Raw genomic sequence first — 53,828 nt, 5'->3', positions numbered from 1 at the left:
GCACTCGTGTGGCCGTCGCTACCGATCGTGCCGCCAATCCCCTGCTGCAGGATGTCAACAAAGGCTGGCTGCAGAAGATCCGTGAAGGTGCTGCCGATCGCGTCTTGGATGAAGGCGCTGTCGCCGGCAAGATTCGGGTGGGTGCGACCAAGATCGTCAAAGTCGCCGGGGTTGATACCGAGATCAGCGGTGACTATCAGACCTTGGATGGTGTGGTATTCGACGCCATCCAGATGCTTGACCCATGGCATCGCGCTCGCCCGGACCTGGTCGTCCTGGTCAGCCGCGACCTGATGCACGAGAAGCTGCTCAAGGCCGTGGAAAAGGGTGCGACCTCCAACCAGGAAGAAAACGCAGCGCAGGAAATCGTTAGCCGCGCTCGCCTGGGCGGCCTGCCGGTGGTCGACGCCCCATTCCTCCCTGCTGGCACCGTGCTGGTCACCTTCCTGAAAAACCTTTCGATCTACTGGCAGGAAGGCGCGCGCCGCCGTCACCTCAAGGACGAGCCTGAATTCGACCGGATCGCCGACTACCAATCCAGCAACGATGCCTACGTCATCGAGGACTTCGGCGCCGTTGCCCTGGTGGAGAACATCGAAGCCTTGACCTACCCGGCACCGACCGAGGCGTAACCCATGGCCCTGACCCTTTCGCAAACTAACCAGCTGCGCAAGCGAGCCGCCAAGGAGGCGGCAAGCGCAGCACCGGCCGCCTTGATGGATGGGCTCAATCAATACGAGCTGATGCTTGCCAAGTTGCAGCAGGATCAGCTGCGGCTAAAGCAAATCCAGTCAATTCAGAGCAAGTGCCTGCTCAAAGCCCAGCTGATCGGCGAGTACAAGCCTTATATCGATGGCGTATTGGCTGCGGGTCGCGGTGCCCAAGATGATGTGGTCACCACCATCATGCTGTGGCGCTTCGATGCCGGCGACTGGGCCGCTGGGCTCGATGTGGCGGCATACGTCTTGGAGCACGGCCTGAAGATGGCCAACCGCTTCGATCGCACCAGTGGCTGTCTGATTGCCGAAGAAGTAGCCGAAAACGCACTCAAGGCGCAGAAAGCGGACAAGCCGTTCCCGATCGAAATCCTGCTGCGAACTGCCGAGCTGACGAAAGACCAGGACATGCCAGACGAGGTCAGCGCCAAGCTGAAACTGGCGTTGGCCCGAGCGACCCTGCAAGGCCTAGACGTCAATAACCCGGGCGAGCCGGGCCAGCTGCAGCGCGGCATCGATCTGCTCAAGCGTGCAATCGAGCAGGACAACCACTGCGGCGGCAAGAAAGAACTGGAAAGCGCCGAGCGCCTCCTCAAGAAACACGCTGGCCCAGCCAGCTAACCGAGCGTCCCACGCAACCCGGCGGCTCGGGGCGGATCAGCGGCCATTTGCTCAGCTGTGAAGCCCCGACCACCGCCGACCTATTCAGAGCGCGACCATGAGCGGATTCATTGCCGGCGGCCTGGTGCCAAGTAATTCGGTACCGGGCAGCCACATCAACAGCGACCCCTTTTGGCCGTCGATCGACCTGGACTCACTGCGCGAGACCCTGCGCATCGACTCCAGTGTCACCCCTGCACGCCTCGAAACCGCTGTAGTTGCCGCAATCATCAGCGTGAACCGTGACCTGGCCAAGTGGCGAGCCGCCAACCTTGCCGCAGGATTCACGACCTTGGCCGATGTCCCAGGCACTGAAATCCTGGGCAAGTCGGAGCGCCTCCATTTGTATGTGCGGGCTGTCGAGTGCGCGGCCGGTGCGGAGGTCTGCGAGCGCTACCGCGGCTATGACTCCACCGCCAGCGGCGCCAAGAACGCCGATGAGAATATGCCAACGATCGACGATTACCGGCGCGACCAACGCTGGGCCATTCGAGATTTCCTTGGGAAGTCCCGCACCACAGTTGAGCTGCTGTGATGGCCGAGCAGAAGCGAACCCAGCAAAACGACACCGTCGACGCACTGTGTTGGCGTCACTACGGGCGCACCGCTGGCGTGGTCGAGGCTGTTCTCGAAGCGAACCCCGGCCTAGCGACGCACGGCACGGTCCTGCCGGCCGGCCTGCTCGTCAACCTGCCAGAACTCCAAGCAGCGGCGCCCGATCGGCAGGTGGTGAGCCTGTGGGACTGACCGCGCGCACCACCTCACAACCAAGGAAGGACACACATGCCTGATCGTCCCGAAAGCTGGGCGTTTTTCGCGACCTGGCTGGAACACAACTGGCCCGGCCTGTACGCCGGCCTGCTAGCTGTAGTGATTGCTGGGCTCCGGGTTGTCTACGGCGGCGGTTCTCTTCGCCAGCTGGTGATCGAGGCCCCGCTATGTGGCGCCCTTGCCTTGTCAGCCAGCCATGGGCTGTCGCTCGTAGGTATCCCGCTCACCGCGGCGCCGTTCTTCGGCGGCGTCATCGGCCTGCTCGGCGTTGAATTCGTCCGAGCTGCTGCGAAAAAGCTCTTTATCCGCAAGGAGGAAAAACTGTGACCACCCTCAAACATGGCGAACGTTCCCAGGCGGTGCGCGAGCTGCAGCGCAAACTCAACGAACGCGGCGCCAAACTGGTGACCGATGGCGTTTACGGTGACACCACAGAAGCCGCGGTGCGCGCTTACCAGGTGAAGGTCGGGCTGGTCTCTGACGGGATCGCAGGGCCAAAGACGCTGGCTAGCTTGCAAGGCTCGAACACGCTGCAGTTGTTGAAGCATGCCGACCTGGTCAGCGCTTCCCAGCGTCTCGGCGTCCCAGTTGCTGCGGTCTACGCCCTGAACGAGGTGGAGTCACAAGGCCGGGGCTTCCTGGGTAACGGCAAGCCCGTGATTCTTTACGAACGCCACATCATGTACCGCCAGCTGCAGGTACCACGGGCACCGGAAGACGACCAGGAGCAACTTCGCCAGCGCGCTGACGATTTGGCTAAACAGGCTCCCGCCTTGGTCAACCCCAAGGCCGGCGGTTACATCGGCGGGACGTCCGAGCATCAACGGCTCGCCCAGGCTCGCCAGATCGACGAGATAGCAGCTCTTGAATCGGCCAGCTGGGGCGCCTTCCAGGTGATGGGTTTTCATTGGAGGCGCCTCGGATATGCCAGTGTCCACGACTTCGTGGCAGCGATGGTCAGGAGCGAAGCCGACCAGCTGGAGGCCTTTGTCCGCTTCATCGAGACCGACGCAAGCCTCCTCAAGGCACTGAAAGGGCTGAAATGGGCGACAGTGGCCAAGCTCTACAACGGTCCGGACTACCAGCGAAACCTGTACGACGTGAAGCTTGAACGGGCATTTGAACGGCACCAGGACCGCGCCATGGTGGCTGCCTGATGGACGTTCGCGCCGGCCTTCTGGCTGCGGCCCTGATAGCAGCCGTGGCCTCCGGCCTTTGGGGCTGGGGGCAACGCAGCATGCTGGCCACCGCACAGGCGACCGTCGAGCGCGTTGAGGACCAGCGCAAGCGTGCGCAAGAGGACGCTGATCGAAACCTAGCAACCGCCAATCACCTGAACGTCACCCTGCAGCGTGAGCGCGAAAGCCAGGCAATCCTGCTCAAGCTCCAAAGTGAGCTGCGCACAAGCCTGGCCGGCCGCGAGCGCATGATCGAGGCCCTTACCCGTGAAAATGAAGAACTTCGCAACTGGGCTGACCAGCCTATCCCTGCTATTGCTCGCCGGCTGCGCGACAGACCCGCCATCACGGGCGCCGACGCTTACCGTAAGTGGTTGTCCGGTAGTGGTGCCATGCACCCTGCAGGCGACATCCCCATCCCACAACGGTCAGTTGCTGACTGACCAGGAACGCACTGAGCTGGCCTGGGCCGAATGCGCCGCCCAGGTTGATAGCGTCTACCAGTACCAGGTGACCCATGGACAAGCCCGATAGCCTGCGCGAGCACCTGCTCGCCGCCGTACCTGACCTGAAGCGCAACCCGGACCGTTTGCTGATGTTCATCGATGCCGGCAAGGTTCGCTGCACTGCTGCCGCCAGCTTGTCGTTTGAGTACGGGTACACGCTGCAGATCATGCTGACCGACTTCGCCGGCCACCCTGACAGCGTATTTTTGCCCATCCTCGCCTGGGTCCGGGTAAACCAGTCAGAGCTGATGGCCAACCTGGACAAGTCGGCCGAGGGCCTCAAGTTCGAGGCTGACATCCTGGACAACTCGAAGGTGGATATGAGCATCACCTTGGCCTTGACCGAACGGGTAGTTGTAAAGCGCCAGGACGATGGCACCTACCAGGCTTCGCATGTTCCCGATAAGCCCTACGAGCCCTTCGTTGACCATGGCCCTGTCAGCGTCTACGCAGGGTCTGATTTGATCGCTGAATGGCAACCACCGGCCGCACCGGACGCAATGGCACTGGCGATGCCACACCCACGGCGCCCTAACCATGGCTGACCTGCGCGATCTGGAAAACTTTGCCGGGCCGCTGCTGCAGCGGCTGGAGCCTGCCGGCCGGGTCAAGCTCGCTCGCGCTCTGGCCCAGCAGCTGCGCCGCGGTCAACAACAGCGAATTGCCAGCCAGCGTAACCCTGACGGCACGCCATTCACGCCCCGGAGGACCCACAAGCTGCGCGTGAAGCAAGGGCGCGTGAAGCGAAAGGCGCAAATGTTCCAGAAGCTGCGCCGGTCTAGCCACCTCAAGGCCAGCGGCGACGCGCGGGGGCTCAGCGTTGGTTTTGCCGGCCGTGTCGGCCGTATCGCTCGCGTTCACCAGTACGGCTTGCGAGACCGGATAGCCCCGCGCGGCCCGGTGGCACAGTACGAACAGCGCGAGCTGCTCGGCCTGAACAGCACCGACCTTGATGCCCTGAAAGACACCATCCTTGCTCACCTGAGCCTGTAGGTTCCGGTTGTACAACCCCCGCGAGCTGCGTCCACGCGCACGCGGGGCGACCATCGCGGCATGAACTCCATCGCCGAAATCCTACGCCTACTCGAAAACCTGATCCGCTTTGGCACTGTTGCCGAGGTGCAGCACGCTCCGCCGCGTGTCCGGGTGAAAACGGGCGAGCTGACTACCACCTGGCTGCCCTGGCTCGCATTCCGTGCCGGCGCGGATCAGGAGTGGGACCCACCCACCGCTGGGGAACAGGTTCTGCTGCTGTCGCCCAGCGGCCAGCTGGCCAACGGCGTGGCCGTCACCGGTCTATTCAGCGACAGCATCCCCGCCAATGGCGATCGTGCAGCGCTGCACCGTCGGACCTACTCAGACGGCGCTGTTATTGAGTACGACAGCAAGTCCCACCACCTGAGCGCCGTTCTGCCAGCTGGCGGCACAACCGACCTGGTCAGCGATGGCGGCATCCACATCGTTGGGCCCATCACCCATGAAGGCGACTACACCCAAACCGGAAACCAGACCATCACCGGCCTGGTGAAGGTTTCCCTGGATGTGGTCGCCGCGGGCATCAGCCTGGTCAAGCACCCGCATGAAGGGGTGATGCCAGGGCCTGGCCAAACAGGAAAGCCACTGCCATGAACAGACACACAGGTGAACCGATCTCAGACGAGGGGCACATTGCCCAATCGCTCGTCGACATTCTGACCACCCGTATCGGCACGCGGGTGATGCGCCGGTCCTATGGCAGCCTTATCCCGGAACTGATCGACCAACCACTCAATGCAGCCAATCGGCTGAGGCTCTACGCCGCGTCCGCCACAGCCATCATGCAGTGGGAACCGAGAATCACCCTCGCCCTGGTGCGCTTGGACGTTGATTCGCTGTCGGGCGCCGCCACACTGGAAATCGAGGGCAAGCACAACGACACCAACGCGCCGTTGAACATCCGCACGCCAATCCAGCTGGGGGCCACGCAATGACGGCCTCCAGAATGATCGACCTGAGCCTGTTGCCGGCACCCGACATTGTCGAGATGCTCGACTTTGAAGTGATCCTCGCCACCCGCAAGGCTCGCCTGGTGGGCCTCTATCCGCTCGAAGAGCAGGCCGCAGTTGCAGCAAAGCTGGCCTTGGAGTCCGATCCGGTCAACAAGGTGCTGCAGGAAAACGCTTACCAGGAAGTGGTGCTCCGCCAGCGGATCAACGACGCCTCCAGAGCGAGCCTGCTGGCCTACGCTACTGGTCCGGACCTGGACAACCGTGCGGCCGACTACGGCGTGGCGCGTCTGGTGGTCACCCCAGCTGACCCAACCACTGTGCCGCCCACCCCAGCTGTAATGGAAAGTGACGAGGCGCTGCGCTATCGCACCAGGTTGTCCTTGGAAGCGTTATCCGTGGCGGGTAGCCGCGGCGCGTATGAGTTCCATAGCCTGAGCGCCTCGGCCAGTATCGGAAGCGTTTCGGTGGACTCGCCTACGTTCCAGGCCGTCCAGGTCGCCCCCGCGCTGCAAGCCCAACTCCCGGCCGGGGCGATCATTCTGGTATGCGACTACCCGGCTGGCCTATCCAATCCTCTGCCCGGGGACGTTTCACTCTGCGTGCTGCCGCGCTCCAACAGCCAGATTCCCGCGCTCGACCTGGTCAACCTGGTGCAGAAGGCGTTGTCGGCTGAGGATGTGCGCCCTATCACCGATCGGCCGCGGACCTTGGCTGGCCAGGCCACTGACTTCAAGGTCGTCGCCACACTGGAGATCGAGCCTGGTCCAGATCCAGTCGTCGTGACGGCCGCTTCACGGGCCAAGCTAGATGCCGCTATCGCCGAGGCTCGGCAACTTGAAGGGCAGTTGCCAGTATCGGCCATTTATGCGGCGCTGCATGTTTCAGGCGTGCGCCGTGTGCGCCTGACCAGCCCAACCGCTGATGTGACCTGTGACAAGCGCCACTACCCCAACTGCCTGAGCATCACGCTTGCATCGGAGGTGGCGTAATGAGCCTTTTGCCGAGCAACTCCACTCGCCTCGAACGGATCCTGGAAGCCGCGCGCGATTTCGGGCTGGACCCGGAAGCAATACGGGGTCTGGCTGACTCCGACCGGTGCCCCCCTGATTTCCTGCCTTGGCTGGCCTGGGCAATGAAAGTCGAGGGCTGGGAGGCTGCTGAAACCACGCCCCAGCAGCGCGCACTGATCCGCGAAGCCATACCGGTTCACAAGACCAAGGGCACCGTCGGCGCCATCCGCCGAGTGCTGCGGGCAGTCAACGTCAACGCGGAATTCAAAGAGTGGCACCAGATTCCTGGAGCGGTGCCCTACACCTTCCAGCTGACGGCCTGGGCGAACAGCAACCGCGGGGGTGAGGGATCCATCATCTCGCCCCAGCTCTACGCACGCCTTCGCGCTCTGGTGGATGCCACGAAGAACGAACGCAGCCACTACGAGTTTCGCCTTGGCGCCCGCTTCGACGGCGGCCTGTTACTGGGTAACGCCTTTCAGGCGCGCTCGGTACAGCACCGCACCATGGACGCCCAAGCGGCGCCCATTGATCTGATGGCGCAGTCCCTGCTGTTTGCCAACGCCCTCAACGCGTCCAGCGTGTCTCGGCAGTTCGCCGAAGCGCAGGGCGTTCCCATCCACGCAGAAGGTGCCCCGCTGGTGGCCAACGCGGCTCAGGTACGCGCGGTCGTGCGGGGCTACATGGAGGCTGTTCTATGAGTACGGCGCTACAACCTGTCATCACAAAGGCCGGCCTGGCGGCGATCCTGACGGCGACGAAAACCGGTCTCTCGGCCGAAATCGGATTTATCGCCTTGGGCAGCCAGGCCTACACCCCGTCAGCTGATCAAAAGACCTTGCGCAACGAGGTGGCGCGCTTTCCGATTTCCAGCGGCGAGAAGCTGAGCAGCACCCTGTTGCACCTGTCCGCTGTCGCGGCCGGTACGACCGGCTACTGGGTCCGCGAGATCGGCATTTTCCTCACAGACGGCACGTTGTTGGCGGTCTGGTCGCACCTGACCGAGGCGTTGGCCTATAAGGCCCCCAACATCGACCTGCTGCTGGCCTACGACCTGTCACTGGCGGCGCTGCCGGCGGACAGCGTGACCATCACCAGTACGGCTGCCGGCCTCAACCTGACGCTGGCCGAACCCTTGGCCGTGCAGGCCACAGCGCTCATTGCCGAGCAGCTGCGCACCCTGGAGCAGCAAGACCGCCTGGTTGACCAGGAGCGCCTGCAGCGTATTTCAGAAGAGCAAATCAGCGGTCTGCTGGAGCGTATGACTGCTGCCGAGAAAACCGCCACCGAAACGCGCGACAGCCTGCTGAGCGCGACGGTTGCCAATGCCACCGGGCTGATGGCCCTTCAATACACCGTTGTCCAACACTTGTACGGATCATAACCATGAGCCTTGAAACTGAAATCGCCGCGCTGGTCGCGGCAAACAACAAGCTGATCGACTATTTCAGCGGCAAAAAGACTGCGATTGACGCTGCCGTGTCCGCAGCGATCGCCGCAGCACCGTTGATGGTCCGCGGCTACTGGGTGGACCCGCAACTGGGCGACGATGCCAACGGCCTGGGGACCGATGCCAGCCCCTTCAAGACCATTCAACGGGCCGTCGACGCTACCCCGGACTGTGGTCGGGTTACCGTATGGCTGGCCAAGGACTATGTGCTGGACAAAAGCATCACCACGAACGGGCGTCAGGTGGTCATTGGTGCGTTGCCTGGCTCTGGTCGTCGACTGATTCTCAATGAGTTCATCCCGGAAGGCGACACCCTGCCACGCATGGGCTCGTTCTGGATGTCGGGCGGCTCTAACCTCCAGTTGCTCAACGTGACGCTCAGCCTGCCGGCATCGAGCGCCGGCGATCTGAGCGCCTACTACGCCCTCTGTTTTGCCAGTGGGTCGTCGGCCCCGATCATCATGCAGGTGCGCATGTACAACTGCGCGTTCGAGCTGCGCGGCACCTTCCGGGGCAAGCTGATCGGTCCAGGCTCGGCACTTTTTGCGCTGTCAATGACCGGCACAGCGGTGCCTTCTGCGCTCAACGGCTCGCTGATTGTTGGCGTTGCTGCGGGCACCCTGTCTAAAGATTTGGGCCACATCATCACCAACCTGTCGAGCCTGTGAGGCGATCATGCAAAAAACCTTTCTGAACGTCGTCTATGGCGAGATCAACTACAACGGCTTCGAGTTCGAGGCATTGCCCATCGGCGCGGCGCTGCTGGTGGCTCAGCAGCAAATCGAGCAGGCGGCCGACCAGGCGCTGGCGGCGGTACTGGGCGATCCGCTGCGTGCCATCGAGAACCAGCTGGCCGAGAGCGAGGCGAAGGCATTCAAGCAGGCGGGTTATGCCGGTGAAGTGCCGCTGACCGTACAGGCCGTCGTAGATGCCCAGGGCCTTGAGCCCATAGAGGCGACCGAGTCGATCCTGCAGGAGGCGCAGTCATGGCATGCGGCCGTCTGCTCAATCCGTGCAGCCCGCCTCAAAGGCGGCGTAGAGGTGCTCAAGGCAACCACCCATGCGCAGGCCGAGGCCTATGCCGACACCGCAATCAACGCCATTCGTGCAAGCGTTGCTGCCGTCACTGGCGCCTGACTACCTGTAGCCTCCGTTGCTACAGCCCCCCGCAATCGCATCCCGGGCTCGCGCGCGGCAGCCTGTGCAGTGTCATCCAACCACTGCACAGGCAACCAACCATGGCCGGCGATTACCACCACGGCGTGCGTGTCCTCGAAATCAACGAGGGCACCAGGCCAATCCGCACCGTCTCAACCGCCGTTGTCGGCATCGTCTGCACCGCAGAAGACGCTGATCCAACGGCTTTCCCGCTGAACACCCCCGTACTGCTGACCAACGTCCAGAGCGCGATTGCCAAGGCCGGTACCAAAGGCACCTTGGCCGTCACCCTGCAAGCTATCGCCGACCAGACCAAACCCATCACCGTCGTTGTGCGTGTTGCTCCTGGTGCAAGCCCAGCGGAAACCACCAGCAACATCATTGGCGGCACCAGTGCTACCGGCAAATACACCGGCATGAAGGCCCTGCTGGCGGCCCAGTCTCAGCTGAAAGTGAAGCCTCGCATCTTGGCAGTACCTGGTCTGGACACCCAGCCCGTGGCCACCGCCCTGGTATCCATCGCACAACAGCTGCGCGGATTCGCCTATGTCAGCGGCAACGGCTGCAAGACCAAGGAAGAGGCTACAGCCTATCGCGAGAATTTCGGCGCCCGTGAAGTCATGGTGATCTGGCCAGACTTCACCCAATGGAGCACCACCACCAACGCCAACGTCACTGCACCGGCCGTAGCGCGAGCCGTTGGCCTGCGTGCCAAGATCGATCAGGAAATCGGCTGGCACAAAACCATCTCCAACATCCCGGTTGGAGGCGTGACCGGCCTGTCTGCCGATGTGTTCTGGGACCTGCAGAACTCGGCAACCGATGCCAACTATCTCAACAGCAACGAGGTAACCACCCTCATCAACGAGGGCGGCTTCCGCTTCTGGGGCAGCCGCACCTGCTCCGACGACCCGCTGTTCGCCTTCGAGAACTACACCCGCACTGCCCAGGTAGTGGCCGACACCATTGCCGATGCCCACCTGTGGGCAATGGACAAGCCGATGCACAGTTCCCTGGTACGTGACCTGCTGGAAGGCATCAATGCCAAATTCCGCGAGCTGGTTTCCAACGGCTACCTCATCGGTGCCAGCGCCTGGTTCGACGCAGAAGCGAACACCGAGGCGACCCTCAAGGCGGGCAAGCTCTACATCGATTACGACTACACGCCTGTGCCGCCGCTGGAAGACCTGACGCTGCGCCAGCGCATCACTGATCGCTACCTGGCGAACTTCGCCAGCAACATCGCCAGCTAACGGAGAACGCAGCAATGGCAATGCCACGCAAGCTCAAAAGCATGAACCTGTTCAATGACGGTACCGGCTACCTCGGTGTCTGCAAGTCCGTCACCCTGCCCACCCTGGCGCGGAAAATGGAGGCCTATCGCGGCGGCGGTATGAACGGCACTGCCAAGGCCGACCTCGGCCTTTCCGACGACGGCCTCCAGATGGAATGGAAAACCGGCGGTCTGGAAGTTCAGGTGCTGCGCCAGTTCGGTGCGGTCAGTGCCAGCGGCGTGATGCTGCGCTTCGCCGGTTCCTACCAGCAGGACGACACGGGCGAGTACACCGACGTTGAGATCGTCGTCCGTGGCCGGCACGAAACCATCGACCTGGGCGACGCGACCCCAGGCGAGGACACCGAGCAGTCGATGACCACGGCACTCACCTACTACAAGTTGACCGTTGCCGGCGAAGTCATCGTCGAGATCGACGTCCTCAACTTCATCGAAATCATCAACGGTGTGGACATGCTCGCCGAGCAACGCCGCGCCATTGGCATCTGAACCTGATACCTGGAGCCCCCATGGAACCCAAAGACAACACCATCGAAGTCGAAGCCAAGGCCGCAGCCCTGGACGACAACACCGTCGAACTGGATACCCCAGTGAAGCGCGGCAACACCGTCATCGACACCGTGACCCTGCGCAAGCCGACTGCCGGCGAGCTGCGCGGCCTGCACCTGGCCGAGCTGCTCAACTGGGATGTGGGCAGCCTCATCAAGCTACTGCCCCGCATCTGCCAGCTGAATGCCCAGGAAGTGGCCCAGCTGGACCCTGCTGACCTGGTTGCCCTCGGCGGCAAGGTCACCGGTTTTTTGCTGCAGAAGCAGACGAAGAAGGACGCGTCCCTGGTTGCGTAGAAGACGCCATGGCCGATCTGGCCGTGGTTTTCCACTGGACGCCAGCCGACATGGACCGGCTGAGCGTCCGAGATTTAATGGATTGGCGCGAGCGAGCGCGCGTAAGGAGCAGTAACGATGGCAAATGATCTACGGCTGAGGCTCCTGCTGGACACCGTGGACAAAGCCACTGCCCCGCTGCGCCAAATCAACAAGGGCGGTCAGGAGACCGCTCGCGCGCTCAAGGCGACCCGCGATCGCCTGAAAGAGCTGAACGCTCAGCAAAAGGATGTCGGCGCCTGGCGTCAGCAGAACGCTCAAGCTCGCGAGACTGCCAAAGCCCTGGACGCGGCAAGGGCCAAGGTCAAGCAAATGGGCCGGGAAATGTCCGCCCTGGACAACCCGACCAAGAAAATGACGGCCGAGTTTCAAGCCGCCATCCGCGCCACCAACGAGCTAAAGCAGCAGCAGAAGGACGAGCAGGAAGCGCTGCGCGGACTTCAGCGCCGCCTAGGTGAAGCAGGGATAGACACCCGAAAGCTCAACCAGCACAACGCCGCTCTGCGTCAGCAGATGACGCAGACCAATCACACCATTGAGCAGCAGGAAGCCCGGCTCAAGCAGCTTGCCGTTGCACAGCGGAAAGCTGCACAGGCCAAGGAACGGCTTGAAAAGACGCAGGATCACGCCGGCAAGATGGCGGGTGCCGGTGCCGCAGGCATCGCTGCCGGCGCCGGTATGGCCGTGGCAGGCGCCGCTGTACTCGCCCCACAACTTGAAGTCGCCCATCAAGGCTCAAGGATCGCCGCGCAGTCCGGCGAGTCGACCGACCAGGGCAAACGGTACAGCGACCTCATCCGTAACATTCGCGCAGACGGCCAAAGCTCTGACATTGCCGAGATCGGCGATGCGGTAGCCGCAGCCAAAAGCACCCTCGGCGCCTTGGGCAGCCTGGGTGATAAAGAGCTGGACAGCGCGGCGCGCAAGGCGCTGGACCTGTCCAAGGTCATGGAGCTGGATGTTGCTGAAAGCATCCAGATGGTCGGGATCCTGATGAAGAACGGCCTGGCCAGCAGCAGTGACCAGGCATTCGACCTGGTCGCCGCCGGCCTGCAGAAGGTCTCGACCCAGATGCGCGGCGAGATTCCAGAAATCCTGCATGAGTACTCCACTCACTTCCGCGGCATGGGTTTCACCGGGTCTGAAGCCATGAGCCTGCTCATCAACATGGCCAAGCAGGGCAAGTTCGCCCTGGACAAGACCGGCGATGCGATCAAGGAGTTTTCGATCCGTGGCTCCGACATGTCGAAAACAAGCCAGGAGGCCTATGCCTCGATCGGCCTGAATGCGACCAAAATGTCCTCGGCAATCGCCAAAGGCGGGCCGTCTGCCCGCGAGGCGCTGACAAAGACCGCCAATGCTCTGCTTCGGATCAAAGACCCGGCCGAGCGGGCCAACGCAGCCATTGCGTTGTTCGGCACCCCCGTCGAAGACTTGGCGATCGACCAGATTCCTGACTTTTTGAAGGCGCTGGCCGGCGGTACCGCCGCCCTGGGCGACATCACCGGCGCCGCCGACAAGATGGGCAAGACGTTCCGCGATAACCTGAGCGGCGACCTGGACAAGCTCACCGGTACCTGGAGCGGAATGATCGGCGCGTTGGTAGATGGCCAGAACGGCCCTCTGCGCGAGCTGGTCCAGACGGTGACCGGCATCCTGGGTGCATCACACGCCTGGATCGAGGCAAACCCTGAACTGGCGTCCAGCCTTGCCAAAGGTGCCGCCGTTGTGGCGGTTCTGGTTGCTGGCATGGGCGCCCTCACAGTCGCTATGGCAAGCATTCTCGGCCCGTTCGCGCTGGCCCGATACGGCATGTCCATGTTCGCCATCCAAGGCGGCGCAATGCTCCCGGTAGTAGGCAAACTGGTTGGCGCGTTGTCCGGTACCTTGCTCACCGCCATCCGTGGTGTGTCCATTGCACTCTGGGGGCTGGCCACCAACCCCGCGACACTGGCGATCGCCGCTGCCGTGGCAGCCATTGCGGGTGCGGGCTATCTGCTGTACCAAAACTGGGACCCGGTGAAGGCCTACTTCTCGAACTCTTGGGCTGAGATCAAAGCCGGATTCAGTGGGGGGATTTCTGGAATCCTGACTGTGCTGGCCAACTTCAGCCCGATCGGCCTGATCTACCAAGCCTTCGCGGGCGTGTTGAACTATCTCGGCGTCGATATGCCAGCCCGCTTCACCGAGTTCGGCGGGATGATTATCAGCGGCCTGGTCAAAGGCCTGACCGCCGGCTTCGGTGCGGTGAAGGATGCCATCAGCAGCATCGGTACCTCGACCATTGGCTGGTTCAAGGAAAAGCTCGGCATCCATAGCCCATCGCGAGTGTTTACAGAGCTGGGCGGTTTCACCACAGAAGGGCTCGCACAAGGCTTGGAAAGGGGGTCCAAGGAGCCTCTGGACGCGGTCGCCAAGTTGGGACAGCAACTGAGTCAGGCAGGATTCTATGAGCTTAGAGCCGCTACCCTCCAGCTTGATGGCGCGCGGCCGGAAGTGTCTCGTCCTCCAGTAGTTCAACCGCTGACAGTTGTTGCATCACCAGCTTCTGCCCCTGAATCCACTGGCGAACGCTCGCATGACGCCAGCTCGCTGGCCGCAGCCCTAGTCGGCATGAGCCGCACGCTGGCCAGCGGTGATGACACCAAACCGGATACCCCGCGCCGACCAGTGATCCAGCCGCTAGCGGTCACTGTGGCACCAGCTGCTGTCGCTGAGCCGGCGCAAGGCTCGTCGCCTGATGCCAGTTCGTTGGCTGTCGCCCTGGTCGGCATGAACCGCACCCTGGCCAGCGGCGGCGACACCAAGCCGGACACCCCGCGACCGCCGGTTATCCAGCCGTTAACGGTCACCGTGGCACCAGCTGCTGCCGCTGAGCCGGCACAAGGCCCTTCGTCTGATGCCAGCTCGTTGTCTGCTGCCCTGGTCGGCATGAGCCGCACCCTGGCCAGCGGCGGCGACACCAAGCCGGACACCCCGCGACCGCCGGTTATCCAGCCGTTAGCGGTCACCGTGGCACCAGCTGCTGCCGCTGAGCCGGCACAAGGCCCTTCGTCTGATGCCAGCTCGTTGGCTGCCGCCCTGGTCGGCATGAGCCGCACCTTGGCCAGCGGCAACGACACCAAGCCAGAAACCCCGCGGCCACCTGTTATCCAGCCGCTAGCGGTCACTTTGGCACCAGCTGCTGCAACTGAGCCGACACAAGATCCGTCGTCTGACGCCAGCTCGTTGGCTGCCGCCCTGGTCGGCATGAGCCGCACCCTGGCCAGCGGCGACGACTCCAAGCCAGAAACCCCGCGGCCACCTGTTATCCAGCCGCTAGCGGTCACTGTGGCAACAGCTGCTGCCGCTGAACCGGCGCATGGCCCTTCGCCTGATGCCAGCTCGGTGGCTGCCGCCCTGATCGGCATGAGCCGCACGCTGGCCAGCGGCGACGACGCAAGGCCGGATACCCCACGGCCGCCGGTTATCCAGCCACTGGCTGTGGCGGCGTCACCAGTCGTACCTGCTGAGCCAGCACCAGACCCGGCGCCTGATACCAGTTCGCTGACTGCCGCCCTGGTCGGCATGAGCCGAACGCTGGCCAACGGAGCCGAGGCCAAGCCTGTGATTCAGCTGAAACCTGCTGTCCACATACAAGCCGCGGCTACAGGTGGTGAAAGCGCAACCAAAGAGTCCTGGTTCGCTGATAGCCTTTCGGCTTTCACTGAGGCTCTTGCCCTGGTGAACCCCTTCCTCCCCCAGACAGAGGCGGTAAAGCCGGGGCCTACTACGCTGCCAGCCCCCAGGATCGAGCCCAGATACCCAGAAGAAGTTGCAACGCTGCCAGCCAGCCTGGCGTTGGGAATGACGGTGGGTAGTAAGTCGCTGATTGGAGCGCTGACGGCCATGACACTGCAGCTGGCACACGCTGGTGGCGTGGCTCCCCGGCCGGAGATACCGCAGGTTCCGTCTGTACAGGCGCCAAGCACTGGCCCGCTGGACAGCGCTCCCATCACGCTGACTGTGGACAACCGTCCACCAATCGCAGCTGCACCGCCGGTTAGCTATGACAGCCACGACGTTTATCACATCTCGATTCCTACAGCCCCAGGCATGGATGCCAAGGCAATCGCCCGGGCTGTCAGCGCTGAACTGGATAAGCGCGATCGTGAAAAATCCGCCCGTCAGCGCAGCCGCCTGACCGATCTGGAGTAAAGCCACATGATGCTTGCCCTGGGCATGTTTGTTTTTAGCCTGCCTACACTCGCGTACCAGCAGCTGCAGCGCCAGACCGACTGGCGCCATGCTTCCAATTCACGTATCGGCGCACAACCCGGGCGTCAGTTCCTGGGCCGCGGTGAAGATGAAATCACCCTGCCCGGGGTGCTGCTGCCGGAGCTGGCCGGCTCGATGATGAGCCTCGACGAGATCAGAGCCATGGGCAACACAGGCAAGGCATGGGCCCTGGTTGAAGGCACAGGCAGGGTATACGGGCTGTTTGTCATCGAAAGCCTCAGCGAGACGCGGTCTGTGTTTTTCCAGGACGGTACCGCCCGGCGCATCGAATTCAGCCTCACGCTCAAGCGGGTGGACGATGGTCGGGTCGACTTGATGGGCTCTGTGGTTTCGACCACATCGAACATACTGAGGGCGCTACTGTGACCGGGCTCGACCAATTGGCCGCTTTCATTACGGATACGCGGGAAGGCCTGCAGCGTGACAGTACTTACGGCGTGCCCGCTTTCCGGCTGTCCGTGGACGGCAAGGACATTGGCAGGCTCATCAGCCCCAGGCTGATGTCATTGGAGCTCACAGACAATCGGGGCCTTGAGGCCGACCAACTGAGCATTACCCTCAGCGACCACGACGGATTGCTTGAAATCCCTCCAAAGGGCGCTGTGGTGAAACTGTGGCTGGGCTGGAGCGACACAGGGCTAATCGATAAAGGGACTTACACCATCGACGAGACGGAGCACAGTGGGGCCCCTGATACCCTGAGCATTCGGGCGCGCTCTGCAGACCTCCGCGGATCGCTCAAGACCAAACGCGAGCGCAGCTGGAGCGCCGTAACGCTGGGCAAAATTCTCACTGAGATCGCCACCGCTCATGACTTGACCGCAAAAATCGCCCCGGAAGTAGCTGCCCGCGCGGTGAAGCATCTTGACCAGGCCAATGAGTCGGATGCCAACATCCTCACCCGCCTGGGCGAGCTTCACGATGCCGTCATCACAGTGAAGGCCGGTTGCCTCATCTGTCTGGCGGCTGGCAGCGGAAAAACCGCCAGCGGCATGGCGCTGCCACACATCACCTTGAGCCGTTCCAGCGGTGATGGGCACCGGTTCCTGCAGGCCGATCGGGATAGCTACGACTCGGTAAAGGCGTACTACTACGACATTGGCAGCACCAAGAAACAGGAAGCGATCGCTGGTGGCGGCGACAAGGTCAAAGAATTACGCCACACCTACAGCGACCGTGATTCGGCGCTGCGAGCTGCACGCTCTGAACTAAACAGATTGCAGCGCGGAAGTGCGACCCTCAGCTTTACGCTGGCCAAGGGGAGAGCTGACCTGGTTCCCGAGCTGACATACAGCCTGCGAGGTGTGAAAAGCGAGATCGACGCCATCGTCTGGCACGGGGGCAACGTGCAGCACAGCCTGTCGCCAACGAATGGCTACACCACTAGCCTAGAACTTGAAAGCAAACTGCCAGAGGACTCAGTCGAAGGGCTTTACCAGGATGAAAAAGACGGAGCCTACACAGGAGTGGTGGCGTTTTATCGCGATAAAACCACCGAGTGCGATCCATGAACCCCACCTTCTAAAAGATAGGGCCTCAGCTTACTGTGGTATCTCTGGCGAGCAGTTCCATGGCAGCAAGGCTTCGTAGTCTGAGACCGACGACGCATACGGCAGGCGCTCAAGTACGTGGCGCAGCCACGTATAGGGCTCCTGGCCGTTGACCTTGGCGGTCTCGACCAAGCTGTATATCTGCGCACTTGCCGTGGCGCCCTTGGGCGTGTCACTGAACAGCCAAGCCTTGCGCCCAATGACAAACGGTTTTATCGCACGCTCTGCCAGGTTGTTGTCGATTGGCAAATGGCCCGCTTCGACATACCGTTCCAGGCGGCTCCAGTTGTTTGCCAGGTAATGCACCGCCTTGCCCAATACGCTTTGCGGCGTCACCTGGGCGTACGTCTTGTCCAGCCAGCTTTTCAGCTGACCGAGGATCGGTAAGCTTCTTTCCTGGCGACCGATGAACCGCTGTTCGTCGCTGACCTCCTTGAGGTCGCGCTCGATGTCATACAGCTTATTGATCATCGTCAGCGCCACATCGGCTCGTCCGGTCTTACCCTTGGGCTGCACCTTTTGTGCTTCGACGAACTTGCGGCGCGCGTGAACCATGCATGCCAGTCGCTCGATACCGGGCTGCAACGCCAAAGCGTTGTAACCCGCATAATCGTCGGTCATCACATAGCCGCGATAGCCTTGCAGCAGACGCAATGGTACTTCCTGCGCACGGCTGGTGGTGTAGTCGAACAGCACAACTTGTCGATCAGGCGGGCCACTGGCTTGCACCCACATCCAGGATTGGCTGGTCGGGTCTCGATCCGGTTCTTTCAACACCTGGACGCGGGTCTCATCGCAATGAATCACCGGACTTTCCAGCAGCCGATCACGCATCAGGTTCAACAGCGGCTGGAAGTATTTACTGCACTGGATCACCCAACGCGCCAGGGTTTGTCGTGGAATCTCGATGCCGTGGCGGGACAGCACACTTTCAAACCTGTGTAGCGGCAAGCCATCGACGTACTTGGTCGTCAGCAGCATGGCCAGCACGCTTGGGCTGGCCATGCTTTTTTCGATTAACTGGGCGGGCTTGTCAGCAGTGACAGGAGCAGTCTCGCAACCACGGCAGCCATAGATCTTGCGCACGTGTTTGAGTACGCGGATCTGCATCGGCACGATATCGAGCTGCTCGCTGGTTTCTTCGCCGATGACATGCTTGCGGCAACCGCAGGTGCAGGTCAGTTCGTGTTCGGGCAACTCATGGATAACTTCGATACGTGGCAGATTAGCCGCCAGTGGCTTGCGCTTGCCACGGCGCTTGACCGGGACAACGACTTCTTCATCGGCATCATCGACTACAGCCAGCAGAGGGTCATTTTCCGCTTCATCGAACATGGCCAGTTGCGGCGTTTTGGGATCGACGGTTTGCTCGGACTTGCGGCCAAAGAAACGGTCACGCCATAACTTGATTTGTTCTTTCAGATCGTCAATTTGGACGATGTGGGCCTGATTGACTTCCTGCTCGCGCAAACGGGCAGCATAGCTCTCAAGCAATAATTGCTTGAGCAGGGCAGGATCGTCTGGGAGATTGTCGGGCACGGAAATCATGCCGCGGATTATACCGGGTCAGGCGACGTAGCGCGGAGTCAAAACCTGATGAGGACGGTTGCGCCAAAGGTCGAAACCGTCGAGCAGCCAATTGAGTTCTTGGACGGTCAGGACAATCGCTTCGTCGCTGGGCTCAGGCGACATTTTGAAGCGCTCGGCTTCCAGGCGCTTGAGCCAGAGGCAGAAGCCGTTGCGCTCCCAGTACAACACTTTGATCCGATTACGCGCCTTGTTGAGGAAGACGAAGAGCACGGGGTCGAACACGGCGACTTTGATATCCAGTTCTACCAAGGCAGTAAGGCCGTCGATGGACTTTCGAAAGTCCACAGGCTTGGGGTAGAGGTAGACTTTTTCGACTTTGCTGTCGGGGCGCATCATGCAGGGCTGGCTCCAGAAGGAAATCGGGAGCACAGCATCGGGCATCAGGTAAGCGCTTTGAATGTGGGGTTCATGGAGCACTTACAAACCACCGGCAAAGAAATGTCAGTTATCGCTGGCGATGCCACCAGGCCAAAGCGGATCAAGCGGGTTTATGACAATAAAGAAGCCGCTCAGAAATCAACCGATCGGGAATGGCAGAAAATGCAGAGCAGTAGTTGAACTGCTCTGTCATCTGGCCTATTCACTTAAGTCGATAAGCTAAATCCACTACTTTTCGATAGCTTCTCAGACGTTCGGGCAGATCACCATTGAAATTGTCGTGATATACACTGGATCTCCACCGCTCAAGACCCTGCCCCATGCGCCTGAATGCCTCAGCATCAGCCGTTACCATCGCATGATAAAAGCTAACCATGTTAAATACGGACTCGATCGATGTTGTAAAGTGATAGTTTACATTCAACACCCTGTACGTATACAGAGACTTGAACTCATCAGGCCCCTTTGCAGTAAAGAAATCAAGATACTGCTCTGCCTTAGAGTTTTTGTAGAACACAAGGAATGCCAACCAGAAGAAATTAATTTTCCCTCCTATCGTATCGGCAGCACTTTTTATTTGCTTCACATAATTAGTTAACTCACGCAAACCAACATCAAAACACTTAGCCAAACCGACCAAAATAATCTGATTCTCCGTATACCCAGGCAACTCACATTTTACTGTATCTTTATTGGGGTATACCAACTGCTCGGCGCGAGCCCGAGCGTATGGGTAAGCCGCCGTCAAATCACCACTAACATTGATACCAAGTTGTAGCGACTCGATTTCAGGCAGGATATTTTTGACCAAACTAAAAATATCATCGTTATCCAACCTAAATTCAGCATCAAAGAATCTATTGAGATACCGCTCCGAAGCGAAGCCTTGACCGTAAACTGCTCGGATAGAATGAGCTAGCTGGGCCGAGTCGGACGCTATAACAAACCTGCAATTTTCCAATTCGAAGAAATGCTTAATTCTTTCAAGCAGTTCGATAGCATAGGTTGGTCGACACCGGTCAAGCTCATCAATGAAAATAAAGGCCGGGCTTTTCAAGGATCTGTCATTGGCGGCTTGAGACAGTCTGGCAGCAACCTCCTCCTTAAACTCCTTAACGCTATTACGCGTCTCCGCCTGATCTTTAATCAGAGCTTCGACAACACTATCAACGGTGTCTTCTGCCCCTTTTGCCAGCAAGTCATCTAAGTCAACTCCGCTAAACTTCCTAACAAGCCCTTTGAGAATTAAAGGGCCTGCTTTCTTGACAAGGACCGATCCAGTATTAATTATCGCAGAGCCGACCTTTGTGGAGGAAAGTTCAGTTGGATCAGTAAGTTGCTCCTCAATGCAGGCGATCAGTGCAACCAATGGTTCGGCAGAGTAATCTGTTTCCCAAGCATTGAAACGGACACAAACGTGGTCCGTCGACAGCATATTTGCCCAACGATCAAGAAAGAAAGACTTACCGGTTCCCCAAGGCGAGTTTACATTTAAAACTTTAACATGGGAATTATTCAAAATATACGACGTGAGAAATTCCGCACTAGGCTTCCTTTCCATAAAATCATCATGCCACGGATTTTCCATAGACCCCCCAAAAAAAGGGGCCTGAGATACAGACCCCAACCCCTTACTCAGATGACTTTTGGAGCACCTCCAAGATCCTTATCAAATCTTGCTGCCTACGCTCATCCAAGTTACGGAGAAGTTCGATAAAGAGGCGTTCCAACTGGGTAAGGCTTTCCATCATAGGTACTCCATTTCCATAAGACATATGCGACATCAAAGACACCGCACACAATCAAACAGAAAGTTGAAGAACCCTCCTAAACATCCGAAGACTAAATAGGGGCGGCCATAAACCAAGTGCCCATTTGGTCTGTTGACTTAATGCTCAACTTGACCTGCCCGTAGGTTTCTTTGCTTCCTTTCATCATTTCTGGCAGTTTTTTGAACACGTCACGGTGATTGGACTCCGGCGCAGCAGCAGCAAGCGCGGCAGTCCCGATAAGCATGATTTCCAGCCCCGACGATGGCGAACCATCACCAACACCTATCAGCATTACATCGACGATATCTCCCGTGTCCTTCGACACCGTCAAAATCAGTGAAGCGAAAGGCCCTAAGTTGGCCTTGAGAACATTATTCATGTCCCCAGTTGTAATCTCAGCTGGATTGACACGGTAAGGTTTCTCAAACTGTTCGAGCAACGGATTAATTCGATCAGCATAAACAACTGGGGTCATATGCAGCGATTTAACCTCAGAAGCCTCTGGCGTAACTACTCGTTTAGCCTCGACTGAGACACTTGCTTGGCTAGGTGTTTTGCTATCGACAATCCCCGTAGAAACAGCAATTCCAGCGATGGCAACCGCCATGAAGCAACAGGCAAAACTCCCAGCCACTTGCCTAGTCAACCAACCGCTACCGCGTTTCTTCATTCTGCCCGCCAGCCACCACCAGGTAGCCACACCCATGCCGAGGCACAAGACCCCAACCAAATCATCCATATATCGTCCTCGACATTCGACCAGCCCCCATGGCCGGCAACAGCTTTCAGCTGAGCACAATCAGCTGCTTGTCACTTGAACAAGTTCGCTTTCTGGAAAGCTCGCGCAGTGCGTTGCAACACCGCCCGGTCCGTCTCGTCAATCGATCGTAGGATCTCCACGAACTCTGTTTCCTCAGCCGTGAAGCTGGAGGTCGGCGGCAATACCCTCACGCCAGTAATCACGTACAGGACGTCCACACCCTGTGCCGCTGCGGCCGCAAGGTAGTTCGAATCAGGGCTGCGCTCGCCCTTTTCATAGTTGTACTGGGTGTTTTTCGACGCCCCTGCAAGCGCAGCAAAATCCGTCTGGTTCAGCCCCAGCCGCTCACGTTCTTCTTTCAGACGCTCGCCAATTCCCACAAATGTCTCCATAGGCAATTGACTTTCCCTCATTCGAGGGAAATAATCACCACAGCATCACACGAAACCACACGAAATCACACGAACCGAGACTATGCCCAACAGCTACCCCACCGAGCAAGCGTGCCAAGCGGCTCGCGCTCGAATTGCGCGGCAAGGAATCTCAGCGAAGGAATGGGCCGAGCAACATGGCCTCAGTCCTTCAACCGTCTACGCCGTCCTCAACGGGCAAAAGAAGTGCCTTCGAGGCGAATCACACCGGGCAGCTGTGTTGCTCGGGATCAAAGAAGGCGAAACAGAAAACTAGCCACCCTGGCCCAAGGAAGAAACCAGAACATGAAGACCACCGTTCTAGAGAACCTACGCCAGGTTGTCAGCGCCGTTGTATGCGCGTACCCAGGCGGACGGGAGTGCGCAGCAGCTCAGCTCGGATTTCAGCTGAAGCAGTTCGACAACCGCGTGTATGAAAACGCCGGCAGCCGCCCGCTTAGCTACGACCAGATCCACCAGCTGGAGCAGGTAGCCAACACCACCCACTTACCCGAGTTCATTGCCCGGCTGTATGGCGGCATGTTTGTGCCGCTGACCAAAACAGAGGACTTGGACAACGTCGAGCTGTTCCGTCGCTCTTTGAAGACCGACGCCAAGCTGGGGCACATCGACCAGCTCATAGTTGCATCGATCGAAGACGGTGTCATTGAAGCTGGTGAGGCGATGGCAATCATCCACGCCCTGACCCGGTATTTTGCTGCCCGCACCGCTGAAGTCGCCGCGACCATCCAGCTTTACAGCACAGCAAATGTAAGGGGAACGAAGTGAGCAGCGCCTACAAGCTCGTATGCCCCCACTGCAACAGCAAGATGCGTATTCGCACTAGCGAAGGCACACACATTTTCCTGCGCATTGCCTACCTGCAGTGCGTGAACGAGGCCTGCGGCTGGTCCGTCCGCGCTCAGTTTGAAATGACGCACGAAATGAGCCCGAGCGGCATGCCGAACCCTTCCGTTCGACTGCCAGCAGCACCCATCGCAATTCGTCGTCAAGCCATGAAGTCTGCTTCGGGTGAGAACCACCCCGATCTGATCGACCAGTTGGAAATGGAGCCTGTAACCGCATGAACGCCATCGCCCTGACCACCAACCCCGAAACCGACTATCGCGCTGCCATGCAGCAGGCCGCCGTGGCCTTCCTATTCCGCCAGGAGGGCCTTCACCTTGCCGGCGACCACCAGGTGCTGGAGAACTGCAGCCGCTTCCTGGCGCAGTCGCTGGAAGTGCCTGCACACCTGGTGCAGCGCATCGCTGAGCTGGCCGTCGCTGAGTTCGAGAGCAAGACCACTGGGCGCTTGAAGCTCCTGGGTGTATGCCCGACCAGCGGGATTTTCAGGGCACAGCTGATCCTGCTGGATACCACGACCCAGCAGCGGCACCTGGTGCCGGCGCGCTACCTCCCCCGACGTATGCAGCACACCTGCAACGCCTCGAAGTAACCCGAACAACCCCCTTCCCGATGCCCCGTTCTGCGTGGGTAAGGGGAAACTGCATTCAACTGGTGGCCGACATGAGCAAAATCACCATCCAACTGGAGCTAGATGAGCAGCAGGCGCAACGTTACCTGCAATGGCTCAACTCTCAGTTTGACACCACCATGGCCGAAGTCTGGCATTCGGACCGCTACCGCAACGTTCCGGCCGGTAAGCGCGGCTCCAAGGTGCTGAGCGACATCCCTTACCTGGTCGGCATTGGCCGGACCTGCCGTGAGCTTCGCAAGCAGCTGGCCGGCAACGGGGAGCGCGCGTAGTGAACCGCAAGCCCATGGAACACAGCCTGCGCGCTGAAGTACTTCGGCGCCTCCAGGATCAGTACGGCCTCAAGCCTATGGCCGGCACCCAGTACCTGCGCAAGGGGACCTGCCCCAACTGCGGCAAAAAAGAGCTGTACTCGCGCCAGGACGAGCCCTGGTTCATCAAGTGCGGCCGAGAGAGCAAATGTGGTGAGCAATGGCATATCAAAGAGTTATTCGACGACCTGTTCGATGACTACAGCAAGCGCTACCCAGCCACCCAGGAGTCTCCTCGAGCATCGGCAAACGCCTATTTGCAGAACGCCCGCGGCTTTGACCTGGACCTCGTCATAGGCTGGTACACCCAGGAAAACTACTGGGATCGCAATCTCGGGATTGGCAGCGCCACAGTTCGTTTCAACCTGGAGCACGGCGGCTATTGGGAGCGCCTGATCGACCAGCCGCACCGGTTTGGCAAGAAAAAAGCACGTTTTGCGCCCGGCCAATCACCCAAAGGCTACTGGTGGTGCCCGCCAACGGTTGATCTGCTGGAAGTGGACGAGTTGTGGATCGTCGAGGGTATTTTCGATGCCATCGGCCTGCTGCATCACGACATGGACGCCGTATCGGCCATGAGTTCGGGCGCATTCCCGTTCGAATCGCTCAAGGCGCTGGCCGAGCTGCGTCGCGGCCATGGCAAGAAGCTCCCGCGCCTGGTATGGGCCTTGGACAATGAACCAGGCGCCCATCGCTTCACACGCAAGCATGCAGCACTGGCCCGCGAGCTGGGATTCACCTGCGAGGCAGCCCAGATTCCACAGAATGGCCGAAAGGTGGACTGGAACGACCTGCACCAGCGCTGGAACTTCATCGACGCTGACAAGCGCCAAGAGCGGATTGATCAAGACCTGCGCGAGGCGCGTTATCACGGCAGCTTGCTGCTGGCCGACAGCGCAGCCGAGAAAGGCGTGCTGATGTACGACTGGCGCGAGCGCCAGGAATTTCACTTCTCCTACGAGAACCGCCTCTACTGGTTCAAGATGGATGTGGAGAAGTTCAACAAGGCGCTCCAGCAGCTGGACGAGTCCGAGCGGCAGGAAGACCTGGTCCTGACTGATCGCCAACGCCGCGACAAGGCGTTGCGCCAGTGCGGCGCGGTGATCGAGATCGCCAACTGCTACCCGCAAGCGTTGTATTTCCAGCGCAATGAGGTGACGGACGAGTCCTGGTACTACTTCCGCGTCGATTTTCCGCACGACGAGCCGAGCGTGCTGAACACCTTCACTGGTGGGCAGGTCACCACTCCAAGCGAATTCAAGAAGCGTTTGGTGGGCATGGCAGCCGGCGCTTACTTCACCGGTAGCGCCTCCCAGCTCGATCGGATCATGCAGCAGCAGCTGTTCGCCCTGAAGACCGTCAAGACCATCGACTACGTCGGCTACAGCAAAGAATACGGCTGCTATGTGTTCGGCGACCTGGCTGTGCGCGGTGGTGTGCTCGAGCAGGCCAATGCCGAGGACTACTTCGAATTCAAAGGCCTACGCCTCAAGTCGCTGCAGAAGTCGATCAAGCTCGAAATAAACCGGGACGTCTCGGCCTACCGCCCCGAGTGGTTCAAGTGGTTGTGGACCTGTTTCAACACCCAAGGCGTTATCGCCCTCGCCTTCTGGTTCGGCTCGTTGTTCGCCGAGCAGATCCGCGCCGAGTTCCAGTCGTTCCCGTTTCTGGAGGTGACCGGCGAGGCCGGCGCCGGTAAGTCCACCCTGCTGATGTTCCTGTGGAAGCTCATGGGGCGCCAAGATGAGGAAGGCGACGACCCTATCAAGATGACCAAGGCGGGCCTGCGTCGTTGGCTTAGCCAAACCTCGGGCATGCCCGTGGTAATGCTGGAGGCCGACCGTAGTGACGCCGAGACAGGCGCGGCCAAGTCATTCGACTTTGACCAGTTCAAGCCGTTGTTCAACGGCCGCGGCCTGGGCCTGACCGGGGTGAAGAACGGTGGCAACGACACCAATGCTCCGCCCTTCCGCGCAACGCTGGTTTTCAGCCAGAACGCCTCAGTCGTGGCGTCTGAGGCCATCCTCACTCGTATCGTCAAGCTGCACTTCGTGCGCCCGGAGGTCACCAGCGACAGCCGTGCGGCCGCTGACAACCTGAACCACCTGCAGGCCAGCGAAGTGAGCCACTTCCTGCTGATGGCAGCCAAGGCTGAGCAGAAGGTGATGGAAATCTTCCGTGCCCAGGTAAAGGTGCATGAGCAGGCGTTGCGCGAAATGCGCGAGATCCGCATCGAGCGGATCATCAAGAACCACGCCCAGATGATGGCCCTGGTAGACGCGCTGCGAGTGATCGTGCCGATGACTGACAGCCAGCACGAAGGCACCCTTCGCGAGCTGCGCGCCATGGCTGTTGGTCGCCAGCTGGCAGTCAACTCTGACCCGAAGGAAGTGGCCGAATTCTGGGAAGTGTTCGACTACCTGGAGTCGCTCAGCGACGAGCCAGTGGTCGACCACAGCAAGAACGCGGAACTGATCGCAGTTCACCTCAACGAGTTCTGCGAACGAGCTGCCGAGCACAAACAGAAGCTCGCGGACGCAACCACCCTGCGCAATCTACTGCGCAACAGCAAATCGCGCCCCTTTGTAGACGCCAACCGAGCAGTCGATAGCGCCGTGCGTGCGGCGTTCAACAGCCGCACCACCAGCGCGAACACACGACCTACCACCGTCAAGTGCTGGACCTTCAAGGCCAGCTGAACAGCTCTGGCGCTGCAACGCCAGGCACAACCCCAAGGAGAAACGACATGCAAAAAGCCCAAACCATCGACCGCAATGTCCTTTTCGATGCCCTGGTGCAGTACCAGGAAGAGCGTCCAGCCATCCGCGATGCTGGTACCCATGCACTCGTCCGCTTGGTTCCAGTAGCTGTGCGGGATACAGGCCAAAGCCGGGTGATCGGCCGTTTCCTGCTCGGCCTGTACGACGCCACGACCTACCCCTTCACCCTCACCGACCTCCGCAGCCTCGATGTCGGCCTATTCGAAGATTGCCTGGCCGTCCTCCGACTGGACAACACCCCCGAGAAGGAGATCCACGAATACCTGCCGAAGGGCCAAATGATCTTCAACCAGCTGCGCGAGTACTGGGGATGAAGTGGCAGGCGAAGCGCAATCAGGACGGCCAGGTCATCCCGCGTTGCTGGGTAAGCGACAGCGGCTACACCGTGGCCGAGTGCCGGCTGCCGCACTCGCGGTACCCGGTGACCCGTCCAGGCTCCTCACTGCCATTCGCCTATGCCGACAGCCGAGAAGAGGTTGTCCAGGTCATCACGACAGACATGCAGGCCCGCGCGGCTAGCGGATAACCAGAACGCCGGCCAGCTGCAACTGGTCGGCGATCTCCCCAAGGAGAAACGACATGCATCACTACTACAAATCCGAGGCTCCCGAGGTGGTGGCCATCGTCCAAGAGTTCTACCAGGCGAAAGACCAGCTGAGTAAGGGCCTGGCCAAGCTGGGTGAAGTTTTCGGGGGCCGCATCGCCCCGATGCGCGATATCACCTCGCACTTCGCCGGCGGCGTGAAGCTCTCCGCCAGCCGTGAGCTGGACGTCCATTGGTGCCGCCCCGACGAGCACGGCTACCGAAGCCTCCGCCAGAAGGCGGTGCCGCCGAAGGACATCACCAAGGAGCAGCGCGCGGCCATTCGGGCCGAGCATGAGCGGCTGTGCGAACTCTGGAAAGCGCACTGCCCGGCCCGCCTGGACGCCCACGACTACTGGAATCGTCTCAACATTAACACCGGAAATCTGCTGCTCCGCGGTGGAATTAAGTTCGAGCACTTGGGCATTGCCTACTTCGCCCTAGGCTTCGAGATCAACAAGGCAGACCACGAAGAGAAGGTAGCAGCGGGCAAACCCACATCTGGCTGGATCAATGGGGCCATCGAGGTCCTGCCCAGCGAGTATGAGGCAGCCCGCTTGGCGAAGGTCGGGGGTGCAGCATGAGCTCGCTGGACAAGCTGAACTTAATGCTGGGGTTCACGGTGTGGGCCGAAGAACACGGCTATGACCTGAGCGCTGATGCCAATGGAAACCCGACCAACATAGAAACCCGTGCGGCCTGGCTCGGGTTCGAGGCGGCACACGGCCCCGCCGGCTGCCGACCATCTGGCCAGCAGCTCTATGCACGGATCAAAAGAACCAGCGAATACGCGCACCAGAGCGACAAGTTGTTCCCCATCCGAGTAGGCAAACCACCCTACGGAAACTTTGCTGTCCACGGCGGACCAGGCGGCGTTTACCCGATCCGTGACGTTGAGTTCTACATCATCGATGACGGTAAACAGTACCGCCTCAAGTAACCAGGTGGCGCCGAGGAGCTGCAACTCCCCGGCACCGACCAACCCCAAGGAGAAACGACATGCAAGTAGAAACCCCCGAAGTCGGCACGCAGAAGGCTACCACACTGCGTTATGACACCATCGTAATCTGTGGCGCCACTGGCCAGACCGTCCCCCGGGAAGTTGACGGTGGCGAGGTAGTTGCCTGGAGCCTGGGCCACGGCCTAGCGGCTATGGATGCCTTGGAGGAGTTCGTGGATGACCTGGCGGACGGCAGCTATCACGGCATGGCGCAGGGAGCAGCCAATGCGCTCAACCTGATGCGCCGACGCCGAGCACTTGGTTGGGATGCTGATGTTGTTGCCCAAGACCCCCCGGCAGACTGGAGGACTGCGGTAGCGCGGGCCGAAGCGGCAGCTCGCGAGGTGTTCGGCGAGAACGACGACAACGCCATGCAAGCCATCGATTACATGGCGGGGCTGCTGCTGGCAAGCGAACCGGCACGGAAGGAAGGTGCGGAATGATCTGTCCTGGAGCCCGATTGCGGCAACGCTACCAAGAGCGCATGCAGCAGGTCGCAGTAGGCGCCCAGTTGGTCAGGAGAACCCGTGTATGGCACATCACGAAGCAGCATCGTACTGATACCGGCGTGATGCTCCAGCTGCGCCACGGTCGTCGCGACTTCCAACTCTATGTCGGTGTAACCCTCGACGGTCCTGAGTTGTGGACGACCCGCATGCGATCTGCAGGACTGCCGCCGGCACAGCGCGAAATGTTCGCGGGAGGATCGGTATGAACAGCATCCGCCCTCGCCTGGCCAGCCAAGCCCTAGATCTGAGCTCACCCTGCTCGATGCCTTCAAGAACGGGCACCACAATCTTCTAGGTCCGGCAATAAGCCAACCGCTTACAACGGCCCATACACTGGGCCGTTCTTTTTCTGAGTGACATTCAATGGCAGCTGGAGTCGAAGTCCGCGGCAACCATGTCCGCGTGTATTTCCGTTACCAGGGCGAGCTGTGCCGGGAGACCATTCCCGGCGATGCCACGCCTGCAAACCTGGCCAACGCCGAGCGCCTGGTCGGGATCATCAATTACGAGATTGACGCCGGCACGTTCAACTATGCCCGGCATTTCCCTGACTCACCGCGGGTCAAAACCAACACCCTCGGCCACTACATCGACCTGTGGCTAGAAATAAAGGGCAACCAGATGGCAGCCAGCGGCTTCGCCATGTACCGCAGCCGCACCGAGAAGCACATTCGCCCACGCTGGGGCGACCAGCAGGCAGATCGCATCGATCACCTAGACATTCAACACTGGGTGCAAAGCGTGCTGATGCCAAAGCTGCACAACAAGACCGTACGCGAGATCGTCAGCCACCTGCGGCAGATCTTCCAGCTGTACCGCACCCGAAACCGCTTCGCGTTCGACCCAACCGACGGCATTACTATCTCGCTGCCCGACGCTGACGACCCAGACCCGTTCACCCGGGAAGAAATCACCGCGATCCTTGGACAGCAGACTGAGCGGCATCAGGAAATCAACCTGACGGAGTTCATGATCTGGACTGGCCCGCGCGTCAGCGAAGCAATTGCCCTAGCCTGGGAAGACGTCGACCTAGTGGCGGGTACCGTGGAGATTCGTCGCGCGCGGGTGGCCGGTCAGTACAAGGTGACCAAAACCAGACGATCTACCCGCAAGGTCAAACTGCTCGCTCCCGCCCTCCGCGCCCTCAAGGCGCAGGCCAGGTACACGCAGGACCTACCACCGGAATTGATCGAGGTTGTCGATCGCGACAACCGGACTATGCGAGAGCAGCGCGTGCGGTTCGTCTTCCACAACACTGCCACGGGTGAGCCATACCGCTCCTCTGATGTGCTGCGGCATGGCTGGTGGATCTTGCACCTGGAGAAGGCCGGCGTCCGTCAGCGTGGGCCGAACACCTGCAGACACACGTTCGCCAGCCAGCTGCTGAGCAGCGGCATAGCCACGCCAGAGTGGATTGCAGACCAGATGGGGCACACATCGACGGCGATGATCTTCAAGCACTACGCAAAGTGGATCAGCGAGGATGGACCGGATGTGGTGGGGTTGTTAAACCAGGCGCTCAGGTTGACCTGAACGCACAAAAAAAGGGGCCGCAAGGGCCCCTTTCTTTTGCCTGTCATTCCCAAAGTGTTCCCAAAACGCTCCCATTTGAGGGGTCAGCTGTGACGAACATCAATGAAATCAGGCACTTGTATGGCGGAAGCGTAGAGATTCGAACTCTAGGATAGTTGCCCATCGACGGTTTTCAAGACCGTTGCCTTAAACCACTCGGCCACGCTTCCAGCTCGTTTTGCGGCCGCCATAATACCTTAATGAAACACGCTGTCAAACTCTCTGTGTCGCGGGTTGCAGGAGCAATGGTAGACTCCTAGCATCTGAACGTCCGAAACCACAGGTTTACCAAGGAGTGTCGCCATGCGCGAACAGGATTACGCCGTCCACCACGGCCAGCAGGTCGAGCAGCAGGAGATCAGCAAGGTCCTGCGCAACACGTATAGCCTACTGGCGCTTACCCTCGCCTTCAGCGGTGTCATGGCTTTCGTTGCCCAGCAGATGCGCGTCGGCTACCCGAACGTGTTCGTGGTGCTGATCGGCTTCTACGGGCTGTTCTTCCTTACCAACAAACTGCGTGATTCGGCCTGGGGCCTGGTGTCCACCTTCGCGCTTACCGGTTTCATGGGCTTCATCCTTGGCCCGATCCTCAACCGTTACCTCGGCATGGCCGGTGGCGCCGAGGTGGTCAGCTCCGCCTTTGCCATGACCGCGCTGGTATTTGGTGGTCTGTCGGCCTACGTGTTGATCACCCGCAAGGACATGAGCTTCCTGAGCGGCTTCATCACTGCTGGCTTCTTCGTCCTGCTGGGTGCTGTCGTTGCCAGCTTCTTCTTCCAGATCAGCGGCCTGCAACTGGCAATCAGCGCTGGCTTCGTGCTGTTCTCGTCGGTCTGCATCCTGTTCCAGACCAGCGCGATCATTCATGGTGGCGAGCGCAACTACATCATGGCGACCATCAGCCTGTATGTGTCGATCTACAACCTGTTTGTCAGCCTGCTGCAGTTGTTTGGCATCATGGGTCGTGATGACTGATTGATTGCCGTGCCGCAAGAAGCCCGCTTCGGCGGGCTTTTTTGTAGGCGTTGGAAATGGGTTGAGTTGCGGGATGTTCGTCGGAAGAGGTTCAGCGCCTGGTAGATCGAGCGCCGCCCGCGCGGCGCATCGCGAGCAAGCTCGCTCCTACATTTGTTTCGGGCCAGAATCGCCTGTGCCTGCGCGCGCGACCGCCCTGTTTGTTCCCCACGATTTCGAGGTGAGCGCCAAGGGGACGCGCGCGTCTGCCCCAGAAATAATTGGCCCGAAACAAATGTAGGAGCGAGCTTGCTCGCGATGCTGTGCCTGCGCGCGACCGCCCTGTTTGTTCCCCACGATTTTGAGGTGAGCGCCAAGGGGGCGTGCGCGTCTGCCCCAGAAATAATTGGCCCGAAACAAATGTAGGAGCGAGCTTGCTCGCGATGCTGTGCCTGCGCGCGACCGCCCTGTTTGTTCCCCACGATTTCGAGGTGAGCGCCAAGGGGGCGTGCGCGTCTGCCCCAGAAATAATTGGCCCGAAACAAATGTAGGAGCGAGCTTGCTCGCGATGCTGTGCCTGCGCGCGACCGCCCTGTCTGTTCCCCACGATTTCGAGGTGAGCGCCAAGGGGGGCGTGCGCGTCTGCCCCAGAAATAATTGGCCCGAAACAAATGTAGGAGCGAGCTTGCTCGCGATGCTGTACCTGCGCGCGACCGCCCTGTCTGTTCCCCACGATTTCGAGGTGAGCGCCAAGGGGGGCGTGCGCGTCTGCCCCAGAAATAATTGGCCCGAAACAAATGTAGGAGCGAGCTTGCTCGCGATGCTGTGCCTGCGCGCGACCGCCCTGTTTGTTCCCCACGATTTCGAGGTGAGCGCCAAGGGGGCGTGCGCGTCTGCCCCAGGAATAATTGGCCCGAAACAAATGTAGGAGCGAGCTTGCTCGCGATGCGCCGCGCGGGCGGCGCTCGATCTACGCAACACCACAAAAACCAAAGCAGGCGCCTTACCGCCCTGACACAAACGAGCGTAAAACACCTCAGAAAAGCTTGACCGCCAACAGCGGACCTACATCAGTTTCAAGCCAATTATGCCTGTAACCGCAATAACTGACCAAAAAGTCAGATAATCAGGCAAATGGTCGCCGATCATGCCGACATCCTGCTTTTCTCTACCGCTATCCATCATCACCCCGTAGAATGCGCTCCTTTTTTCTTCCGGGGCAGCTTTCAGCAATGAGCTCACACGAACACAGCCCAGGCGCAGCGGCGCCTGCCAACGAACTGGTGCTTGGTCTGGAGGACAAGCCACGGCTGTTGATCGGCCTGTTGGCAGCCCTGCAGCACCTGCTGGCGATCATCGTACCTATCGTCACCCCTGGCCTACTGATCTGCCAGGCGTTGGGTGTATCTGCACGTGATACCAATTTGATCGTTTCGATGTCGCTGGTGATCTCGGGTATCGCCACCTTCGTCCAGTGCAAACGCTTCGGCCCATTTGGCGCGGGGCTGCTGATCGTTCAGGGCACCAGCTTCAACTTCGTCGGCCCGCTGATTGCCGGCGGTGCGCTGATGGTCAAGCAAGGCACGCCGGTCGAGGGCGTAATGGCAGCCATTTTTGGCGTAGTAATCGCAGGCTCGTTCGTCGAGATGGGCGTGTCGCGCATCCTGCCCTTCGTCAAACGCCTGATAACCCCGCTAGTGACTGGCATCGTGGTGTTGATGATCGGCCTGACGCTGATCAAGGTCGGCCTGATCAGCATGGGAGGTGGCTTTGGTGCCATGGCCAATGGCACCTTTGCCAATGGCGAAAACCTGCTGATGTCGGGCGTGGTACTGGCGATCATCGTCGTTCTCAACCGTATCCCGGTGGTGTGGATGCGCAGCTGCGCCATCGTCATCGCCCTCGCGGTCGGCTATGCGCTGGCCGGCTTCCTGGGCCGTCTGGACTTTACCGGCATGCACGAAGCCGCGCTATTCCAGGTGCCGACACCGCTGCACTTTGGCCTGGGCTTCTCGTGGGCGCTGTTCATTCCGATGCTGGTGATCTACCTGGTCACTTCGCTGGAAGCCATCGGTGACGTTACCGCCACCAGCAAGGTGTCGCGCCAGCCGGTCGAAGGGCCGGTGTGGATGCAGCGGATCAAGGGGGGCGTGCTGGTCAACGGCGCCAACTCACTGCTGGCCGGTCTGTTCAACACCTTCCCTAGCTCGATTTTTGCCCAGAACAATGGGGTGATTCAGCTGACCGGTATCGCCAGCCGTCATATCGGTATGTGGATTGCCGTAATGCTGGTGCTGCTGGGGTTGTTCCCGAGCGTTGCCGGGGTGATTCAGGCTGTGCCGGAGCCGGTGCTGGGTGGCGCGGCGATGGTCATGTTTGGCGCGGTTGCGGCGTCGGGGATCAATATTCTGGCCAGCACCCGGCTGGACCGTCGGGCGCTGCTGATTATTGCGGTGTCGTTGGCACTTGGCCTGGGTGTTGCGCAGGTGCCAGAGTTCCTGGCGCACATGCCGGCGGCGATTCGCAATGTGCTGGAGTCGGGTGTGGCTACCGGGGGGATTTGTGCGCTGGTGCTGAACTGGTTCTTGCCGGAGGGCAAGGAGCAGGCTTGAACCTTGAGCGTGAATGACTGGCCCGCGCCCGCTTGCACAAGCGGGCGCGGGCTTTTTTGCTTTATCATGGCACCATTCCTTTGCATGAGTTAGCCATGAAATTCGCTATCGCGGTGTTCTCCCCGGCCCACGCGCCCTCTTCGCGGCGCGCCCTGCGTTTCGCCGAGGCGGTGCTGGCCGGCGGGCATGAGATTGCCCGGCTGTTCTTCTATCAGGACGGGGTGCACAGTGCCTCGGCCAACGTGGTCGCCCCCCAGGACGAACTGGACGTGGCTGGCCAGTGGCGCACGTTCATACAGGCCCACCAGCTGGACGCCGTGGTGTGTATCGCCGCCGCCCTGCGCCGTGGCGTGCTCGACGAAGCCGAGGCCAACCGCTACCAGCGCCCGGCCGTGAACCTGCCCAAGCCCTGGGAACTGTCGGGGCTGGGCCAACTGCACGAGGCCGCGCAAGTGGCCGACCGCCTTGTCTGCTTCGGAGGCGACTGATATGGCCAAGTCCTTGTTGATCATCAGCCGTCAGGCACCGTGGAATGGCCCCTCTGCCCGCGAGGCGCTGGACATCGCCCTGGCCGGCGGCGCGTTCGACCTGCCGTTGGGCATGCTGTTCCTCGACGATGGTGTGTTCCAGCTCGCGCCGGACCAGCAACCCGCCGCCGTGCAACAGAAGAACCTGGCCGCCAACCTGCAGGCGCTGCCGATGTTCGGCGTCGAAGAACTGTTCGCCTGCAACCACAGCCTGGCCCGCCGGGGCCTGGCAGCCGAAACCCTGGCGCTGCCGGTGCAAGTGCTCGATGACGCAGCGTTGGCCGCGCTGATAGCTCGCTTTGACCAGGTGGTAACGCTCTGATGAAGACCCTGCATGTAATTGCCCATTCCCCGTTTGGCGACGAGCGCCTGGCCAGCTGCCTACGCCTGCTCGGAGCCGAAGATGCCCTGCTGCTGTGCGGTGATGCCGTGTATGCCCTGCGCAGCGGCAGCGAGCCGTATGGCACTCTGCAAGCCGCCGGCCTGGCCCAGCGCCTGTTCGCCCTGGACGAGGATGTACAGGCCCGCGCGGTCGGCAACGACCTGGCAAAGACCGTGGACTACGCCGGGTTCGTCGAACTGTCGCTGCAATACGACAAGGTCAACAGCTGGCTATGAATACGCTCACCGTTGGCGATCAGGCGATCGCCCTGGACAAGGATGGCTTCCTGGTCGACCTGCATGACTGGTCCCGGGACGCCGCCGAGGCATTAGCCATGCGCGAAGGTATCCCGTTGACGGCAGACCACTGGGAAATCCTCGAACTGCTCCGCCAGTTCTACCAGGAATACCAGCTGTCTCCGGCCACGCGCCCGCTCATCAAGTACACGGCCCTCAAGCTGGGCCCTGAAAAGGGCAACAGCCCGCACCTGAACCGCCTGTTCAACGGCACCCCCGCCAAACTTGCCGCCAAGCTGGCGGGCCTGCCCAAGCCGACCAACTGCATATGACCGAACCTCGTCCCCTCACTCTGGAACCCCCTGCCGAACACCCGTTCGCCGAATTCGTGCGCATTCTCGGCAAAGGCAAGCGCGGCGCGCGCGGCCTGACACGCGAAGAGGCCCGCGCAGCCATGACCCTGCTGCTGGAAGGCAAGGTCGAAGACACCCAGCTCGGTGCCTTCCTCATGCTGCTGCGGCACAAGGAAGAAAGCGCCGAAGAGCTGGCCGGCTTCACCGAGGCCCTGCGCGCCCACCTGCAGGCGCCGCGCATCGCCGTTGACCTGGACTGGCCCACTTACGCCGGCAAGAAGCGTCACCTGCCCTGGTACCTGCTGGCGGCCAAGTGCCTGGCCAACAATGGCGTGCGCATCCTGATGCACGGCGGCGGCGCACACACTGCCGGGCGTATGTACACAGAGCAACTGCTCGGCCTGCTGCAGATTCCGCTGTGCCGCGACTGGGCCGCCGTCGGCAACGCTCTGGACCAGCATCAACTGGCATTCTTTCCGCTGCACGACTGGGCGCCGCAGTTGCAACGCATGATCGACCTTCGCAACACACTGGGCCTGCGCTCGCCCATACATTCGCTGGCGCGAGTGCTTAACCCGCTGGGCGCTCGCTGTGGATTGCAGAGTATCTTTCACCCTGGTTACCAGGCAGTACACCGCGAGGCCAGCCGCCTGCTGGGCGACCATGCCGTGGTGATCAAGGGAGATGGCGGCGAAATCGAGGTCAACCCCGATGTCATCAGCCATCTCTACGGCACCACGGCAGGTGAAGCGTGGGATGAAGAGTGGCCAGCGCTGAGCGAACGCCGCCATGTCAAGCCGCCCAGCTTGCAGGCCCAACACTTGCTGGCGTTCTGGCGTGGCGAAGTAGAAGACAGTTATGGCGAAAAGGCCCTGATCGCGACCATGGCCCTGGCCCTGCGTGGTTTGGGACAGCACCGTGAGCAGGCGTTCGTAACAGCGCAAGGCTACTGGGACACTCGAGATAGATCGATTTAGCCGATAATAGAACCCCGATCTTTGCGCTATTTCTTCGAACGATTTTCCCTAGACTGGGCTCCAACGACAAACAACTTGTTTCAGGAGCTCACCATGGGCCTATTGATCGATGGCCGCTGGCACGACCAGTGGTATGAAAACGGCAAAGACGGCACGTTCAAGCGAGAGAACGCCCAGCGCCGCAATCAGTTGCCCGCGCCCGAGGCAGGCCGCTACCACCTGTACGTGTCGCTGGCCTGCCCATGGGCCCACCGCACCCTGATCTTTCGCGCGCTGAAAGGCCTGGAGCCATTGATCGACGTGTCGGTGGTCAGCTGGCTGATGCAGGACCATGGCTGGACCTTCGACCAGCAGCAAGGCTCCAGCGGGGACCACCTCGACGCCCTGCAGTATCTGCATCAGCGCTACACCCAGGATGACCCGCACTACACGGGGCGCGTGACGGTACCTGTGCTGTGGGACAAAAAAGAGAAGCGCATCGTCAACAATGAGTCGGCGGAAATCATCCGCATATTCAACAGCGCATTCAACGAGCTGACTGGCAATACCCTGGACCTTTACCCCGCATCGCTGCGCCCGAGCATCGAAGCATTGAACGAGCGCATCTACCCGGCAGTGAACAATGGTGTGTACCGCGCAGGCTTTGCCACCACGCAAGACGCCTACGAGGCTGCCTTTGACGATGTGTTCAACGAGTTGGATTACCTGGAAGCCTTGCTAGGCCGCAATCGCTACCTGGCGGGTGAGTACCTGACCGAGGCTGATGTACGCCTGTTCACTACACTGGTGCGCTTCGACGCCGTGTACCACGGGCACTTCAAGTGCAACCTGCGCCGCCTGAGCGACTACCACAACCTGTCGAACTGGCTGCGTGAGCTGTACCAATGGCCTGGGGTGGCAGGTACAGTGAACATGGAGCATATCCAGAAGCACTATTACATGAGCCACAAGACCATCAACCCGAACGGGATTGTGCCTAAAGGGCCATTGCAGGACTTTGGCTTGCCGCATGATCGAGAGCGGTTGGTGGGCAAAGGGATTTGGCAGGCTTGAGAAAGCCGGGGCTGCTTTGCAGCCCCAACGATTTCAGCTGTTCTGCGAACCTTCGAACCAGGCCAGCTTGTCACGCAACTGCACCACTTCCCCCACAATCACCAGGGTCGGCGCATGCACCTCATGCTGGGCCACCAGGTCTGGCAAGTCCGCCAAGGTACCGGTGAATACTCGCTGATTACGCGTGGTCCCCTGCTGCACCAACGCCGCCGGGGTACTCGCGGCACGCCCATGGCGAATCAGCTCGGCACAGATGGTCGGCAAGCCCACCAACCCCATGTAGAACACCAAGGTCTGCGCCGGCGCCACCAGGTCATTCCACGGCAGGTTGCTGGTGCCATCCTTGAGGTGCCCGGTGACAAAGCGCACCGACTGGGCATAGTCGCGGTGAGTCAGCGGAATGCCGCCATACGCGGAGCAGCCGCTGGCCGCCGTAATGCCCGGCACCACCTGGAACGGAATGCCATGCTCGGCCAGCTCTTCGATCTCTTCGCCGCCCCGGCCGAAGATGAACGGGTCGCCACCCTTCAGGCGCAGCACCCGCTTGCCCTGCCGGGCCAGGTCGACCAACAGGCGGTTGATCTGGTCCTGCGGCACTGAATGGTCAGCGCGGCGCTTGCCTACATAGATGCGCTCGGCATCACGACGACACATATCGATGATGGCGGGCGCAACCAGGCGGTCGTACAGCACCACGTCGGCCTGCTGCATCAGGCGCAAGGCACGGAAGGTCAGCAAGTCCGGATCACCCGGGCCTGCACCAACCAAATACACCTCACCGCCCTGCTGCACCGGTGCGCCGTCTACCATCGCCTGCAACAGACGTTCGGCTTCAGCACCCTGCCCGGCCAGCTGACGCTCGGCGATCGGCCCCTGGAATACGGTCTCCCAGAAGCCTCGACGCTGGTTGACATCCGGGTACAGGGATTTGACCTTGTGCCGAAAGCGTGCCGCCAGCCCGGCCAACTCACCATAGGCCGAAGGGATCCACGCCTCGAGCTTGGCTCGAATCAGGCGCGCCAGTACCGGGGCGTCACCGCCGCTGGAAACAGCAATAACCAGCGGAGAGCGGTCTACGATCGCCGGGAAGATCACCGTACACAGGGCCGGCGCATCCACCACATTGACCGGCAGGCTAAGCGCCTGCGCATCAGCCGACACCTGGGCATTCAGCCCTGGGTCGTCGGTGGCCGCGATCACCAGCCGGCAACCGACCAGGTCGGCTGCCTGATAGCCACGCACCAGCACCTCACCGCCACCTTCCCGGGCCAACGCGGCCAACTGGCCGTCGACGTCCGGCGCCACCACGCGCAGCACGCCGCCGGCATCGGCCAGCAGGCGCGCCTTGCGCAAGGCGATCTCACCGCCACCGACGACCAGCACGCGGCCGCCCTGCAGCTTGTGGAACAGCGGCAGGTAATCCATTTAGCGGATGACCTCGACGCCGCCCATGTACGGTTTCAGCACTTCCGGCACCAGGATCGAACCGTCGGCCTGCTGGTAGTTTTCCAGCACAGCAACCAGGGTACGGCCTACGGCCAGGCCGGAGCCGTTGAGCGTATGTACCAGCTCCGGCTTGCCGGTTTCCGGGTTGCGCCAGCGAGCCTGCATGCGGCGCGCCTGGAAGTCGCCGCAGTTGGAGCACGAGCTGATTTCGCGGTACTTGTCCTGGCTTGGCACCCACACTTCCAGGTCGTAGGTCTTCACCGCACCAAAACCCATGTCGCCAGTGCACAGGGCCAGCACGCGGTATGGCAGCTCAAGCAACTGCAGTACGCGCTCGGCGTTGGCGGTCAGGCCTTCCAGGGCTTCCATCGACTTGGCCGGCTCTACTACCTGTACCATCTCGACTTTGTCGAACTGGTGCTGGCGGATCATGCCGCGGGTGTCACGGCCAGAAGCGCCGGCTTCGCTACGGAAGCAAGGGGTGTGGGCAACCAGTTTCAGCGGCAGCTGCTTGGCGTCGAGGATTTCACCCGCCACCAGGTTGGTCAGCGACACTTCGGCGGTCGGGATCAGGTAGAAGTCTGCCTCACCTTCGCGGGTGATCTTGAACAGGTCTTCCTCGAACTTCGGCAACTGGCCAGTGCCCTGCAGCGCCGGGGCCTGCACCATATACGGGGTGTAATGTTCCTCGTAGCCATGTTCGCCGGTGTGCAGGTTGATCATGAACTGCGCCAGGGCGCGGTGCAGACGGGCAACCGGACCACGCAGTACAGCAAAACGAGCGCCGGACAGTTTGGCAGCCGCTTCGAAGTCCAGGCCACCGCTGATTTCACCAAGGGCCACATGGTCCTTGATTTCGAAGTCGAACGCCTTCGGCGTGCCCCAACGGCGCACTTCGACGTTGTCGTCCTCGCTGGCACCGACCGGTACGCTGGCGTCCGGCAGGTTGGGAATGGTCAACAGGATGCCATCCAGCTCGGCCTGAATGGCGTCCAGCTCGGCCTTGCCGGCAGTCAGTTCGTTGGCCATGCGCTCGACATCAGCCATCAGCGGGGCGATGTCTTCGCCCTTGGCCTTGGCCTGGCCGATAGACTTGGAACGGGCGTTACGCTCAGCCTGCAGTTGTTCGGTGCGGGTCTGCACCGCCTTGCGGCGCTCTTCCAGTGATTCGATGCGCGCGACATCCAGGCTGAAGCCACGGGAGGCCAGGCGGTCCGCCACTTCCTGAAGTTGGCCGCGTAACAGTTTGGAATCGAGCATATCGTTCTCTCGTTATATGTAGGTGTTGGTTCAGAATCGGGTCAGGGACAGGCCAGCCCAGGTTGCGAGCAGCCCGCCCACCACGCTGATACTGGTATAGCCCAAGGCAAGGGGCACTTGCCCGCTTTCCATCAGGCGCACGGTATCGAGCGAGAAGGAGGAAAAGGTCGTCAGGCCACCGAGAAAGCCGACAATCAGGCCGGCGCGCAATTCGACCGGCGCCAGCGGCTTGTGCAAGAACAAGCCATAGAGCAAGCCGATCAACAGGCAGCCAACCAGGTTGACCGCCAGCGTACCGACATAGAAGTGCCGTGGCCAGTGGGCCGCTACCCAGTTGGTGGTAGCAAAGCGCAACAAGGTGCCGGCGATACCTCCCGCGCTGACCGCGGCGATGAGTGCAATCACGGTTTTCTCCGCTGGCGAGGGCTGTTGCGGTCAAGGTCGGCCAGGTGGCGCAGTTTCTCGCCAATTTTCAGTTCCAGGCCACGGGGCACCGGCTGATAGTACTGGCGCGGCTCCAGCTCGTCGGGGAAGTAATCCTCACCGGCGGCGTAGGCGTCGGGTTCATCGTGGGCATAGCGGTACTCGTCGCCATAGCCCAACTGCTTCATCAGTTTGGTCGGGGCATTGCGCAGGTGCAACGGCACCTCCAGCGAACCGTGCTCGGCCGCTTCGCGCAGGGCAGTCTTGAAGCCCACGTACACCGCGTTGCTCTTGGGCGCACAGGCCAGGTAGGTGATGGCCTGGGCCACCGCCAACTCGCCCTCAGGGCTGCCAAGGCGCTCCTGCACATCCCAGGCTGCCAGGCACAGGCTAAGCGCACGCGGGTCGGCATTGCCGATGTCCTCGCTGGCCATGCGCACCACGCGGCGGGCGATGTACAGCGGATCACAGCCGCCGTCGAGCATGCGGGCAAACCAGTACAGGGCGCCATCGGGGTTGGAGCCGCGCACCGACTTGTGCAGCGCGGATATCTGGTCGTAGAACGCCTCGCCACCCTTGTCGAAACGGCGACGACTGTCACCCAGCAGGCTCTGCAGCATCTCGACGTCGATCTCGCTGCCGTCTTCAGCCAGGTCCGAGGCATTCTCGAGGAAGTTGAGCATGCGCCGGCCATCGCCGTCGGCGGCGGCCATCAGCATCTTGAAGGCGTCGTCGCCCACCCGCAGGTTACGCTTGCCCAGGCCACGCTCTTCTGTCAGCGCACGGTTGACCAGCTTGCGCAGAGCCGCTTCGTCCAGGCTCTTGAGCACATACACCCGCGCCCGTGACAGCAGCGCGTTGTTCAGCTCGAACGAGGGGTTTTCGGTGGTGGCACCGATGAACAGCAGGGTGCCGTCCTCGACATAGGGCAAAAAGGCGTCCTGCTGCGACTTGTTGAAGCGGTGCACCTCGTCAACGAACAGGATGGTGCGACGGCCATACTGGCCAGCCTGCTGTTTGGCCACCTCCACCGCCTGGCGGATCTCTTTCACCCCGGCCAGCACCGCCGACACCGTTTCGAAGTGCGCATCACAGAACTGCGCCAGCAACCGCGCCAGCGTAGTCTTGCCGACCCCGGGCGGCCCCCAGAAGATCATCGAGTGCAGCGCACCTTGTTCCAGGGCCTCGCGCAGCGGTTTGCCGCGCGCCAGCAGGTGCTCCTGGCCGACGTACTCATCCAGGCTGGACGGGCGCAGGCGGGCGGCCAGAGGCTGGGCGACGGGTTCGCTTCGAAACAGGTCCATGGCGAGCTCTGGTTACTCCTTGATCACGTCCGCGCCCTTGGGGATGTCGAACTTGAACTTGCTGTCCGGTACCGCCTGGTTGGCCTTGACGCCATTGAACAGGATGTTGGTGCGCTGGCCGACGCTGTCGATCAGTTGCATGTCATTGATCAGGCCTTTGCGGAACGACACGCGCAGCGAGTCGAACAGGGTGTCCTTTGTCTTTGGCTTGAGGGTGAAGTCCATCACTTCGCCCTGCTCCTTGGACGCGATATCAAAGCTCTGGCTGATCTTCGACACGTCACCGGACAACAGCAGGGCTGGGGTCTGGTTCAGGCGCACGTCGAGCTTCTTGATGGTGGCCTGCTCCAGGTCCGGGTCCCACAGGGTGACGTTCTTGCCATCCGACACCACCACTTGCTCCTGCGGCGCATCGGTATGCCAGTAGAACAGGCCTGGGCGCTTGACCGTCATCTTGCCCGAGGTTTCCTGCAGGCTGACGCCATCGGCGCCCAGGGTCAGTTGGGAGAAGTTGGCCTCGATGGTCTGCGACTTTTCCAGCAACTGGGTCAGGCGTTGTACGTCTTGCTCACCGGCATAAGCAGTAACCGAGCCCAGGGTAAGGGCAGAAACCAACAGCATGCGAATCGCGCGCATGGGAATCCTCATTGAGCGTTGAAAAGGCCGGGCGCCACCGTTGGCGCCCGGCAGGGTGTTCATCAGTCGCGCGGGCCGCCCGGGGCTATCACTTCCCGCGAGCCGTTGCTGTTCATCGGGGTGACAACGCCGGCCATCTCCATCGACTCGATCATGCGCGCGGCACGGTTGTAGCCGATCTTCAGCTTGCGTTGCACGGCAGAAATGGAGGCACGACGGCTCTCGAGCACGAATTGCACCGCTTCATCATACAGCGCGTCGGTTTCGGCATCGTCACCGTCGCCACCACCGCCGCCGCCATCAAAGCCGCTACCGGCTTCTTCAACGCCGTTGAGAATGTCGTCGTTGTAGTCCGGGGCACCACGCAGCTTCCACGCCTCGACCGTGCGGTGCACTTCGTCGTCGGACACGAACGCGCCGTGTACCCGGATCGGCAGGCTGGTGCCCGGCGGCATGTACAGCATGTCGCCATGGCCCAGCAGCTGTTCGGCACCGCCCTGATCGATGATGGTACGCGAGTCGATCTTGCTCGACACCTGGAACGCCATACGGGTCGGGATGTTGGCCTTGATCAGGCCGGTGATCACGTCCACCGACGGGCGCTGGGTGGCGAGGATCAGGTGGATACCCGCCGCTCGCGCCTTCTGCGCGATACGGGCGATCAGCTCTTCGACCTTCTTGCCGACGATCATCATCATGTCGGCGAATTCGTCCACCACCACCACGATGGTCGGCAGGGTTTTCAATGCAGGCGGCTCATCATCCATGCTCTCACGGCGATACAGCGGGTCGTGGATGATTTCGCCTGCTTCCTGGGCGTCCTTGATCTTGCGGTTGAAACCGGCCAGGTTACGCACGCCCATGGCCGCCATCAGTTTGTAGCGCCGCTCCATCTCCGCCACGCTCCAGCGCAGGGCGTTGGCGGCGTCCTTCATGTCGGTGACCACCGGGCACAACAGGTGCGGGATGCCTTCGTAGATCGACAGTTCAAGCATTTTCGGGTCGATCATGATCAGCCGCGCGTCTTCCGGGCTGGACTTGAACAGGATCGACAAAATCATCGCGTTCACACCCACCGACTTACCGGAGCCGGTCGTACCGGCTACCAACAGGTGGGGCATCTTGGCCAGATCGGTGATCACCGGCTTGCCGCCAATGTCGTGGCCCAGCGCCAGCGTGACGGGCGATTTCTGCTCATCGTACTGCGACGTGGCCAGCACTTCGGAGAAGCGCACCATCTGGCGGTTTTCGTTGGGTATCTCGATACCCACCGTGGTCTTGCCAGGGATGACCTCGACCACTCGCACACTGGTCACGGCCAGCGAGCGCGCCAGGTCCTTGGCCAGGTTGGCGATGCGGCTGACCTTCACGCCGGCGGCCGGCTGAATTTCGTAACGGGTAATCACCGGGCCGGGGTGGATCGAATCCACCGTCACTTCAACACCGAACTCCTTGAGCTTGATTTCCAGCAACTGACCGACGCCGGCCAGGGATTCTGGCGAATACTCGATCTTCTTCTGCTCGGCCGGGTCGAGAATGGAAATCGAAGGCAAGGTGCCCTCCACGGCGCTGTCGACAAACAGCGGCGCCTGCTTTTCCTTCATCGCCCGCTTGCTCGGCTCCGGCGCCCTGGCGGCTGACGGCGGCACAATGGTGGGCGCCGGGTGCTGCTGGCGGGGCACCACGGTTTCACGCGGCGTCAATGCCTCAGGCGCCGTTTCACGCGGCGGTACAATCGGTTCGCGTGCAAGGGTCGGCTCAACCGGCTGGGCGGGTTTTTCTTCACGCTTGAGGATGCGCTCGCGCAGCGACGGCTTGGCCGGCTCGCGCGTCTCGGCAGCCATTGGCGCAGCCTTGAACACCGGCTCGTCCTCGCGCAGCTGTGCCTCAAGGCGCTTGCGCTCGTTGCGCGCATCCCACCAGCGGGTGGCCGCGCCCTGCACCAGTTCGAGCAGGTCGAGGGTGATCTTGCCTGTCAGGTCCATCACCTTGAACCACGACAGGTCGGTGAAGACGGTCAGGCCGAACAGGAACAGGGCAATGAACATCAGCGTGCTGCCCTGCACGTTCAGCAGGTTGCGCGCCAGATCACCCAGGCTTTCGCCCAACGCACCACCGGCGGAGAACGGCAGGCCGGCTGACGGATGGAAGTGGATATGTGCCAGCGCCGCCCCCGACAGCACCAGGAACACCAGGCCAATCAGCCGCCAGGAGAACAGCCAGCCGCTCCAGTCCCACGGCTGGTGGCGTTCGCGGAAAATCTGCCAGGTCTTGACCGCCAGCAGCAGCGGGAAAATATAGGCGAAGTAACCCAGCACCATGAACAGGATGTCGGCAAAGTAGGCACCGGCACGCCCGGCAGCATTCTGCACCTGGTCGACGTTGCTGGTGTGGCTGAAGCCCGGGTCCGAGGTGTCGTAGGTCAGCAGCGCCATCCACAGGTACAGGCACAGGGCGCCGACAGCGATCAACGCACCTTCCTTGAGGCGATAATGCAGCTGCTGCCGCCACAGTGGCACAGGCAATGGAGCTGGAGTTGCGGTGGATTTCTTCAAAACGCGTCTATTCCTGCGCGTGGTGCGCGTCCAATAGTGATCGGCCGCTGCGCGACCAACGAACCACTACTTTTAACATTACTGCCCGCCAGCCGCCATGGCGGCACGCCGTATGGGGGTTTGGCCGGAGGCGAATTCGTATAGCTGCAATTTGAGCACGCATTTTCTTTTGTGACAAAGGCTTATGCTGTGTTTTTGCACAGGTGTGACAGCAAATGTAGCGGATGGTGCCTGCGGTTTGATGAATGTGTAGGAAATTGCCTAAATTGCCGTGCCCCTCTGTAGGGGTAGCCTTGTGCAGGGTACCGCGCCGGCGTTGAGGCACCCAAAGAGATTGACCCCGCTTTTGACCCAAGCCATGCTGCCCTCTCCCCTCCCCCACCGCACGATAGACCATGCTCACCTGGCTGACCCGCGATTCGCTGACCTTCCCACCCCTGGAAAAGGCGCTGCACGACCCCAACGGCCTACTGGCCGCCGGCGGTGACCTGAGCCCCGAGCGCCTGGTGCAGGCGTATCGCCACGGCTGCTTCCCGTGGTACCAGGACGGCCAACCGATCCTGTGGTGGTCACCTGACCCGCGCACGGTGTTGTTGCCTGACCAGCTGCATGTGTCGCGCTCGCTGGCCAAGCTGATGCGCCAAGGCCGCTACCAGGTCAGCTTCGACACCGACTTCCCGGGCGTGATCGCCGCCTGCGCCGCACCACGCGATTACGCTGACGGCACCTGGATCACCGACACCATGCGCAACGCCTACTGCGAGCTGCACCGCCGCGGAATCGCTCATTCGGTTGAAGTTCGCCAGGACGGCGAACTGGTCGGAGGCCTTTATGGCCTGGCCATGGGCCAGCTGTTCTTTGGCGAATCGATGTTCAGCCGCGCCGACAACGCCTCCAAGGTCGGTTTCGTGACCTTGGTCAACCACCTGCGAGACGCCGGCTTCGTGCTTATCGACTGCCAGATGCCCACCAACCACCTGCACAGCCTGGGCGCCCACGCCATCAGCCGTGCCGAGTTCGCCAACTACCTGGCACGCCACCTTGACCAGCCCAACAGCGCTTCATGGGTTGCCTAGGCGAGTTCCCGTAGCTGGCTTACACTTAAAACAAAGTCTCACCGAAGGGGTTGATCATGACAGAGTTGGCGCGGTTGAAGTTCTATGCCACTCAGCCCCACTCCTGCAGCTATCTGCCGGAAGAGCAGGCGACCACACTGTTCCTCGACCCCAGCCAGCCGATGGACGTACATGTGTACGCCGATTTGTCGGAAATGGGCTTTCGTCGCAGTGGCGACCACCTGTACCGCCCGCACTGCCAGAACTGCAACGCCTGTGTGCCGGCGCGCATCCCGGCGGCGCGCTTCATCCCCAACCGCCAGCAGCGGCGCATTCTCAAGCGTAACGCCGACCTGACCGTAACCGCAGCACGCCCGGCGTTCAGGGAAGAGTATTTCGAGCTGTACCGGCGCTATATCGAAACGCGCCACGCCGACGGCGACATGTACCCGCCCAGCCGCGATCAGTTTTCCACCTTCCTGGTGCGCGACCTGCCGTTCTGCTGGTTTTACGAGTTTCGCCTGGAAGGCCGGTTGATGGCGGTGGCAGTGTGCGACCTGCTGCCCAATGGCCTGTCGGCGGTATACACCTTCTACGAGCCGGACGAGGAGCGCCGCAGCCTTGGCCGTTTCGCCATTCTCTGGCAGATCACCGAAGCGCTGCGCCAGAACCTGGACGCGGTTTACCTGGGCTACTGGATCAAGAACTGCAAGAAGATGAACTACAAGACGCAGTACCGGCCTATCGAGCTGCTGATAAACCAGCGCTGGGTCACCCTCAACTGAAAGCATTGGCTTGACACGCAGTTTTCCGGCATAATCCACGCCACTTTTTTGCCCGGTGCGGATATGCGTCGGGCTAACACTGGATCCGAGGGCTCAACTGCATGTCGAAAGAAGACAGCTTCGAAATGGAAGGTACTGTCGTCGACACCCTGCCCAACACCATGTTCCGCGTGGAGTTGGAAAACGGGCACGTCGTAACCGCGCACATCTCCGGAAAGATGCGCAAGAACTACATCCGTATTCTCACTGGCGACAAGGTCCGCGTCGAGCTGACGCCGTACGACCTGAGCAAGGGCCGCATCACCTACCGTGCGCGCTAAGCTCAAGCCATGAAAAAGCCCGGCCAGGTGCCGGGCTTTTTTGTGCCTTATGAAATTGCAAGGGGCCGCCAAGCAGCCCCTGCACATCACGCGACCTCAGCCGTGGTCTCGAAGTCGAACACAAGTTCGCCATCGCGCAGGTCGACGTGCACCACGCCACCGTGCTCGGCCAGCTCGCCAAACAGGATCTCCTCGGCCAAAGGCCGCTTGATCTTGTCCTGGATCAGCCGCGCCATTGGCCGCGCACCCATCTGCACGTCATAGCCCGACACCGCCAGCCAACCGCGCGCTTCATCGCTGACTTCCAGCAGCACACGCTTGTCTTCCAACTGCGCCTGCAGTTCGATAAGGAACTTGTCGACGATGCTTTTGATCGTCTCCGTGCTCAGGCGGCCAAACTGGATGATGGTGTCCAGACGGTTGCGGAACTCTGGCGTGAAGCTTTTGCGGATCACTTCCATGGCATCGGACGCATGGTCCTGATGGGTGAAGCCGATCGACGCCCGCGCCGCGGTTTCTGCACCGGCGTTGGTGGTCATGATCAGGATCACGTTACGGAAGTCGGCCTTGCGCCCGTTGTTGTCGGTCAGGGTCCCGTGGTCCATCACCTGCAGCAGCAGATTGAAGACTTCCGGGTGGGCCTTCTCGATTTCGTCGAGCAACAATACGCAGTGCGGCTGTTTGGTGATCGCCTCCGTCAACAAGCCACCCTGGTCAAAACCGACATAACCCGGCGGCGCACCAATCAAACGCGACACGGTGTGACGCTCCATGTACTCAGACATGTCGAAACGCACCAACTCCACACCCAGCGCCTTGGCCAGCTGCCGTGCCGCTTCGGTCTTGCCGACGCCGGTAGGGCCGGCGAACAGGAACGAACCCACCGGCTTGTCTGGCGACTTGAGGCCGGCACGGGACAGCTTGATCGCGGTGGCCAGCGAGTCGATTGCCTGGTCCTGGCCAAACACGGTCAGTTTCAGGTCGCGCTCAAGGTTACGCAGCAATTCCTTGTCGGAACTGGTGACATGCTTCGGCGGAATACGCGCAATCTTGGCGACGATGTCCTCCACTTGCGGCACATCGATGCGCTTGACGCGATTGGCCTCCGGCTGCAGGCGCTGGTAAGCGCCAGCCTCGTCGATCACATCGATGGCCTTGTCAGGCATGTGCCGGTCATTGATGTAGCGCGAGGCCAGTTCGGCGGCGGCGCGCAGGGCTTCGTCGCTGTACTCGATGTTGTGGTGGCTTTCGAAACGCCCTTTCAGGCCGCGCAGAATGCCCACGGTGTCTTCGACCGATGGTTCGCTGACATCCACCTTCTGGAAGCGACGCGCCAGGGCGCGATCCTTCTCGAAGATGCCGCGAAACTCCTGGAACGTGGTCGAACCGATGCAGCGGATTTCACCCGACGACAGCAGCGGCTTGAGCAGATTGGAGGCGTCCATCACCCCGCCCGACGCCGCACCGGCACCGATGATGGTGTGAATTTCGTCGATGAACAGGATGGCCTGCGGACGCTTGCGCAGCTCACCGAGCAGCGCCTTGAAGCGCTTCTCGAAGTCACCACGGTATTTGGTACCGGCCAGCAAGGCGCCCAGATCGAGGGAGTACACCACGCTCTGCGCCAGCAGGTCGGGCACCTGACCATCGACGATGCGCTTGGCCAGGCCTTCGGCGATGGCCGTCTTGCCCACGCCTGCCTCACCCACCAGCAGCGGGTTGTTCTTGCGCCGGCGGGCCAGGATTTGCGCCACACGCTCCACTTCCTGCTCGCGACCGACCAGCGGGTCGATGCGGCCGGCACGGGCCAGCTCGTTCAGGTTGCTGGCGTAGGCGTCCAGCGGGTTGCTCGAAGAGGAGGTTTCACCGCCCTCTTCGTCCTGCATGTCCTGGTCGCTTTCAGATTGCGCACCATGCCCTGGCACCTTGGAGATGCCATGGGCGATGTAGTTGACCACGTCGATACGGGCCACGCTCTGCTGCTTGAGCAGGAACACGGCCTGGCTTTCCTGTTCGCTGAAGATCGCCACCAGCACGTTGGCGCCGGTCACTTCGCGCTTGCCAGAGCTTTGCACGTGGAACACGGCACGCTGCAGCACGCGCTGGAAGCCCAGGGTCGGCTGGGTTTCACGGTCTTCGTCGTTCACAGGGATCAACGGCGTGGTGGAATCGATGAACTCTTGCAGGTCGTGCTTGAGCTTGTCGAGATTGGCGCCACAGGCGCGCAGAACGGTCGCGGCAGCCTCATTGTCAAGGAGTGCCAGCAGCAGATGTTCGACGGTCATGAACTCATGACGCTTCGAACGGGCCTCCTTGAAGGCAAGATTGAGGGTGACTTCGAGCTCGCGGTTTAACATAGCTTCACCTCATACCCAAGTGGTCGGCGATTAACCGTCCTTCTCGATTTCACAGAGTAGCGGATGCTGGCTTTCCCTGGCGTATTGGTTGACCTGCATAGCCTTTGTTTCGGCGATGTCACGGGTAAACAATCCGCACACTGCCCGCCCTTCGGTATGGACGGTCAGCATGATCTTGGTCGCCAGCTCGCGGTTCAGACTGAAGAACGTCTCGAGCACTTCGACGACGAAATCCATTGGCGTGTAGTCATCGTTGAACAAAACCACCTTGTACATCGGTGGCGCCTGCAGGATCGGCTTGGCTTCCTGGACTGCAAGACCTGAGCCGTCGTCCTCATTCGATTGCGGGCGATCCTGATTGAATGTTAGTCGAATCTCACTAGGTGCATGCATGGAAAGAATTTCATCATGAGCGTCAGGTTAAGGTTGCGGGTTGACTGCACAGGCCACCGCCAGCGCAGGCGCCGCGTGACCTTGACTATCGGCAAAACGGTGTTACAACCAATAAGAACCCACCGTGGGCGATAAAGATCCGCGCAGTCAACCAGATTTTTCGCAAGGTTCGTATGCGGATGAAGTGGATGATACTCCAGTGATGGAGTCCTTTGCAGAGGGACATAGGGATGGCAAGCGGTAAAGTCAAGTGGTTCAACAATGCCAAGGGCTATGGATTCATCAATGAGGAAGGTAAATCCGATGACCTGTTCGCCCATTATTCCGCCATCCGAATGGACGGATACAAAACCCTGAAGGCAGGCCAGGCCGTGGTATTCGACATCGTCCAGGGCCCGAAAGGCTTGCACGCCATCGAAATCAAGGATGCTGCGGCCGCCGCGGCAGAGACTGCCAGATCCATCGGCGAGCCGCAAAGCGAAACCGCAAAAGCCTGACTGCCTGCACTGTGCCGGTATACGAAACAACCGGCCGCTTCTTTACAGAAGGCGGCCGGTTTTCTGTTGTTTCACATGTGCTTGATCATTTCGTCGCCAAAGCCTGAGCTGCTTACCAGCTTGGCGCCGTCCATCAGGCGCTCGAAATCGTAGGTCACGGTCTTGGCCGCAATGGCGCCATTGGTGCCCTTGATGATCAGGTCCGCAGCCTCGGTCCACCCCATGTGGCGCAGCATCATCTCTGCCGAGAGGATCACCGAGCCCGGGTTGACCTTGTCCTGCCCGGCATACTTGGGTGCAGTGCCGTGAGTGGCCTCGAACATGGCCACGGTGTCGGACAGGTTGGCGCCCGGTGCAATGCCGATACCGCCCACTTCCGCCGCCAGGGCATCGGACAGGTAGTCACCGTTGAGGTTGAGGGTGGCGATCACGTCGTACTCGGCCGGGCGTAGCAGGATCTGCTGCAGCATGGCGTCGGCAATGGCGTCCTTGACGATGACCTCGCGGCCGGTCTTGGGGTTCTTGAACTTCATCCACGGGCCGCCATCGAGCAGTTCAGCGCCGAACTCGTCACGCGCCACCTCGTACCCCCAGTCCTTGAAGGCCCCCTCAGTGAACTTCATGATGTTGCCCTTGTGCACCAGGGTCAGCGATTCGCGGTCGTTATCCACCACGTATTGCAGGGCCTTGCGCACCAGTCGCTTGGTACCCTCCTTCGACACCGGTTTGACACCAATGCCGCAGTCCTGGTCAAAGCGGATCTTGGTGACACCCATTTCCTCTTTAAGAAACTTGATCACCTTGTCCGCCTCGGGCGATCCGGCTTTCCACTCGATGCCGGCATAGATGTCTTCGGAGTTCTCGCGGAAGATCACCATGTCGACATCGCCAGGCTTTTTCACCGGGCTCGGCACACCCTGGAACCACAGCACCGGCCGCAGGCACACATACAGGTCCAGTTGCTGGCGCAGGGCCACGTTGAGCGAGCGGATGCCACCACCGACCGGGGTGGTCAGCGGCCCCTTGATCGATACCACATAATCCCGCACGGCATCGAGGGTTTCCTGTGGCAGCCAGGTATCCTGGTCATACACCTGGGTGGCTTTCTCGCCAGCGTACACCTCCATCCAGGCAATCTTGCGCTTGCCGCCGTAGGCCTTCTCCACGGCGGCATCGACCACCTTGATCATCACCGGCGAGACATCGACGCCGATTCCGTCGCCCTCGATGTAAGGAATGATCGGATGATCAGGCACATTAAGCGAATGATCTGCATTGACGGTGATCTTGGCGCCGTCGGTCGGAACCTTGATTTTCTGGTATCCCATGCTTGCACTACTCCGCTGTCGGGTGTGGTTTGGACATCGTGCGATCCACTGAGCCTAAACCACATCTGCCGACCTGCAAGGCATGCGACAACCCGCCACATTGCCGCTTAGTCTTTGGTCTTATAAATGGGCCGATATCACTTGGCCTTGCTGATTAGCCCAAATGGTTTGGTATACTCCGCCGCGACCGAAGGGTCATCGGGGCGAATCCCAGGAAAATGCGGACCGCCCTAGGCCATGAATGGCCACTAAGCCTGGGTTGTTACCGCACCCCAGCACTTGACGCTCGACTGATGCATCCACCATCACCGCTCGCAGCCTCTCGACTTTCCGCTCATGGCGCTGCCAGGGCGATGCGCCTACCCTGCGCACCACGAGACTCGAGCACGCTCAGCACACAGAGAGTTAACCCGCATGCCCACCCGTTCCAAGATCATCTATACCTTCACCGACGAAGCCCCCGCCCTCGCCACTTACTCGCTGCTGCCGATCATCGAAGCGTTCACCGCTTCGGCTGACATCGCTGTCGAAACTCGCGACATTTCCCTGGCTGGCCGTATCCTTGCCGCCTTCCCGGAGCAACTGGGCGCAGAGAAGCAAGTAGGCGATCACCTGGCGGAACTGGGCCAGCTGGCTACCACCCCTGAAGCCAACATCATCAAGCTGCCGAACATCAGCGCCTCGGTACCGCAGCTCAAAGCCGCGATCAAGGAACTGCAAGGCAAGGGCTTCAACATCCCTGACTACGCCGACGAGCCGGCCACCGCGGAAGAAAAAGAATCCCGTGCCCGCTACGACCGCATCAAGGGCTCCGCCGTGAACCCAGTGCTGCGCGAAGGCAACTCCGACCGCCGCGCGCCGCTGTCGGTCAAGAACTACGCCCGCAAGCACCCGCACAAGATGGGCGCCTGGGCCGCTGACTCCAAGTCGCACGTTGCCCACATGACCCAGGGCGACTTCTACGGCAGCGAAAAAGCCGCACTGATCGAAGCTGACGACAGCCTGCGCATCGAGCTGGTCGGCAAAGACGGCAGCACCACCGTGCTGAAAGAAAAGACCGCCGTCAAAGCCGCCGAAGTCATCGACTGCGCCACCATGAGCCGCAAGGCCCTGAAAGCCTTCATCGCCGAGCAGATCGCCGATGCCAAGGCCGCCGGCGTGCTGCTGTCCGTGCACCTGAAAGCCACCATGATGAAGGTCTCCGACCCGATCATGTTCGGCGTCATCGTCGAAGAATTCTACAACGACGTGCTGACCAAGCACGCCGCTGCCCTGGCCGAAGTAGGCTTCAACGCCAACAACGGTATCGGCGACCTGTACGCCCGTATCAAGGACCTGCCAGCCGACAAGCAGGCCGAGATCGAAGCCGACATCCAGGCCCTGTACGCCGAGCGCCCGGCCCTGGCCATGGTCAACTCCGACAAAGGCATCACCAACCTGCACGTGCCGAGCGACGTGATCGTCGACGCCTCGATGCCGGCCATGATCCGTGACTCGGGCAAGATGTGGAACACCGCAGGCGAACTGCAAGACGCCAAGGCCGTGATCCCGGACCGCTGCTATGCCGGCATCTACCAGGCCACCATCGAAGACTGCAAGGCCAACGGCGCCTTCGACCCGACCACCATGGGTAGCGTGCCGAACGTTGGCCTGATGGCGCAAAAGGCCGAAGAGTACGGCTCCCACGACAAAACCTTCCAGATCAACACCGATGGCGTCGTGCGCGTGGTCGATGGCAAGGGCAACGTGGTACTGGAGCAAAACGTTGA

The 53,828-nt window shown here is 60.8% G+C and carries 65 protein-coding genes, 1 tRNA gene and 1 pseudogene (2 of these 67 running past the window's edge); 51 read left to right on the top strand and 16 right to left on the bottom strand.

All coding sequences use genetic code 11. From position 1 onward, the window contains the following. From QCL51_RS09390 to QCL51_RS09275, 24 genes and pseudogenes are all read left to right on the top strand, one after another. Positions 1–632, top strand: partial view of a phage major capsid protein, P2 family gene (locus QCL51_RS09390; RefSeq protein WP_338444785.1) — the 3' portion only. Its footprint begins 439 nt before the window's first position; the window shows 632 of its 1,071 coding nt (coding positions 440–1,071); the start codon falls outside the window, past its left edge; its stop codon occupies positions 630–632. A 3-nt stretch (positions 633–635) separates the two neighbouring features. After that, on the top strand, positions 636–1,337 hold the full coding sequence (gene gpM / locus QCL51_RS09385) for a phage terminase small subunit (RefSeq protein WP_338444784.1): 702 nt from the start codon (positions 636–638) through the stop codon (positions 1,335–1,337). A gap of 97 nt (positions 1,338–1,434) precedes the next feature. Next, complete coding sequence (locus QCL51_RS09380; protein WP_338444783.1) at positions 1,435–1,911, top strand: head completion/stabilization protein; 477 nt, start codon at positions 1,435–1,437, stop codon at positions 1,909–1,911. Continuing rightward, positions 1,911–2,123, top strand: coding sequence for a tail protein X (locus QCL51_RS09375; protein WP_239607298.1), 213 nt, complete (start codon positions 1,911–1,913; stop codon positions 2,121–2,123). The genes QCL51_RS09380 and QCL51_RS09375 overlap by 1 nt, the downstream gene beginning before the upstream one ends. Positions 2,124–2,159: 36 nt before the next feature. After that, entirely contained in the window at positions 2,160–2,474 is a 315-nt protein-coding gene (locus QCL51_RS09370) for a phage holin, lambda family (RefSeq protein WP_239607297.1), read from the top strand. Then, positions 2,471–3,304 (top strand): N-acetylmuramidase family protein, encoded by an 834-nt coding sequence (locus QCL51_RS09365; protein ID WP_338444782.1) that lies wholly within the window; start codon positions 2,471–2,473, stop codon positions 3,302–3,304. The genes QCL51_RS09370 and QCL51_RS09365 overlap by 4 nt, the downstream gene beginning before the upstream one ends. Then, positions 3,304–3,672 (top strand): annotated as a pseudogene (locus QCL51_RS09360) (LysB family phage lysis regulatory protein); the annotation flags it as partial. The gene QCL51_RS09365 and the pseudogene QCL51_RS09360, both read left to right, overlap by 1 nt. Then, positions 3,599–3,859: an Rz1-like lysis system protein LysC gene (gene lysC, locus QCL51_RS09355; protein WP_338444781.1), complete on the top strand. Its 261-nt coding sequence runs from the start codon at positions 3,599–3,601 to the stop codon at positions 3,857–3,859. The pseudogene QCL51_RS09360 and the gene lysC, both read left to right, overlap by 74 nt. Next, positions 3,843–4,376 (top strand): phage tail protein, encoded by a 534-nt coding sequence (locus QCL51_RS09350; protein WP_338444780.1) that lies wholly within the window; start codon positions 3,843–3,845, stop codon positions 4,374–4,376. The genes lysC and QCL51_RS09350 overlap by 17 nt, the downstream gene beginning before the upstream one ends. Then, a complete protein-coding gene (locus tag QCL51_RS09345; RefSeq protein WP_338444779.1) occupies positions 4,369–4,824 on the top strand; it encodes a phage virion morphogenesis protein in 456 nt (151 codons plus the stop codon). Before QCL51_RS09350 ends, QCL51_RS09345 begins: the two co-directional genes overlap by 8 nt. A 60-nt stretch (positions 4,825–4,884) precedes the next feature. Next, a complete protein-coding gene (locus tag QCL51_RS09340; protein WP_338444778.1) occupies positions 4,885–5,460 on the top strand; it encodes a phage baseplate assembly protein V in 576 nt (191 codons plus the stop codon). After that, complete coding sequence (locus QCL51_RS09335; RefSeq protein ID WP_338444777.1) at positions 5,457–5,801, top strand: GPW/gp25 family protein; 345 nt, start codon at positions 5,457–5,459, stop codon at positions 5,799–5,801. The genes QCL51_RS09340 and QCL51_RS09335 overlap by 4 nt, the downstream gene beginning before the upstream one ends. A gap of 11 nt (positions 5,802–5,812) precedes the next feature. Beyond that, positions 5,813–6,808, top strand: a complete 996-nt coding sequence (locus QCL51_RS09330) for a baseplate J/gp47 family protein (protein WP_338444886.1) — start codon at positions 5,813–5,815, stop codon at positions 6,806–6,808. After that, positions 6,808–7,530, top strand: a complete 723-nt coding sequence (locus tag QCL51_RS09325; RefSeq protein ID WP_338444776.1) for a phage tail protein I — start codon at positions 6,808–6,810, stop codon at positions 7,528–7,530. The genes QCL51_RS09330 and QCL51_RS09325 overlap by 1 nt, the downstream gene beginning before the upstream one ends. Beyond that, positions 7,527–8,213 (top strand): phage tail protein, encoded by a 687-nt coding sequence (locus QCL51_RS09320; protein ID WP_338444775.1) that lies wholly within the window; start codon positions 7,527–7,529, stop codon positions 8,211–8,213. The genes QCL51_RS09325 and QCL51_RS09320 overlap by 4 nt, the downstream gene beginning before the upstream one ends. 2 nt (positions 8,214–8,215) lie before the next feature. Continuing rightward, positions 8,216–8,947, top strand: coding sequence for a hypothetical protein (locus QCL51_RS09315; RefSeq protein ID WP_338444774.1), 732 nt, complete (start codon positions 8,216–8,218; stop codon positions 8,945–8,947). 7 nt (positions 8,948–8,954) lie between these two features. After that, positions 8,955–9,416, top strand: a complete 462-nt coding sequence (locus QCL51_RS09310) for a hypothetical protein (RefSeq protein ID WP_338444773.1) — start codon at positions 8,955–8,957, stop codon at positions 9,414–9,416. Between the two features lie 101 nt (positions 9,417–9,517). Continuing rightward, positions 9,518–10,690, top strand: coding sequence for a phage tail sheath protein (locus QCL51_RS09305; protein ID WP_338444772.1), 1,173 nt, complete (start codon positions 9,518–9,520; stop codon positions 10,688–10,690). Between the two features lie 14 nt (positions 10,691–10,704). Continuing rightward, complete coding sequence (locus QCL51_RS09300; RefSeq protein ID WP_239607283.1) at positions 10,705–11,220, top strand: phage major tail tube protein; 516 nt, start codon at positions 10,705–10,707, stop codon at positions 11,218–11,220. A 20-nt stretch (positions 11,221–11,240) separates the two neighbouring features. Next, positions 11,241–11,576 (top strand): phage tail assembly protein, encoded by a 336-nt coding sequence (locus QCL51_RS09295; protein WP_338444771.1) that lies wholly within the window; start codon positions 11,241–11,243, stop codon positions 11,574–11,576. An 8-nt stretch (positions 11,577–11,584) separates the two neighbouring features. Next, a complete protein-coding gene (locus tag QCL51_RS09290; protein ID WP_207855665.1) occupies positions 11,585–11,704 on the top strand; it encodes a GpE family phage tail protein in 120 nt (39 codons plus the stop codon). After that, positions 11,694–15,812 (top strand): phage tail tape measure protein, encoded by a 4,119-nt coding sequence (locus QCL51_RS09285; protein WP_338444770.1) that lies wholly within the window; start codon positions 11,694–11,696, stop codon positions 15,810–15,812. The genes QCL51_RS09290 and QCL51_RS09285 overlap by 11 nt, the downstream gene beginning before the upstream one ends. 6 nt (positions 15,813–15,818) lie before the next feature. Next, complete coding sequence (locus QCL51_RS09280) at positions 15,819–16,259, top strand: phage tail protein (RefSeq protein ID WP_338444769.1); 441 nt, start codon at positions 15,819–15,821, stop codon at positions 16,257–16,259. Then, positions 16,256–17,404 (top strand): phage late control D family protein, encoded by a 1,149-nt coding sequence (locus QCL51_RS09275; protein ID WP_338444768.1) that lies wholly within the window; start codon positions 16,256–16,258, stop codon positions 17,402–17,404. The genes QCL51_RS09280 and QCL51_RS09275 overlap by 4 nt, the downstream gene beginning before the upstream one ends. Before the next feature lie 30 nt (positions 17,405–17,434). Here the strand turns inward: QCL51_RS09275 and QCL51_RS09270 are convergent, their stop codons facing one another. Continuing rightward, the gene (locus QCL51_RS09270) at positions 17,435–18,991 is read right to left on the bottom strand and encodes an IS66 family transposase (protein ID WP_338443851.1); all 1,557 of its coding nucleotides are present in this window, start codon (positions 18,989–18,991) and stop codon (positions 17,435–17,437) included. 18 nt (positions 18,992–19,009) lie between these two features. Continuing rightward, the gene (gene tnpB, locus QCL51_RS09265; protein WP_019437365.1) at positions 19,010–19,369 is read right to left on the bottom strand and encodes an IS66 family insertion sequence element accessory protein TnpB; all 360 of its coding nucleotides are present in this window, start codon (positions 19,367–19,369) and stop codon (positions 19,010–19,012) included. Positions 19,370–19,441: 72 nt separating this feature from the next. On the opposite strand from tnpB, the gene QCL51_RS09260 reads away from it, so the two are divergent. After that, positions 19,442–19,591, top strand: a complete 150-nt coding sequence (locus QCL51_RS09260) for a hypothetical protein (protein ID WP_338444767.1) — start codon at positions 19,442–19,444, stop codon at positions 19,589–19,591. A gap of 22 nt (positions 19,592–19,613) precedes the next feature. Here the strand turns inward: QCL51_RS09260 and QCL51_RS09255 are convergent, their stop codons facing one another. The 3 genes from QCL51_RS09255 to QCL51_RS09245 all read right to left on the bottom strand — a co-directional run bounded on the left by QCL51_RS09255 (position 19,614) and on the right by QCL51_RS09245 (position 22,335). Next, entirely contained in the window at positions 19,614–20,999 is a 1,386-nt protein-coding gene (locus tag QCL51_RS09255) for a P-loop NTPase fold protein (RefSeq protein ID WP_338444766.1), read from the bottom strand. A gap of 254 nt (positions 21,000–21,253) precedes the next feature. Then, positions 21,254–21,922: a hypothetical protein gene (locus tag QCL51_RS09250; RefSeq protein WP_338444765.1), complete on the bottom strand. Its 669-nt coding sequence runs from the start codon at positions 21,920–21,922 to the stop codon at positions 21,254–21,256. A 71-nt stretch (positions 21,923–21,993) separates the two neighbouring features. Then, positions 21,994–22,335, bottom strand: coding sequence for a helix-turn-helix transcriptional regulator (locus QCL51_RS09245; RefSeq protein WP_338444764.1), 342 nt, complete (start codon positions 22,333–22,335; stop codon positions 21,994–21,996). An 82-nt stretch (positions 22,336–22,417) separates the two neighbouring features. On the opposite strand from QCL51_RS09245, the gene QCL51_RS09240 reads away from it, so the two are divergent. From QCL51_RS09240 to QCL51_RS09185, 12 genes are all read left to right on the top strand, one after another. Further along, positions 22,418–22,630 carry a DNA-binding protein gene (locus QCL51_RS09240; RefSeq protein WP_338444763.1) on the top strand — a complete coding sequence of 71 codons (213 nt, stop codon included), beginning with the start codon at positions 22,418–22,420 and terminating at the stop codon, positions 22,628–22,630. Between the two features lie 29 nt (positions 22,631–22,659). Beyond that, positions 22,660–23,142, top strand: a complete 483-nt coding sequence (locus QCL51_RS09235; protein ID WP_338444762.1) for a YmfL family putative regulatory protein — start codon at positions 22,660–22,662, stop codon at positions 23,140–23,142. Then, the gene (locus QCL51_RS09230; RefSeq protein ID WP_338444761.1) at positions 23,139–23,441 is read left to right on the top strand and encodes an ogr/Delta-like zinc finger family protein; all 303 of its coding nucleotides are present in this window, start codon (positions 23,139–23,141) and stop codon (positions 23,439–23,441) included. Before QCL51_RS09235 ends, QCL51_RS09230 begins: the two co-directional genes overlap by 4 nt. Next, entirely contained in the window at positions 23,438–23,812 is a 375-nt protein-coding gene (locus QCL51_RS09225; protein ID WP_338444760.1) for a hypothetical protein, read from the top strand. Before QCL51_RS09230 ends, QCL51_RS09225 begins: the two co-directional genes overlap by 4 nt. Before the next feature lie 71 nt (positions 23,813–23,883). Next, complete coding sequence (locus QCL51_RS09220; protein ID WP_238066579.1) at positions 23,884–24,123, top strand: hypothetical protein; 240 nt, start codon at positions 23,884–23,886, stop codon at positions 24,121–24,123. Positions 24,124–24,137: 14 nt separating this feature from the next. Then, positions 24,138–26,861: a toprim domain-containing protein gene (locus QCL51_RS09215; protein WP_338444885.1), complete on the top strand. Its 2,724-nt coding sequence runs from the start codon at positions 24,138–24,140 to the stop codon at positions 26,859–26,861. 47 nt (positions 26,862–26,908) lie between these two features. Beyond that, a complete protein-coding gene (locus tag QCL51_RS09210; protein ID WP_238066580.1) occupies positions 26,909–27,256 on the top strand; it encodes a hypothetical protein in 348 nt (115 codons plus the stop codon). Beyond that, positions 27,253–27,468, top strand: coding sequence for a hypothetical protein (locus tag QCL51_RS09205; protein WP_338444759.1), 216 nt, complete (start codon positions 27,253–27,255; stop codon positions 27,466–27,468). The genes QCL51_RS09210 and QCL51_RS09205 overlap by 4 nt, the downstream gene beginning before the upstream one ends. A 53-nt stretch (positions 27,469–27,521) precedes the next feature. Continuing rightward, on the top strand, positions 27,522–28,109 hold the full coding sequence (locus tag QCL51_RS09200; RefSeq protein ID WP_338444758.1) for a hypothetical protein: 588 nt from the start codon (positions 27,522–27,524) through the stop codon (positions 28,107–28,109). Further along, entirely contained in the window at positions 28,106–28,465 is a 360-nt protein-coding gene (locus QCL51_RS09195) for a hypothetical protein (RefSeq protein WP_338444757.1), read from the top strand. The genes QCL51_RS09200 and QCL51_RS09195 overlap by 4 nt, the downstream gene beginning before the upstream one ends. Positions 28,466–28,524: 59 nt before the next feature. Further along, positions 28,525–28,968 carry a hypothetical protein gene (locus tag QCL51_RS09190; protein WP_338444756.1) on the top strand — a complete coding sequence of 148 codons (444 nt, stop codon included), beginning with the start codon at positions 28,525–28,527 and terminating at the stop codon, positions 28,966–28,968. Between the two features lie 429 nt (positions 28,969–29,397). Further along, positions 29,398–30,567 (top strand): DUF3596 domain-containing protein, encoded by a 1,170-nt coding sequence (locus QCL51_RS09185; protein ID WP_338444755.1) that lies wholly within the window; start codon positions 29,398–29,400, stop codon positions 30,565–30,567. A 121-nt stretch (positions 30,568–30,688) separates the two neighbouring features. On the opposite strand, the gene QCL51_RS09180 is transcribed toward QCL51_RS09185, so the two are convergent. After that, positions 30,689–30,776 (bottom strand) — tRNA-Ser (locus QCL51_RS09180). A gap of 133 nt (positions 30,777–30,909) precedes the next feature. Here QCL51_RS09180 and QCL51_RS09175 point away from each other — a divergent pair. Further along, the gene (locus QCL51_RS09175) at positions 30,910–31,581 is read left to right on the top strand and encodes a Bax inhibitor-1/YccA family protein (RefSeq protein ID WP_003251184.1); all 672 of its coding nucleotides are present in this window, start codon (positions 30,910–30,912) and stop codon (positions 31,579–31,581) included. Between the two features lie 538 nt (positions 31,582–32,119). Next, positions 32,120–32,488 (top strand): hypothetical protein, encoded by a 369-nt coding sequence (locus QCL51_RS09170; RefSeq protein ID WP_275967098.1) that lies wholly within the window; start codon positions 32,120–32,122, stop codon positions 32,486–32,488. Between the two features lie 137 nt (positions 32,489–32,625). Here QCL51_RS09170 and QCL51_RS09165 read toward each other — a convergent pair whose 3' ends face one another. Then, positions 32,626–32,802: a hypothetical protein gene (locus QCL51_RS09165; RefSeq protein WP_338444754.1), complete on the bottom strand. Its 177-nt coding sequence runs from the start codon at positions 32,800–32,802 to the stop codon at positions 32,626–32,628. On the opposite strand from QCL51_RS09165, the gene QCL51_RS09160 reads away from it, so the two are divergent. From QCL51_RS09160 to QCL51_RS09130, 7 genes are all read left to right on the top strand, one after another. After that, entirely contained in the window at positions 32,793–34,172 is a 1,380-nt protein-coding gene (locus QCL51_RS09160; RefSeq protein ID WP_003251186.1) for a uracil-xanthine permease family protein, read from the top strand. The two genes, QCL51_RS09165 and QCL51_RS09160, sit on opposite strands and share 10 nt — an antisense overlap. Before the next feature lie 95 nt (positions 34,173–34,267). Further along, entirely contained in the window at positions 34,268–34,660 is a 393-nt protein-coding gene (tusD, locus tag QCL51_RS09155; RefSeq protein WP_021782165.1) for a sulfurtransferase complex subunit TusD, read from the top strand. Position 34,661: 1 nt separating this feature from the next. Continuing rightward, positions 34,662–35,021: a sulfurtransferase complex subunit TusC gene (gene tusC, locus QCL51_RS09150; RefSeq protein ID WP_021782164.1), complete on the top strand. Its 360-nt coding sequence runs from the start codon at positions 34,662–34,664 to the stop codon at positions 35,019–35,021. Continuing rightward, positions 35,021–35,317 carry a sulfurtransferase complex subunit TusB gene (gene tusB / locus QCL51_RS09145; RefSeq protein ID WP_021782163.1) on the top strand — a complete coding sequence of 99 codons (297 nt, stop codon included), beginning with the start codon at positions 35,021–35,023 and terminating at the stop codon, positions 35,315–35,317. Before tusC ends, tusB begins: the two co-directional genes overlap by 1 nt. Beyond that, positions 35,314–35,649: a TusE/DsrC/DsvC family sulfur relay protein gene (locus QCL51_RS09140; protein ID WP_021782162.1), complete on the top strand. Its 336-nt coding sequence runs from the start codon at positions 35,314–35,316 to the stop codon at positions 35,647–35,649. Before tusB ends, QCL51_RS09140 begins: the two co-directional genes overlap by 4 nt. Then, on the top strand, positions 35,646–36,647 hold the full coding sequence (locus QCL51_RS09135) for a glycosyl transferase family protein (RefSeq protein ID WP_021782161.1): 1,002 nt from the start codon (positions 35,646–35,648) through the stop codon (positions 36,645–36,647). The genes QCL51_RS09140 and QCL51_RS09135 overlap by 4 nt, the downstream gene beginning before the upstream one ends. Before the next feature lie 93 nt (positions 36,648–36,740). Beyond that, positions 36,741–37,700, top strand: a complete 960-nt coding sequence (locus QCL51_RS09130; protein ID WP_021782160.1) for a glutathione S-transferase family protein — start codon at positions 36,741–36,743, stop codon at positions 37,698–37,700. A gap of 33 nt (positions 37,701–37,733) precedes the next feature. Here QCL51_RS09130 and cysG read toward each other — a convergent pair whose 3' ends face one another. The 6 genes from cysG to QCL51_RS09100 form a co-directional block, all read right to left on the bottom strand. Then, complete coding sequence (gene cysG, locus QCL51_RS09125) at positions 37,734–39,125, bottom strand: siroheme synthase CysG (RefSeq protein WP_010954807.1); 1,392 nt, start codon at positions 39,123–39,125, stop codon at positions 37,734–37,736. After that, a complete protein-coding gene (gene serS, locus QCL51_RS09120) occupies positions 39,126–40,406 on the bottom strand; it encodes a serine--tRNA ligase (protein ID WP_101196159.1) in 1,281 nt (426 codons plus the stop codon). Between the two features lie 30 nt (positions 40,407–40,436). Further along, complete coding sequence (gene crcB / locus QCL51_RS09115) at positions 40,437–40,811, bottom strand: fluoride efflux transporter CrcB (protein WP_021782157.1); 375 nt, start codon at positions 40,809–40,811, stop codon at positions 40,437–40,439. Next, complete coding sequence (locus QCL51_RS09110) at positions 40,808–42,133, bottom strand: replication-associated recombination protein A (RefSeq protein WP_010954809.1); 1,326 nt, start codon at positions 42,131–42,133, stop codon at positions 40,808–40,810. The genes crcB and QCL51_RS09110 overlap by 4 nt, the downstream gene beginning before the upstream one ends. Positions 42,134–42,145: 12 nt before the next feature. Next, entirely contained in the window at positions 42,146–42,769 is a 624-nt protein-coding gene (gene lolA, locus QCL51_RS09105; RefSeq protein WP_021782156.1) for an outer membrane lipoprotein chaperone LolA, read from the bottom strand. Between the two features lie 62 nt (positions 42,770–42,831). Next, positions 42,832–45,324, bottom strand: coding sequence for a DNA translocase FtsK (locus QCL51_RS09100; protein ID WP_162149586.1), 2,493 nt, complete (start codon positions 45,322–45,324; stop codon positions 42,832–42,834). A 395-nt stretch (positions 45,325–45,719) separates the two neighbouring features. Here QCL51_RS09100 and aat point away from each other — a divergent pair, with 395 nt between their 5' ends. The 3 genes from aat to infA all read left to right on the top strand — a co-directional run bounded on the left by aat (position 45,720) and on the right by infA (position 47,484). Further along, positions 45,720–46,400, top strand: coding sequence for a leucyl/phenylalanyl-tRNA--protein transferase (aat, locus tag QCL51_RS09095; protein WP_021782154.1), 681 nt, complete (start codon positions 45,720–45,722; stop codon positions 46,398–46,400). A gap of 56 nt (positions 46,401–46,456) precedes the next feature. Further along, on the top strand, positions 46,457–47,164 hold the full coding sequence (locus tag QCL51_RS09090) for an arginyltransferase (RefSeq protein ID WP_021782153.1): 708 nt from the start codon (positions 46,457–46,459) through the stop codon (positions 47,162–47,164). A 101-nt stretch (positions 47,165–47,265) separates the two neighbouring features. Continuing rightward, positions 47,266–47,484 carry a translation initiation factor IF-1 gene (gene infA / locus QCL51_RS09085; RefSeq protein ID WP_002553999.1) on the top strand — a complete coding sequence of 73 codons (219 nt, stop codon included), beginning with the start codon at positions 47,266–47,268 and terminating at the stop codon, positions 47,482–47,484. A gap of 86 nt (positions 47,485–47,570) precedes the next feature. Here the strand turns inward: infA and clpA are convergent, their stop codons facing one another. Together clpA and clpS are read right to left on the bottom strand one after the other, a co-directional pair. Next, positions 47,571–49,841, bottom strand: a complete 2,271-nt coding sequence (clpA, locus tag QCL51_RS09080) for an ATP-dependent Clp protease ATP-binding subunit ClpA (RefSeq protein ID WP_012051826.1) — start codon at positions 49,839–49,841, stop codon at positions 47,571–47,573. Between the two features lie 30 nt (positions 49,842–49,871). Next, positions 49,872–50,234, bottom strand: coding sequence for an ATP-dependent Clp protease adapter ClpS (gene clpS, locus QCL51_RS09075; protein WP_003251220.1), 363 nt, complete (start codon positions 50,232–50,234; stop codon positions 49,872–49,874). Positions 50,235–50,464: 230 nt separating this feature from the next. Between clpS and cspD the strand changes: the two genes are divergently transcribed. Continuing rightward, positions 50,465–50,731, top strand: a complete 267-nt coding sequence (gene cspD, locus QCL51_RS09070; protein WP_021782152.1) for a cold shock domain-containing protein CspD — start codon at positions 50,465–50,467, stop codon at positions 50,729–50,731. A 71-nt stretch (positions 50,732–50,802) separates the two neighbouring features. On the opposite strand, the gene icd is transcribed toward cspD, so the two are convergent. After that, a complete protein-coding gene (gene icd / locus QCL51_RS09065) occupies positions 50,803–52,059 on the bottom strand; it encodes an NADP-dependent isocitrate dehydrogenase (protein ID WP_021782151.1) in 1,257 nt (418 codons plus the stop codon). Between the two features lie 414 nt (positions 52,060–52,473). Here icd and QCL51_RS09060 point away from each other — a divergent pair, with 414 nt between their 5' ends. Then, positions 52,474–53,828, top strand: partial view of an NADP-dependent isocitrate dehydrogenase gene (locus tag QCL51_RS09060; protein ID WP_028697665.1) — the 5' portion only. Its footprint extends 871 nt past the window's final position; 1,355 of the gene's 2,226 nt are visible here — the first part of the coding sequence; the start codon lies at positions 52,474–52,476; the stop codon falls past the right edge of the window.

The sequence above is a fragment of the Pseudomonas sp. LTR0 genome (assembly GCF_036630035.1).
GTDB lineage: Bacteria > Pseudomonadota > Gammaproteobacteria > Pseudomonadales > Pseudomonadaceae > Aquipseudomonas > Aquipseudomonas putida_Y.
Note: the sequence above shows the minus strand (reverse complement) of the source record. Positions and strands in the feature narration are given on the sequence as shown.

What these genes read in the sequence shown, in the direction of transcription:
- gpM (WP_338444784.1), top strand. Translation starts at nt 636, where the DNA reads ATGGCCCTGACCCTTTCGCAAACTAACCAGCTGCGCAAGCGAGCCGCC.
- QCL51_RS09380 (WP_338444783.1), top strand. Translation starts at nt 1,435, where the DNA reads ATGAGCGGATTCATTGCCGGCGGCCTGGTGCCAAGTAATTCGGTACCG.
- QCL51_RS09375 (WP_239607298.1), top strand. Translation starts at nt 1,911, where the DNA reads ATGGCCGAGCAGAAGCGAACCCAGCAAAACGACACCGTCGACGCACTG.
- QCL51_RS09370 (WP_239607297.1), top strand. Translation starts at nt 2,160, where the DNA reads ATGCCTGATCGTCCCGAAAGCTGGGCGTTTTTCGCGACCTGGCTGGAA.
- lysC (WP_338444781.1), top strand. Translation starts at nt 3,599, where the DNA reads ATGAAGAACTTCGCAACTGGGCTGACCAGCCTATCCCTGCTATTGCTC.
- QCL51_RS09350 (WP_338444780.1), top strand. Translation starts at nt 3,843, where the DNA reads ATGGACAAGCCCGATAGCCTGCGCGAGCACCTGCTCGCCGCCGTACCT.
- QCL51_RS09345 (WP_338444779.1), top strand. Translation starts at nt 4,369, where the DNA reads ATGGCTGACCTGCGCGATCTGGAAAACTTTGCCGGGCCGCTGCTGCAG.
- QCL51_RS09340 (WP_338444778.1), top strand. Translation starts at nt 4,885, where the DNA reads ATGAACTCCATCGCCGAAATCCTACGCCTACTCGAAAACCTGATCCGC.
- QCL51_RS09335 (WP_338444777.1), top strand. Translation starts at nt 5,457, where the DNA reads ATGAACAGACACACAGGTGAACCGATCTCAGACGAGGGGCACATTGCC.
- QCL51_RS09330 (WP_338444886.1), top strand. Translation starts at nt 5,813, where the DNA reads ATGATCGACCTGAGCCTGTTGCCGGCACCCGACATTGTCGAGATGCTC.
- QCL51_RS09325 (WP_338444776.1), top strand. Translation starts at nt 6,808, where the DNA reads ATGAGCCTTTTGCCGAGCAACTCCACTCGCCTCGAACGGATCCTGGAA.
- QCL51_RS09320 (WP_338444775.1), top strand. Translation starts at nt 7,527, where the DNA reads ATGAGTACGGCGCTACAACCTGTCATCACAAAGGCCGGCCTGGCGGCG.
- QCL51_RS09315 (WP_338444774.1), top strand. Translation starts at nt 8,216, where the DNA reads ATGAGCCTTGAAACTGAAATCGCCGCGCTGGTCGCGGCAAACAACAAG.
- QCL51_RS09310 (WP_338444773.1), top strand. Translation starts at nt 8,955, where the DNA reads ATGCAAAAAACCTTTCTGAACGTCGTCTATGGCGAGATCAACTACAAC.
- QCL51_RS09305 (WP_338444772.1), top strand. Translation starts at nt 9,518, where the DNA reads ATGGCCGGCGATTACCACCACGGCGTGCGTGTCCTCGAAATCAACGAG.
- QCL51_RS09300 (WP_239607283.1), top strand. Translation starts at nt 10,705, where the DNA reads ATGGCAATGCCACGCAAGCTCAAAAGCATGAACCTGTTCAATGACGGT.
- QCL51_RS09295 (WP_338444771.1), top strand. Translation starts at nt 11,241, where the DNA reads ATGGAACCCAAAGACAACACCATCGAAGTCGAAGCCAAGGCCGCAGCC.
- QCL51_RS09290 (WP_207855665.1), top strand. Translation starts at nt 11,585, where the DNA reads ATGGCCGATCTGGCCGTGGTTTTCCACTGGACGCCAGCCGACATGGAC.
- QCL51_RS09285 (WP_338444770.1), top strand. Translation starts at nt 11,694, where the DNA reads ATGGCAAATGATCTACGGCTGAGGCTCCTGCTGGACACCGTGGACAAA.
- QCL51_RS09280 (WP_338444769.1), top strand. Translation starts at nt 15,819, where the DNA reads ATGATGCTTGCCCTGGGCATGTTTGTTTTTAGCCTGCCTACACTCGCG.
- QCL51_RS09270 (WP_338443851.1), bottom strand. Translation starts at nt 18,991, where the DNA reads ATGATTTCCGTGCCCGACAATCTCCCAGACGATCCTGCCCTGCTCAAG.
- tnpB (WP_019437365.1), bottom strand. Translation starts at nt 19,369, where the DNA reads ATGATGCGCCCCGACAGCAAAGTCGAAAAAGTCTACCTCTACCCCAAG.
- QCL51_RS09260 (WP_338444767.1), top strand. Translation starts at nt 19,442, where the DNA reads ATGGAGCACTTACAAACCACCGGCAAAGAAATGTCAGTTATCGCTGGC.
- QCL51_RS09255 (WP_338444766.1), bottom strand. Translation starts at nt 20,999, where the DNA reads ATGGAAAATCCGTGGCATGATGATTTTATGGAAAGGAAGCCTAGTGCG.
- QCL51_RS09250 (WP_338444765.1), bottom strand. Translation starts at nt 21,922, where the DNA reads ATGGATGATTTGGTTGGGGTCTTGTGCCTCGGCATGGGTGTGGCTACC.
- QCL51_RS09245 (WP_338444764.1), bottom strand. Translation starts at nt 22,335, where the DNA reads ATGGAGACATTTGTGGGAATTGGCGAGCGTCTGAAAGAAGAACGTGAG.
- QCL51_RS09240 (WP_338444763.1), top strand. Translation starts at nt 22,418, where the DNA reads ATGCCCAACAGCTACCCCACCGAGCAAGCGTGCCAAGCGGCTCGCGCT.
- QCL51_RS09235 (WP_338444762.1), top strand. Translation starts at nt 22,660, where the DNA reads ATGAAGACCACCGTTCTAGAGAACCTACGCCAGGTTGTCAGCGCCGTT.
- QCL51_RS09225 (WP_338444760.1), top strand. Translation starts at nt 23,438, where the DNA reads ATGAACGCCATCGCCCTGACCACCAACCCCGAAACCGACTATCGCGCT.
- QCL51_RS09220 (WP_238066579.1), top strand. Translation starts at nt 23,884, where the DNA reads ATGAGCAAAATCACCATCCAACTGGAGCTAGATGAGCAGCAGGCGCAA.
- QCL51_RS09215 (WP_338444885.1), top strand. Translation starts at nt 24,138, where the DNA reads ATGGAACACAGCCTGCGCGCTGAAGTACTTCGGCGCCTCCAGGATCAG.
- QCL51_RS09210 (WP_238066580.1), top strand. Translation starts at nt 26,909, where the DNA reads ATGCAAAAAGCCCAAACCATCGACCGCAATGTCCTTTTCGATGCCCTG.
- QCL51_RS09205 (WP_338444759.1), top strand. Translation starts at nt 27,253, where the DNA reads ATGAAGTGGCAGGCGAAGCGCAATCAGGACGGCCAGGTCATCCCGCGT.
- QCL51_RS09200 (WP_338444758.1), top strand. Translation starts at nt 27,522, where the DNA reads ATGCATCACTACTACAAATCCGAGGCTCCCGAGGTGGTGGCCATCGTC.
- QCL51_RS09195 (WP_338444757.1), top strand. Translation starts at nt 28,106, where the DNA reads ATGAGCTCGCTGGACAAGCTGAACTTAATGCTGGGGTTCACGGTGTGG.
- QCL51_RS09190 (WP_338444756.1), top strand. Translation starts at nt 28,525, where the DNA reads ATGCAAGTAGAAACCCCCGAAGTCGGCACGCAGAAGGCTACCACACTG.
- QCL51_RS09185 (WP_338444755.1), top strand. Translation starts at nt 29,398, where the DNA reads ATGGCAGCTGGAGTCGAAGTCCGCGGCAACCATGTCCGCGTGTATTTC.
- QCL51_RS09175 (WP_003251184.1), top strand. Translation starts at nt 30,910, where the DNA reads ATGCGCGAACAGGATTACGCCGTCCACCACGGCCAGCAGGTCGAGCAG.
- QCL51_RS09160 (WP_003251186.1), top strand. Translation starts at nt 32,793, where the DNA reads ATGAGCTCACACGAACACAGCCCAGGCGCAGCGGCGCCTGCCAACGAA.
- tusD (WP_021782165.1), top strand. Translation starts at nt 34,268, where the DNA reads ATGAAATTCGCTATCGCGGTGTTCTCCCCGGCCCACGCGCCCTCTTCG.
- tusC (WP_021782164.1), top strand. Translation starts at nt 34,662, where the DNA reads ATGGCCAAGTCCTTGTTGATCATCAGCCGTCAGGCACCGTGGAATGGC.
- tusB (WP_021782163.1), top strand. Translation starts at nt 35,021, where the DNA reads ATGAAGACCCTGCATGTAATTGCCCATTCCCCGTTTGGCGACGAGCGC.
- QCL51_RS09140 (WP_021782162.1), top strand. Translation starts at nt 35,314, where the DNA reads ATGAATACGCTCACCGTTGGCGATCAGGCGATCGCCCTGGACAAGGAT.
- QCL51_RS09135 (WP_021782161.1), top strand. Translation starts at nt 35,646, where the DNA reads ATGACCGAACCTCGTCCCCTCACTCTGGAACCCCCTGCCGAACACCCG.
- QCL51_RS09130 (WP_021782160.1), top strand. Translation starts at nt 36,741, where the DNA reads ATGGGCCTATTGATCGATGGCCGCTGGCACGACCAGTGGTATGAAAAC.
- cysG (WP_010954807.1), bottom strand. Translation starts at nt 39,125, where the DNA reads ATGGATTACCTGCCGCTGTTCCACAAGCTGCAGGGCGGCCGCGTGCTG.
- serS (WP_101196159.1), bottom strand. Translation starts at nt 40,406, where the DNA reads ATGCTCGATTCCAAACTGTTACGCGGCCAACTTCAGGAAGTGGCGGAC.
- QCL51_RS09110 (WP_010954809.1), bottom strand. Translation starts at nt 42,133, where the DNA reads ATGGACCTGTTTCGAAGCGAACCCGTCGCCCAGCCTCTGGCCGCCCGC.
- lolA (WP_021782156.1), bottom strand. Translation starts at nt 42,769, where the DNA reads ATGCGCGCGATTCGCATGCTGTTGGTTTCTGCCCTTACCCTGGGCTCG.
- aat (WP_021782154.1), top strand. Translation starts at nt 45,720, where the DNA reads ATGCTCACCTGGCTGACCCGCGATTCGCTGACCTTCCCACCCCTGGAA.
- QCL51_RS09090 (WP_021782153.1), top strand. Translation starts at nt 46,457, where the DNA reads ATGACAGAGTTGGCGCGGTTGAAGTTCTATGCCACTCAGCCCCACTCC.
- infA (WP_002553999.1), top strand. Translation starts at nt 47,266, where the DNA reads ATGTCGAAAGAAGACAGCTTCGAAATGGAAGGTACTGTCGTCGACACC.
- clpA (WP_012051826.1), bottom strand. Translation starts at nt 49,841, where the DNA reads ATGTTAAACCGCGAGCTCGAAGTCACCCTCAATCTTGCCTTCAAGGAG.
- clpS (WP_003251220.1), bottom strand. Translation starts at nt 50,234, where the DNA reads ATGCATGCACCTAGTGAGATTCGACTAACATTCAATCAGGATCGCCCG.
- cspD (WP_021782152.1), top strand. Translation starts at nt 50,465, where the DNA reads ATGGCAAGCGGTAAAGTCAAGTGGTTCAACAATGCCAAGGGCTATGGA.
- icd (WP_021782151.1), bottom strand. Translation starts at nt 52,059, where the DNA reads ATGGGATACCAGAAAATCAAGGTTCCGACCGACGGCGCCAAGATCACC.